This window comes from Vibrio sp. THAF190c (assembly GCF_009363355.1).
In the GTDB taxonomy this organism is placed as follows: Bacteria; Pseudomonadota; Gammaproteobacteria; order Enterobacterales; family Vibrionaceae; genus Vibrio; species Vibrio fortis_A.
In genome coordinates, this window is the sequence record NZ_CP045338.1 from 2,017,431 (window position 1) to 2,075,101 (window position 57,671).

The following is a 57,671-nucleotide window of genomic DNA, read 5'->3' on the forward strand; positions in this document are numbered from 1 at the left end:
CAACTAAAGGTCCAAGTTCAGAGCCGTCTGCAAGGTGAATATAGTCACCGTCACGCCACTCCATATGCTTGGCCAGATCATCACTCACTAAGATTGGGTATGGCGGCTTCATCAGGTTGAGCGTGGTGAGGTCTTGAAGCGCAACACCAGGTTGCAACTGAAGCATCGAGACAGGATCCAAGCCTATCAACATAAAGTTGGAGCCGTTCTCGTCAGTTACACGATGGTTATAAAAAGGGGCGCACTGCTGAAATCCTTCACGACGAAGTTGAATGTAGAAACCTTGTGGGATCTTATTGGCGCTATGTTTTGGGCGAATACGGTAAGGAAGCGGATTGGAAAATAGCTTTTCGCCATGAGCATAGCTCTGCTTAGCATGTTGGTTGATGGCAGTAACACCAACCAAAAGAGAGACGCCCAGTGTTAGACCGAGCCAAACAAGAATGATTTGAAGTGGGTAGCGTCGATAATGACCGAGTAGCGCTTTAACTACGGGCCATAACATGAAGCTGCCCCCCTTGTAGACGGATGCAGCCATCCATATGCTGGGCAACCTTTTCACTGTGTGTCACTAACAATAGCGTACACTCAAGCTCACGAGCTAATGACGTCAGTAAGCGCATTACCGCTTCTGCGTTGCGCTCGTCTAGGCTACCAGTAGGCTCATCGGCAAGCAGGATCTTTGGCTCCATATAGAGAGCTCGAGCAATCGCGGCACGCTGCTGCTGACCACCAGACACCTCTTCAGGGTAGCGTCCCAATAAAGGCATAAGATCGAGTGCAGACAAAATTTGACGCCATAAGCCTTTATCTTCAGGTAAACCTTTCAGTTGACGGCAAAAGCGGATGTTATCGGCAATGTTCAGTGTTGGTAGCAAGTTGAACTGTTGAAAGATATGCCCGATGTTATTGCGGCGGTAAGCAGTGCGATCACGCTCCTTTGCCATATGCATATCAAAATTCGGGAATAGAATTTCCCCAGAGTCAGCAAGGTCGAGCCCTGCAATGAGGTTAAGCAGTGTACTCTTACCTGAGCCACTTTCACCCATTAATGCAAGCTGGTCCCCTTGATTTAATGTTAATTCAGCACCTTGTAAAACGGGATGGAACTCTCCCCCGTCGACATAGCCCTTACATAGGTCTGATAGCTTTAACATTAAACAGCTCACATTAGTTAGAATTTGGAATGAGAATCTACACTAAATCTAAGGTTGTAGGAAGTAATTTGAAAGATAGATCACATGCTAAGTATAAAGTCACATAAATCTTACGTCTGACTTCAACTTCCTATAAGATTTTTTATCCATTTCTTACTCTTCATGCGATAGAGCGACCCACCCCATTTGATCACCTCTTCTGTTAAGAACATCAAATAGATCCATTCAGGTTCGACACCAAAATAGATAGCCGCAAAAGCCGCTAAAGGGATACTAATGAGCCACTGAGCAATCAGATCTTGGTAGAGGCAGAATTTCACATCTCCACCCGCTCGTAAAACGCCAACAATCACCGTCATTGGTATGGAACGAACCACAATACCTAAGCTCAAAATCAAGATGAATTTTTCAGATAACTCACGCGTTTCTGGAGTCAGTGCGCTGAAGGAATCTAGGATTGGAGCTTGAACAAAATAGAGCACCAACGCGACCACAATACTGGTGAAAAACGCTATGATACTGATGCCCAATGCTTGGTAATAAACCGCTTCATTGTTTTTGGCTCCTAACTGATTGCCAACCAACACGGCAGCAGCAGTCGACATGCCAATCAAAAGTGCCAAAGAGATAGATTCAACTGGTGTCATCACCGAGAGTGCTGCTAAGCCCTGCACGCCCGATTGCCCCATTATCGCGTGATAGGCAAACAAGCCCCCCGCCCAAGCTAAGAAGTTAAAGGTTGTTGGCAAAGAGAGTTTGAGAAACCTAACGACTTTCTGGACTGTTGCAGCAGCCATAACGTCAGCGCCTTTAAAAGCCAACAAGTGCTTCTTCCAGTAGAGGTATCCATAAAGCGTTACCACTTCGATCGCGCCGCTCAGCACAGTCGCAATCGCTGCACCTTTGATGCCCATCGCTGGCATGCCGAGGTTACCGAAAATAAGAACCCAGTTAAGAAAGATATTAGAGAGAATGCCAATACCGCTGAAAAAGGTACTTAGCCCCGGTCGGTGCATCGCGCGGAGCCCCACCGCCATACTGCTTACGCAAGCAACGGCGAACATACTGAACGCGGTAATCACGATGTATTCAGTGCCTAAACCGATAACTTCTTGTGAATCTGTGGTAACGCCCATTACTTGCGTTGGAAACGAAACAAAGAACACGACGGTCAACGCAGCGAACAACATCGAAACCAGCCAAGTTAGCGCGGTACTCTCTCGCACACCTTGTTTATCTCCGGCACCCCAATATTGAGCCGTTAACAGAGCACCACCCGTTGTTACCCCAACCAACATAATCGTGGTCACGAACATGGCACGACTTGCCACACCTACAGCGGCAATGTCAGCTTCTCCTAGCTGCCCCAACATCAAGACGTCAACCAAGCCTCTACTTGAAAACATTATGCTCTGCAGCGTAATAGGCAGTGCAATGGCAATCAGCTGGCGAACAAAGTCACCTTTGGTATGACGTATTATTGAAGCAAGAAGCATTAGGTCACCTCAATGGAACATATTGAAAAAAAAAGAGGAACATCGAAACAGTATAACAGTCGCGTGTTTTTATCCGCGGCGATAAATCAAGAACCAAGAAACGATTAGAAAAGACTGTTATGAAACCAAGCGAGCAGTCATTACAACACAATCAATTCAAACAATGAATGAAAAATAGGCATATACAGATAAAATATAACCCACCAAATCATTTATAGCGCTTTTATCCGAGTAAATTCCGATTTTTGATTAAAATCAAAGTTAGGTTCGATATCTAAATTACTGAAATTGTTATTAAAAATAACATAAACAAATAAATACATGTTTTACAACAAATTTAAATGTTAAAAAGCTTACAATCTAGAAAATCGATTAATATCAATTCCTTTTTACCATTTCATTAAGTCTAACTAATTCAATAACTTCCAAAACAAATCATTAGGGAGTTAACCATGAATAATAAAAAAATAGCACTAGGGTTAGTGGGTTTAGGTGTCGCGGCTTATTTAGGCTCAGTCTACATTGTAAATAAGGACGATAGAGATCTCGCAGCACGTCAAATTGCCCAATACTCACACTTAGACCCACAATCACTGAATTTCCAAGCCATGAAGATTATGGCTGACAAAGGGTGTGGATACTGCCATACCTCAGACAGTGAGATGCCTTTCTACTCAGAGTGGCCAATCGCTAAGAATCTAATGGACGCAGATGTACAAGTCGGCCTGCGTCACTTCGATATCAATAAGCTTTACCGCAACCTCCAGAACCAAGAGCCTGTCTCTGAAGTAGCGCTCGCACGTATCGAAAAAGTCTTATACGACGACTCTATGCCACCAAAGATCTATCAATCGATGCACTGGGCAGCTGGAATCTCAAAAGACGAGAAGCACACCTTATTAAAATGGATTCGTGAAAGCCGCGCTGAACGCCATCAGGACTCCCCTGTTGCCGCTGAGCGCAAACAGCGTGCACTACAACCTATCTACACCACTTTCGAAGTTGACGCAGGGAAAGCTGAGCTTGGCAAAGTGCTTTATCACGATACCCGTCTTTCTGGCGACGATACTGTCTCGTGTGCCTCATGCCACAGCTTAGACACAGGTGGCGTGGATAATCTAGTGGGTTCAGTGGGTATCGATGGTCAAGTTGGTGGTATCAACGCTCCAACGGTATTCAATTCAGTCTACAACAAACTGCAGTTCTGGGATGGACGTGCTCACGATCTGCAGGCTCAAGCTGGCGGTCCTCCATTCAACCCAATTGAGATGGGCTCTCACGATTGGGCTCAGGTGATTGAGAAACTAAGCGACGATGACGAAATTGTCGCAATGTTCGAATACGCTTATCAAGGTGAAATGACCGGCGACACCATCACCCATGCCATTGCAGAATTTGAAAAGACATTGACGACGCCAAACAGCCGATTCGACCAATATCTGATGGGCGACAAGCAAGCGTTGAATGAAATCGAGCAACATGGTTTGGATCTCTTTAAACAATACAGCTGCCATACCTGTCATGCTGGTGAAGCTATGGGTGGTGAAACGTTTGAAACTATGGGCATCAAAGCAGACTATTTTGCTGATCGTAGTGCACCTATCACTGCTGAAGATATGGGGCGATTTAATGTAACTGGTCAAGCAAGCGACAAGCATAAATTCAAAGTGCCTACACTACGCAACGTTGAACTTACCGCGCCATACTTCCATGACGGGCAAGCTGAAACGCTTGAGCAAGCTATCTACGATATGGGTAAGTATCAGGTAGGCGTTGAGATGTCAGACAGCGAAGTCAAAGCGATTAAGTCGTTTTTGAAAACCTTAACCGGTGAGTACAAAGGCGAGACATTAAGCACCAAAGCCGACAATGTTCAGCAAGCGAACGATGTATAAACACGACTATCGTTAAAACAATCTGAGACACAGTTAAGCCAATAGCAAGATACTATTGGCTTTTTTGCATATGACACTGGTAAATTAACAGCTAGTGACGTCCCTACTTCATATCAACGAATGGAGTCTTTATGAAGAAAGTACTGGTGTTAGGCGCTTCTGGTTATGTTGGCTCTCAGCTATTACCTCAACTCCTCAATCAAGGTTATCAGGTAACGGCAGCCGCTCGTCATATTGACTATTTGCAAGCTCGAACCGAGCCCCATCCAAACCTCTCACTAGAGTACTTAGATCTTGCTGACGCTCAGGCTACAAAACAGCTAGTACCTCATTTTGACCTCATTTTCTTCCTCGTCCACGGTATGGCAGAGGGGCACGACTTTATTGATTACGAGCTCACGTTAGCAAGAAACTTTGTCAATGCGCTTGGCCCGCGCAATCAACATGTGATCTACCTAAGCTCACTGCAACCACAAACGGCAGATTCGGATCACCTTCAAGCACGAAAGAAAACTGGCGATCTATTAAGATCTGGCCCGGTTCCTATCACTGAACTGCAAGCTGGCGTGATTATTGGCCCAGGCTCTGCGGCTTTTGAGATAATGCGAGATTTTGTTTATAACCTGCCAATAATGATCGCGCCAAAGTGGGTCGATTCCAAGGCTAACCCAATCGCCCTAAAAAACCTTAACTATTATCTGTTAAAGCTTGCCGAGGAAAATCCTGAAGCTCACCAAACCTTTGAAGTGGGCGGCCCGGATATTGTCAGTTACCGTAATCAATTTGCTCACATCGCTAAAACCGCAGATAGACCGCTTAGGTTATGGGCGACATCTTTGTTAACTCCAACTATTGCCTCATACTGGCTTGGTGTCGTGACATCTGTACCTTCGAATATAGGACGCGCCCTCCTTGCGGGCTTAAAGCATGACTTTATTGCTAACTCCACTGCAATTCAGGAGCGTTATCCACAACGACTGATTTCATTCCAAACCATGGTTGAGCAAGCGATTCGAGCAGAAGGTGAATTCGTTAAGAGTAACGTTTGGGGCTTCGACAAGACCGCATTCAAGCGCTGGCAAGCTGGCTACGGTTACTACCCTAAACAGACTGGGGCTACCATCCAATCTACCGTTGCCAAAGAAGAACTCTGGCAGGTGGCTCAACAGATAGGTAGCCCAAAACAAGGGTATTTCTTTGCGAACGCTCTATGGCGCACCCGTGAATGGCTGGATCTTTTCTTCGGTGGTGGTGTGCCCAAAAGGCAAGAACCGGAAGGCCCAACACTCAAAGTCGGCGATCATATCGATTCATGGAAAGTGATTCGTTGTGAAGAGAACCAGTTCCTATCACTGCTATTCGGTATGAAAGGCCCCGGCCTTGGTCGCCTCGAGATAACAGTTTCCGACCTTGCCGAGAAAGATCAAACAAGCAATCAAAGCGAGCTTAACATCACCGCTTGGTGGCATCCTAAAGGCTTTCTGGGATTACTATATTGGTTTGCCATGATGCCAGCACACCTATTTATATTTAAGGGTATGGTGAAGGCGATAGAAAGGCAGGCGAAAGAGCAGATAAGGGATTCGGGTGGCGAGAAGCGAAGAGACTAAAAGCGGATTTGGGATTCGAGTGGCGGGATGCGAAGAGAATTAAGAGCAAGTTCGGGATTCGAGTGGCGAGATAAAAAAAGAGCGGATAATTCCGCTCTTCGTATCTCACATCTCGTATCTACTACTCAGCAACAAAGCTAATAGGAATCTCAGCCAGTTGATTGCCTTGGTTCGCTGGGTAAACGATGTATTCGCCGTGATATTTCACTGCTGATTTGTAGTCGGTCACTTTATGAAGCATAAAGCCAGACTCCATTGCAGCTTGAACAAACTCTGCGTGGTTACCACGAACAAACCAGTTCATCGGTTTCACCATCAACTCGCCATCAAACGAGTCGTCACACTGCTTGCCACACAGTGCGAATGAGTGCTCGCCATCAGTGAAAAATTGAATTTTGCCACCTGTGGTCAGTTCGTCTTCGCTTGAAACGCTCCAACCCATGTCGTACATCTTGTCCATGAAGGCTTCAACGTCACTGTCTTTAAGCGCTTTTGGCTCTTCACCTTGTGGGAAGAATTGAGCATAAAACGCCGAGATTCGACGGAATGTAAATGTCAGATCCGAGTTATTACCTTTAGATCGCCCCTGCTTCTGCCAGCGAATCAGGTCCGCAGCGACACAGCGATCATAAGCTTGCGATTTAATCGCCTTAGTTACCCAGCGCACCAAGTAAAGGTTATTAGCAATCGGTGCGTCTACCGCTTTGCCAGATTTGTGTAGAGCCGTTAACTCATCGAGTGCTGTGTTAACCAGCTTTTGAATTTCAATGTAGTATTTTGACATTATGCCTTCTTTCCTAATGTCCAATAAAGTAGCGCTGAAAGTACGGCACACAGTGCCATCACAATGACCATAGAGCCAGCACTGTCACTCGGTAGGAACGCAACAATTGCGCCCACTACAGAGCCTGTACCAAAACGTAATGTACCCGCGAGCGACGAAGCTGTACCCGCCATATTTGGGTAACCGCTAAGCAGCAAACCCATAGTATTACTGCCGATGGTTGATAGTGTGCCGATAAATAGCATCACAAATGGCACGATACCCCAAAGACCGAGATCTAAGCTCCAGCCAATGAACAAGCCAACACCCGCGAGCAGTTGAATCGCCAGTCCCACTCTCAACATAGTATGAGAGCCTACCTTTTTCACCATACGACCATTAATGCTGGTCATCAAAATCATAGCAACGATATTTAAGCCGAACAGATAACCGAACAGGTCTGGACGTACACCGTAGATATCAATGTAAACAAAAGAGCCTGCCGTTAAGAACGCGAACATACCCGAAAATGAAAACGCACCCGAGAAGATGAGTCCCATTGCGGTTTTGTTTTTACATAAGCGGAAGTAGTTACGCATCGTCGTTTTAAAACGTAACGGCTGACGCTTCTCTACCGGCAAGGTTTCAGGAATCTTAAACGAGACAGCGAGAATCACGATTACAGCGAAAATTGCCAACACCCAGAAAATCGAACGCCAGCCAAACCACAACGCCAAGTAACCACCAATCATTGGTGCCACCAGCGGCGCAACCGTCATTACCAAAGTAACGAACGACATGGTTCTTGCAAAATCTTCGCGATCAAACATGTCACGCACGACAGCTTGAATGATTACTGCTGCCGCTGCGCCTGCAAAACCTTGCGCGGTACGAACATAAGTCAGCGCTTCAATGCCATGCGTTGTTGCACTAACCATAGACGCAATCGCAAACAGAACCACACCAATCAGTAGAACGGGTTTACGACCATAGCTATCTGCCAATGGGCCATGAAGCAGCTGTCCTAGCGCAAAACCAGCGGTGTAAGCCGTAAGAGTGATTTGAACTTCACCGGCAGTCACACCAAGGTCTTTGGCGATCGTTGGCATCGCAGGCAGGTACATGTCGATGGCAAGTGGTGTCAAAGCACCAATTGCACCAAGAATCAAAAACAGCATTAGACCTAGCTGAGGTGTTTCAGGTTGGGAACTGGGGGCAGTTTGGCTTTGCATAAATCTCCGACTAAGTACTAAGAGCTGCGCTTACACGCAGACAGAATATTGGCTGAGACTTTCCTAGTACCAGTCAAAATGAATAGCCGACGCTGTCCTTGGTCGGCATTAAACAGAGAGGAAGATTACTTCCAGATAGAGTCGATCTCTTCTTGAGTTAGGTAACGGTACTCACCTAGCTCTAAAGATTCATCCATCTCAATTTCACCAATACGTTCGCGGTGTAGCGCTTCTACTTTGTTGCCTAGTGCAGCGAACATACGCTTAACTTGGTGGTACTTACCTTCATGGATAGTAAGAAGCACTTCACGCTCCGCACGCACTTCAAGGTGTGCAGGAAGAGTAAGACCATCTTCGCTTTTCAGCTGGATGCCCTCTTTGAATTTCTCTACGTAATCGTCTTCAACTGGATCCACCAACCAAACGCGATACATTTTTTCACACTTGTGTTTTGGTGAAGTAATACGGTGAGACCATTGACCATCATCGGTCACAAGCACTAGACCTGTGGTATCCACGTCTAGACGACCAGCAAAGTGAAGCTTGTCCATCTTGATCTCATCAAGCAGGTCAAAAACCGTGCGATTAGAGCTGTCTTCATGCGAGCAAACAAAACCTTCAGGCTTGTAAACCATGATGTAACGTGGGCCTTGAACACGCAGTTCATTGCCTTGCCATTCAACAACGCACTCTTCGGTAACCTTAGTGGCACCGCTTTTTTGCATAACGTCGTTAACTGTCACTGTTTTTGATTTTAAAATCTGTGTTGCTTCTTTTCGAGTGACGCCTAATGAGTCACATAGAAATTTATCTAAACGCATGAATACCTCAACTAATCTAAGTCAGGTATTATAGTCACCTTTGCTCAATTAGTTGAGCGATTTCACACTATTTTTGCCACTTTACAAGATGCAGTATGTATACACTCCGCCCATATCAAGCCGACTCCGTAAAATCTGTTATCCATTACTTTCGCAAACACCAAACGCCCGCCGTTCTGGTGCTACCAACCGGCGCAGGTAAAAGCTTGGTCATTGCCGAATTAGCACGCCTAGCAAAAGGGCGAGTTCTTGTAATGGCGCACGTGAAAGAACTGGTTGAACAGAACCACGAGAAGTACGAAGGCTATGGCTTGAAAGGCTCGATTTTCTCGGCCGGTTTGGGGCGAAAAGAGACCGACCAGCAAGTGGTGTTTGCCTCTGTACAGTCGGTAGTACGTAACCTTGATGCCTTTTCCAACCAGTTCTCACTCTTGGTTATCGATGAGTGCCACCGAGTACCCGACGAGAAAAACAGCAGCTATCAGAAAGTGATTGCTCACCTACGTGAAAATAACCCAGGCATTAAAGTACTTGGCCTAACAGCAACACCATATCGATTGGGGATGGGTTGGATTTACCAATACCACACTCGCGGCCAAGTGCGTTCTGAAGAGCCAAGATTCTTCCGCGACTGTATCTTTGAGTTGCCTATTCGTTACCTTCTCGACGAAGGCTTCTTAACCCCTGCCCGCATGATTGATGCACCGGTACTAAGTTACGACTTCTCACAGTTAAAGCCTGCCAACACAGGCCGCTACAAAGAGGCCGAACTAGATATGGTGATCGAACAATCAAAGCGCGCAACACCACAAATCGTTGAACAGATCATTCACCTAGCAAAAGACAAACAAGGCATCATGGTGTTTGCCGCCACGGTGCGTCACGCTCAAGAGATTCTTGGTTTGCTGCCAGAGGGTGAAGCGGCAATTGTAATCGGCGATACTCCAACGCTAGAGCGCGATCAGATCATCAACGACTTTAAGCAGCGCAAAACCAAGTACTTAGTAAACGTATCAGTATTAACCACAGGCTTCGATGCCCCGCACGTGGATCTTATTGCGATTCTGCGTCCTACCGAGTCAATCAGTCTGTATCAACAAATCGTTGGTCGAGGTCTTCGCCTGTCTCCGGGCAAAGAGGAGTGTCTGGTATTGGACTATGCCGGAAACAGTTACGACCTCTATCAGCCTGAAGTTGGCGATCCAAAGCCAGACTCTGACAGCGAAATCATCACCATTCCTTGCCCTGCTTGCGGTTTCAATAACAACTTCTGGGGTAAGCTCGATAGCAATGGTTTCTTGCTGGAACACTTCGGCCGTAAATGCCAAGGTTATTTCACCGATGAAGATACTGGCGAGCGTGAGCATTGTGGCTACCGATTCCGAGCCAAGTATTGTGGTGAATGTGGCGCTGACAACGACATCGCCGCGCGAATTTGCCACGAGTGCGATGCGACCCTAGTTGACCCAGACAAAAAACTAAAAGATGCACTGAACCTTAAAGATGCACTTGTATTTGAGTGCCTAGAGATGGACCTAAACGTGTTTAAAGACGATAAAGGTAAATCTCAGCTCAAAGTGACGTATCGAGGTGAAAACCAAGCTCAAGTTCATGAGTTTTGGTCGCTAACTACCAAGAAGCAAAAGCAGACCTTTAAAGACCAATTTGTTCGCCCTCATTTGGCCGATAGACACCGCCCTTTCGAGGAAGCATCTCCAACCAAAGTGGTCGCTCACCAACATAGATTCAGGCCACCACAATTCGTTATTGCACGTAAGGTAGGTCGTTTCTGGAAGATGCGTGACAAGATATTTGATGATGAGCTTCAGGAACGTTAAGCCTAGTTCACCGCTCTTGTGTCACTAAACCCACAACAAAGGCTGCTAAAGTCTCATTGTGGGTGCGATTCACTTTCTGTTCATCTTCACTTTTTTATACTACTTACTATCAACATTACCTAGGATTCGCTATGTTTAGTAAAGCAATGATTTCTTTGATGTCTTTAAGCTTTGGCTTAGTGGTTTCCGGCTCTGCATGGGCGGACTCACACCCTAACGGGCACGACCTCGTTCAAGACGTTCATAAGGAAGGTACACGCATCGAGTTCGAAGAAGACCAAGATGAAGTTTATGAAGCGGTTAGAGAAGGCTACATTCGCCCGTTTTCTGAAATGTACGCTGCAGTGGAAAATGACCTGCACGGTCGCATCATCAAGGTTGAACTTGAAGAAGACGATGACATCTGGGTCTACGAGCTAAAGATCAACTACAAGAACAACATCATCAAGGTCGAATACAACGCTGAGACGTTAGAGATGTTGATGATCAAAGGTCGAAACTTTAAAGATGCGATCAAAACTGACAGCGAATAAATAGCCATAAGAACCATATTTCCCGCTGCGAATAACGAATAGCAACACCTAATATCGAATAACAATAAGCAAAAAGAGCCAATCATGAAAATTCTCGTCGTTGAAGATGAACCGCGTTTAGGCGAACAGATTATTGAAACTCTCGAAGGAGCCGACTGGGTTCCTGAACTGTCACAAGACGGTATTGATGCACTTTATCGCGCAACTTCAGAAGAGTGGGATGCGATTGTTCTAGACCTTGGCTTGCCAAAGCTCGACGGGTTAACGGTATTGAAAGGTATTCGAGATGAGAATATCAACACGCCAGTGATCATTCTTAGTGCGCGCGACACCTTAACTCAGCGTGTAGAAGGCTTGAATGCAGGTGCCGACGACTACCTCACTAAACCCTTTGAGATGGTTGAATTGATCGCTCGTATTCGTGCCCAACTTCGCCGAGCGTCTGGTTCTGCATCGCCAATCCAACAAATCGGTGACTTAAGCCTGGATACTCGTAGTTCGAAGGTGCTTTGGCAAGGCCAAGCAGTAAGCTTAACAGCGCTTGAGTACAAAGTGGTTGCCTACTTCATGCATAACAAGGACAAGGTTATCTCACGTACTGAGTTGGTTGAGCACATTTATAAGCAAGACTTCGATCGCGATTCTAATACCGTCGAGGTATTCATTGGCCGCATTCGCAAGAAGATCGCACCTAAGATCATTAAGACTGTGCGCGGTTTAGGCTATCAGCTTAACGCTGACTAATCTCCCTTCTCTCTGTGGGTGGCTCACTTTGACCCTAGATAAAAGTGAGCCAAAATAGCGATGAATCTAAATAAAAAATCCCTCAAAAAGATCAGTCTAAAAAGCCGCTTGCTCCTTGCTGCGGCTTTTTGGTTAGGCGCCATGATTCTTGCCGCTGGTATTGGTATTCCAAAACTGGTTAACGACTATTTAGTTGATGATCTAAAACAGCAGCTCAGCCTAACTATGGACGAGCTCACGGCCAACATCGAAACCAACGATGCGGGCATGCTGATGATGCTAGAACGATTGTCGGACCCGAGGTTTAATCAACCTTACAGTGGCGTTTATTGGCGAGCAGAAAGCCAAGGACAAGTGATTCGTTCACGTTCACTGTGGGATAAAGATATGGATATCAAGCGCTCTCCTATCCATACCTCGATTAAAGGCCCGGACAAAGAACAGCTGATTTATATCGAGCAACTCATCTACCTACCAGAGCTAAGTGACCCTGTCACCATAACCATAGGTGTTGATGAAGACCCACTTGAATCTACCCTCCATGACCTTACTGGCCAAGTGTGGATTATCTTGGGCTTGTTGTTTGTTGGCGTTCTGCTTTTGATTGGTATTCAAGTTAGCTGGTCGCTCCTTCCTCTTAACAAAATGCAGCGCGAACTGGCGATGCTACGTAAAGGGGAGCAGCAAGGTCTCAGCGATAGCTATCCAAAAGAGGTTTCCCCACTAGTCTCTGACTTGAACGCTCTACTCTTCCACTATCAAGAGTTGTTGGAGCGCGCTCGACACCATGCTGGCAACCTATCTCACGCCTTAAAAACGCCACTGTCAGTACTCAAAAATGAAGTGAACTCACTACCTAAAGAGAACCAACACCTACTGCAGCAGCCGATTGACCAGATTCAGAGCCAGATTGATTATCACCTAGGCCGTGCTCGTATGGCGGGTGCAATGAACATCTTATCGGTGAAGTCATCGCCTTGTGAGCGCGTAGAAGCTATCTCGATGGCCTTTGATAAAGTCTATGCTGCCAATGAAGTCACCATGATCAATGAGCTCGATTCAGAGATTGAGGTCGCCGTAGAGAAAACCGATCTTGATGAAATGGTTGGTAACCTACTGGAAAATAGCTATAAATGGGCTGCCAGCATTATCCGAGTTCACTCCAACGATCTGAGCGAAGGTCGCATTGAGCTGGTTATCGAGGATGATGGACCGGGTATCCCGGAAGAGAAAATGAGCCAAGCGGTTAAACGTGGGGTGCGTCTAGACGAAACAACGCCGGGGACAGGTTTAGGGCTCAATATCGTAAACGAGATGGCCCATAGCTATCGTGGGCAACTCAATTTAGAAAAAAGCTCGATGGGCGGTTTAAAAGCTACGCTTATCCTACAGCTCTCCCAAAACTAGAAGCTTAAAGCTAGATACTGAGAAAAGTTAATAAGCATACCAAACGCATTGGTATGCTTATCTCTATTATCTAGGTAATCAAACCTACTTGCAGCTCGGCAGTAATGTCTGATACATGGTTTTAAAACCTTTCAGAGATACCGTTGCAAGTTCTACTTTTGAACCACCACCTTGAAGCTCGACCTGCAATGATTGAGCGCTGTAGAACGATTCAAGCTGGGTCAGAGGAACGGTTGCCCAGTGAGTCTTACCTTTAATCCAAACATCCATAGTAAAGCGAGTTCCATCATCCAGCACAGCTTTCGCTGGATAACCCAACTCCTCTCTCAACAAGCCATTGAAAAACAGGAGATTGACGCCTTCAGTGGTGCATCGCAGTGCAACCGTATCGACATTACCATCACTTTTCACACTCGACACGCCAAGGATAACCGCTTCACCAGTATCGAAGCTTTTCGACTCGTAATGCTCCCAGTCTTGATAAGTGTCTGTAAGTTCCAAACCAGCACTCGCATTAAAAGCAAACAGTGATAGTAAGCCTGCAATTAAGTGTTTTTTCATCTCTTTTCCCGATAATTAAGCCACGCCTTTTCGTTCGCTTTAGTCTGTTATTGATTAAGACAGAACACTACTCAGTACGCGGCTAAACAATGACTAAATTACTTGGTTTTTGCCGATACTTCTGGAAGTAACACAGCTTCAAAACGCTCCGCTTCGCTCAAGAACTGGCGCATGATTGCATCCACTTTCGCTTTATTACCTTCGCTATTTGCACGACGCTGCGCCTGAATCAAACGCGGGCTATCCGTTAGTAAGTAAGACTGTTCCATTGCGTTCAGCATCCCCAAATCAGAGCGCAAGTAGCGATCAATTTGGTCATCGCGTTGCACCAACTTGTTCTCCAGTACCTGTTCATCCGCTCCTTGTTTTGCCACGGAGCTCAACACTGAGTGCGTTAGAGAAATCAGTTCATCAACACGCTCAGGTGCACAAGTAAACAGAATTCGGCCTTCGGCTTGTGGGCTGTGTACGTCTTGCCAGAACCAGCTCGCGACGCCATAAACGCCTGATGCTTGCTCACGAAGCTTAAGTCGCAGTTGCTCTTGCACTAACTCACCGCTTAACTCCAAGTAATATGCGTTATCTGGTCGCCATTGAGAGTCTTGAGTTAAATAGATCTCGACCTCTGCTCTCGGCTCTTTCGAATCGGCTGTGCTGTAACGAACCATTGGAGAAGAAGCTTTCACATCGTAGAAAGTACGTTTTGGCTCTTTCACTTCGATTGAAGACAAGTAGCGGGCAGCGAGTTGCTCAAGCTCATTTGCAGAGATATCCCCGACAACAAAATAGGTGTAGTCGGTTTTACCCGCGATGTACGTTTGATAAACGTCGCTTAGCTTCTCCGTGGTGTAGCTTGGAGCTTGTTCACCATTATCGCTATACACGGTTGGAATACCTGGGAAGCGTAGCTCAGAGACTTTGCGCACAAAGCGATCTGCACCATCGAACTGGCTGCCATTTAAGCGCTGCTCCATCTCAACTTGATACTCTTTCAAGGATTTCTCTGATACCGGACTCGACGCCAGTTTCAAATGAAATAGCTTGAGCATTTTTTCAAAGCTGTCAGTTTTTGCCCAACCTGAAAAACCCTGTTGATAATCGCCAACCAATGTCGACATCACTACTGGGTTGCCTCGAAAGATGGTCTGAATATCAGCCTGAGAGACCTCACCAACACCGGTATCATCGACGAGGCTTACAGCGGTTCTCAATGCTTGATAATCACTCTGAGGAATAGAGCGAAGTCCACCTTCCGTCAGCGCTTTAAAATGCACTTGGCCCGGGTTGCTATCGCTATAGCGGTAAACTAGTTTGCTGCCATTGCTCAATCGGTATTCCGTAATTCGGTGCTCTGCCCATTTTTTCTCTTGCTTGAGCGTCCCCGGCTTTGGATCAACCACAGGTAGTACAGCGTTGCTGTCATCGACGACCCAAGGCTGCTGCATAGTGTGCATGCTCATTTGCCATTCACTCTCCACCCATTCAGATGCAAGTTTTGGCTTACGTTTGTCGGTAGGTTGAGTGAGCAGAACCAAGCGAGATTTAGGCTCAATGATATCGAGAAATGCCTCGTTCACCTGCTGCAATGTAATACGGTCCAGAAAGTACTTATTCAGCTCATACGCTTGATCTTTACTTACCAGAATCTGACCACTTGCCGCAGCAACCATTAAATCTCCCGCAAGATCAATACTGTAGTTCTTCTTGTCTTGGCCTCTCTTGATGACACCTTGTAAACGGCTAATCTCTCCATTAACTTCGGCCTCAGAAAAACCTTGTTGCGCCAACTGAGCAACAAACTGGAACAGCCCTTGTGTTGCTTGTTGGTACTCTCCCTCGACTAACTGTAGAGAAAACACAGCCTGCGTTGTTTCTCTGCCGACATTCGATGAGTAGAAATTGGCGGCATTGACCACGTTATCTTCATCTTGCTCCCAACGCTGCAAGCGCACATTAAGTAAGCGTGTAGCAATTTGATGAGCAAGGTCTTGTTGATAACGTGCAAAGCTTAAGTCAGGCTCAAAAGTTGAGAAAAAGCTCACTTCAACCGAAGGGGATGAATAACCCTCTTCGGAAACAACTTCGCTGCGCCAACCATCCACGAGAGGAATGCTGTAATCGATCTTCTCAAGTTCAGATTCAGGTGCATTTGCATCTCCCATTTTCTGGGTGATCAGCTGTTTAACCTGCTCTGTTTGAACGTCGCCAACCACCACAACAGACATATTATCTGGGCGATACCATCTGTTGTAGAAATCTGCGACACGATACTTGGATACATTTTGAATCGTATGCGGGTCACCAATAGGGTCTCGAGTGACATAGCGTGAGCCCGCCATTTCGATGGCACTTTTCTTATCACCCAAGCGCAACATTGGTCCTAAGCGAGCACGCCACTCTTCAAGCACGATGCCGCGCTCAGCATCAAGGTCGCCCTTCAGCATGGTCACATTACTCGCCCAATCAGAAAGAATGTCCATGACTAACTCAAGCGTCTCAGGATCATTGCTCGGTAGATTCAATGTATAAACGGTATTTTCAAAGTCGGTGAATGCATTAATATCCACACCAAACTTCATACCCGCCTCTTCGAGCACCTTAATCACGTCGTTCCCCGGATAGTGCTCGGTACCATTAAAAGCCATGTGCTCAACGATGTGAGCAACACCCCTTTGGTCGTCGTCTTCGTTCATTGAACCTGCATTAACGACCAAACGAACGTAAACTCGCGATTCTGGGTTGGTATTTTCAGCAATATAGTAGCTAAGACCATTCTCGAGCTTGCCGACTTCGACACTGCTATCGAAGCTTAATATCTGAGCTAAATCTAAAGACGTATCTTCATTGTTTGTTGGAGTTGTTACCTGACAAGCACCCAAAAGTGCGGCACTAGCCAAGATCAGTATCTTGTTAATCTTCATGAATATTTAAATGACTGTGTTTGAGTACATAAGGTGATCTGGTTTTGTTCTTCTTCGTGTGTTTCGCGATGAGAAACCTCAACAACATGTGTATCTGGAAGTTGCTGCGCCATGCTCTCTCTGATCGAACGATAGCTCTCAGGATCAAGAGCAGACATTGCTTCATCTAAGAACAGCCATTGCGGTTTTTGAACCAAACTGCGAGCCAGCATGATTTTTTGTAACTCACCGCCTGACACACTCTGTTGCCAGTTACTATTTAGATCGAGCTGCTCACTGAATTTACGAATACCAGCGAGAGTTAAGGCATCCACTAACTCCAAATCAGACGTCGATTCGCCGTTTGGATACAGTAAAATCTCGCGTAAGCTTGCATTAGGCAGGTACGGCTTCTGAGGAATAAACATACACTCGCTATCATCTGGCATACTCACTTCGCCATTTTGGTATGGCCACAAGCCCGCCAACGAACGAATGAAAGTGCTCTTACCGCCACCCGAGACACCTTTGATGGTGATACTTTGTGAAATCGCACCACTCTGTTCAGATAGCAGTGGTTGCTGTTGTGGTGAATACAGATTAAGGTCACGCCACTCTGGTTGATTCGAACGTGGCATAACATTCGCGGCAGGCAATGCCTCTAGCTGTGTGTGGAACGTGATCAAACGGTCAGTCACCGCACGCCAATCAGCAAGTGACTCATAGGAATCAACGAACCAACTGAAGGCCTCTTGAACACGATAGAAACCAGTCGCAGTTTGCATCATGTCACCAAGCTGCAAAGCACCACTCATTAGCCGTGGAGACGCCACTAAGTATGGGAAGATACGAGCAACTTCATTGTAGCCACTGGTAAATGCACCGTATTTTAGTTTCATGCCAGTGAGTTGCTGCCAGTTGTCCCATACCTTGCCGAATAGGTTTTGTGTTCGATGGTTCTCTGCTGATTCACCACGTTGTAGCGCAATAGATTCCGCATGTTCACGAACTCGCATCAAGTGGAAACGAAAGTCTGCTTCACTTTTCTCTTGTTCAAAGTTCAATGGCACTAAGCGTTTTGCAATTTTGTGCGTCAGCCATGTACCGATGATTGAGTACACGATGGCCACCCATACCATGTAACCCGGAATTACCCATTCACTGCCTGCAAACTCAAAAGTAAGGCTGCCAGACAGGTTCCATAGAATCACAACAAATGAGAACAAGCTTGTGATAGTGCGCAGTAGACCTAAGCCCATCGACAGTGTTTTGTCACAGAAATCTTTAACATCTTGCGAGATTCGCTGGTCTGGGTTATCGCTATCTGGATAACTCAATTGATGACGATATAGGCGCTTACCACCCAACCACTTCTGCAGAAAAGTATGGGTAAGCCAACGACGCCAACGGATTCTCAATGTTCTTCTCAAGTACTCTTCCGCCAGATCAACTACGGTGTAAACCACCATGATCAATACGAACTGACCGAGCATATTCCAGAAGTTATTCCACTCTTCATTCTGCATTAAATTGAAAAAGTCGCGGTTCCAGTTGCTGTAAAGCACTGCGACTTCAACGATCAGATAATTCAATCCGACTACAAGCCCTAACAACAACCAAGCAATACGCTTCTCGTCGCTACGCCAGTATGGATGTGCTAGCGACCATACTTGCGAGAGGAAAGGTTTGTCTTTGAGAGACAACGGAGATGGGTTAGACATAGTTCACCAAAAACGACAAGGCAACCAGCAGCCAAAGCAACTGGTTACCCTTTACCAAAATAAAAGAAATGTGATTATTAGAATTCGTAACCTAGCTCAAGCCAAAACTCACGGCCTGGAGAGAAAGTTGCATTACTAGCTGAGCTGAAAATGCCCTTTTGGCGTACATCATCTAGCACGTTAAGAACATCAACTTGTACGTAAGCAGAATGAGTTCCGTAGAAGCTCGGTTGGTAGCGAACTCGTGTATCCCACTGCGTATGCGTACCATGGTCATAGGTGTAGTACATCTCTTTGCCATCAGCTGCATCTGTGGAATACTCAGCGTCTTTTACTGGTGCTTTTATGTAGACCTTATTTGACCACGAGATGTTGTAGTTAGGTATTGCCATATCTAGCCCTAAACGTACTATCCACTCTTCACCGTTGCTGTTTACTTCTTCCTGCGCCTCTGCGCGAGTCATCAGTTTTCCATCAAGGTAAATTAACTCATTCGCGTTGTAACCAGTGCCGAGGTTAGACGCATCTGTTGTTGTCCAGTCTGCGGCAAGGGTCGTTGTCCAATATGTTGGACCTAACACCCATGGCTTAATGTTGGATGCTTGAATGGTGTACACATCGACGTTGTAACTTTCTGTATTTCTATAAGTCACCACGCCCCCTATGTCTTTAGCTTTAATTCTGTCTTCGTATTTACGACCGACATAACCAGCAGAAAGAACAAAGTTCGACACATTCTGTGTAACACCTAGTGAGATCTCATCAGAATATGGCGTTTTCAAGTTTTCGATTGATGCGAAATCACGAGTGGTATCGTTATTCAGTTCTAATATTTCACCTGCTAGCTTCATGGATCCGAACGAGCGACCATAGTAGCGGTTCATACCAAAGCGTAGATTCGTATCGCGAGCGACTTGCAGTGACGAAGCGAATCGATACGCCACGTTTGTATTCTCAAGGAAGTCATCGCGATCGATACGAACACCAGGTCGTAGTTTTAAGTTGCCAATCTTAATTTGGTCTTCGATGTATGCTGCGTAATCTTGGTGGTCTGTGTCTACACTTCCTGCGTTTAAAGTATCTACAGTCTTTGCGAACTCAACTCCGCCCCAAGTCATTGTCGTGTTGATTGTCACATCGCTGTCACGATTAAATTTATAATCTGTTTTGCGATAATCCGCCCCCATAGAGACCACATGCGACGTTGAACCAAGCTTCACTCGATCAAAATCATACGCTAACATCAGGTTGATGTTTTGCTGCGTCATGTCGCTATCGCCATATCCGCCTTCGTAATATTCAAATGACGGATCAAACTCGATATAGACATTAGCTTGATTCGAAGAAGAGTCGCGTTCATCTTTAAATTTGTCGTACGCCGCTGTTGCAGAAAATGAACCCGAACCTAATCTTTGAGTCCACTTAATGGTAGAGCCGTAAGCGAGGTGTGTATCTGTAACATCACCCTCTGTATTCGTAGCAAAGTACTTACCTTCACTGTAATCAGACAAGCGCAGACCAAACTCTAGAGAGCGATTAGTATCAGGAGTCCAGTTGAAGTTTGCGAGGAAATTGTCTGAACGACGAGTGTGGTCTTCGACATCTCGCTTACCTGTCGGGTTTAGCAAACGAGTTTGCTTGATGTCTGAGTCTCTTCGGCTAAAACCAAGTACCATACCCACGTTGTCAGTAATAGCTTGCTCTGCCACAACACTAAAGGAATCTTTTTTATATTCTGGCTGATACGTTGCTTCTGAACCAGTTGGCTCCTTAGCATCCGACGCGGCTTTGACATTGTCATCAATATGAACCGAAGCCCAATCAGAACGTGTACCTCGATAACGCAACTTAACGCGGTTTTCGCCACTGTAGTGACGAGTTTCAGCGTTAACTGCACCACCAGTAAAGCCACCAAACTGTGCAGGAATATCACTAGTATAAGCTGTGATACCACTCAAAAGATTAGCGTCAAAATAATACGCTTGCTCAGAACTCTTATTCGGATTAACCGCCATGGAACCATCAAAAAGCCCACCAGTTGGATCGATGTCGTTGTTGATATTAATTCCGTTAATTAAATATGCAGTTTGCTCAGGATCTGCACCATTAATTGAGATTGAGCTCGGCTTAATCTCACCGCCTTGTAGGCCATCTAAATCACCACCAGCAAATCGTACATTTGGGTTGTCTTTTAGATAATCGGTTAAGTTACCGTTTGAAGAAGGGGTATCTTTGATGTCATCCGCATCTAGAGTTTGCTTTGTTGAAAGCTCATCGTCTCTCGTGTCAGTAACATTAATGCTAAGTTCAACTTCAGACTCAGATGGTTTTTCTGTTTCAGCGTAAACGCTAGACACAGAACAGAGCGACGCAATGGTCGCTGCAAGAAGAGTTTTATTAAAAGGGTGCATGTTAAAAAGGTCTAGGTGATAATAATTATCATTAATACTAACAATAAGACATTCAACAAGTAAATCCCTCACCCATTACCAATAACTGCAGAATAATCTACCAATACCTCCTTTTAGTTAATGAAAATGCAACATTCATTACCGTTATAAATTATACCCAAATCTTATAGAACCCTTTAATTACAAGGCTTAATGAAAATAAATATCATTTGGAATAAAATGTCGCTCACCACATTTACTCACACAAACTGTTAACAAAATAATTATTATAAGAAATGCAGTTTTGTTAAGGCAATCGATAAAATACAAATCAATGACAATTCATACAAAAACAAGACAGACAAGGAATAATCAGCATCTTGAAATAAATTTAAATTAAATAAAATCAATTATTTAAACTAAAAATCACAATGTAACACGAAAAATAATGCTTCACATATAAATAAAAACAATTATCATTCCCGATCTTTTGTGATTGCTTCACCGAATATTTCCAACCAACACAAGCGCTCATACTGATGATTCAACTCCGTTTTACACTCTTAGCGATATGCTCATTCTGTCTGCAAAATAATGTATTTGCAGAATCAATCACTAATCAAAAGATACAAGAACAAGTTGGGCATATCGAATCAACATCTGCAATCCAAGACCGTATTGAGTCGATCGACGACCAAGCTCAGTTGCAACGTGAAACGGCAAGATCCCTAGATCATGAAATAAGGTTACAAAGCCGCTATCAAGCGCAGCTCACTAATCAACTGATTCAACTACAGAATGTTATTGACGGGTTAGACGTTGAGATGGATAACATCCGCCAAACTAAGGTCAGTTTATACCCACTACTAGAGCAAATGACCGAAACACTGACAGAGCTTGTGTTGGCCGATCTCCCTTTCGATCGACAAACGCGACTAAAACGAATCAACCAATTAAACGACAACTTGATCGATCCTCAACTGAGCGATGCTGAAAAACTCGAACGAATCTTGATTGCCTATCAAACAGAAATCCAATTCGGCACCGAAGTAAAAACATGGTTTGGCAGGCTAACAGCTGATCAAGAAGTTCAATATTTAAGGGTTGGACGTTTGGGTTACTACTATCTATCACTTGATTCATCACTGGCTGGTGTGTGGCGTCCGAAACAACAAGTATGGGCAACGCTTTCAAGCGAACAAACCAAGCAGGTCAACCAAACTATTACAGCATTGAACCGTGGTAATACATACCCACTCCTCACTCTTCCAAAGGCGCAATAATCATGAAGAACCTAACAGCTAATAACAGCACTTCCATGATGAAAAAGAACCTTTGGAAATCCCGTTACAGCGCGATATTGATAGTCAGCCTAGCCACAATGTTCAGCGCTAACCAATCTAACGCTTCAGAAGAACCAGTTCGCTCACCAGTTTCGGCGAGTGAGCAGTCAGAGCGACCAACAACTAGCGATTCACTGCAATCCATCTTTGAACGTGTTGAGAAAGCGAGCCAAGCCGATATTCGGCGCTACCAAGAGCTTAAAGTTCGCAAACAAGAACAACTCATTGAAGCAAACGCGGAAGTCACCGCGCAGCAAACCAAGCTACAAGCGCTCAACACTCGCAATGCTCAGTTAGAGGAACAGATTCTTCAGCTACAGCAAAAGCTGCAGGATAAACAGAAACAGGTCAAAGCCGCTAAAGCTGACATCGTTGAGGTCATTGATCTCACTTCTGCTCAACAGAGAAATTTCCTCTCGAACAATCGCCCTTTAGCGACTTGGACAAACGTGAAAGAACCGCAACCTGTCGATGAAAATGACTTCAGTATCGCAACCATCCATCAGCTTTGGTTGGCAATGGTGCAACAAATCTCTACATCGAGTGCACCAAACGAACATGTGGGTGAGATATTGCTGCCTAATGGAGAGATCAAGCAAGCATCAATTCAACAAGTTGGTGCATTTAGTCAATTTGCTGAAGGCTATGGCTGGCTTAGTTTTGATGGTGCACGCCAACAGTGGATTCAGCTCACTCCACAACCTCAATTAGTTCACAGCAATGAGCAATGGTTGATCGATCCTGCCTTTGGTTTTGGCTTCTTGGCCAACGCTAAGCAACCTAAATGGTATGAGGCTTACTTACCTGCCGGCATTATTGGGCTGCTCATCGGTGTTCTTGCTGCTATCGGTTTTTCTATCGGTTTAGCACGCTTATTCAGCGTAACCAGAGAGAAAAAAGCAGTGAAGCAGCAAGCCTTAGAGCTCAGTAAATTATCCGAAAAAAACATGTTAGGTCGCGTGCTCCTTCAACTTAAGGGATGTACAACAAACCAACAGATGGAAGATGTTGTAGACGCCAACATTAGCCGAGAGGTGCCATGGCTAAACAAAGGTATAGGTACATTAGCAGTTTTAGCAGCAATAGCGCCACTAATGGGACTTTTAGGCACCGTTGGTGGAATGATCGAAACATTTAGTGTCATCACCGCGCAAGGTGCTACTGATGGTGAGCTACTTTCAGGTGGCATCGCAGAAGCGTTACTGACCACAAAATTGGGGCTACTAGTCGCAATTCCTCTATTGATATTGCACTGTCTGGTTAAGACGCAAGCACAGCAGTTATCGGAGATTTTGGAGCACCAAGTCACCAGCTTAGTCGTGGACATTCGACACGGTAAACAAGCGTAATGCTAGAACAGATATTAAGCGCACGCTTACCCATGGATCACCCCATTATGTGGGCGATTGGTTTGGTGTCTTTGGTCATGTGGGGGTTAATCATCCAATGCTATTTCCGTTTTCACAGTCTGAAGCAGTTGGATCTTACCTCGCAAATTCACCACGTGAGTGCGCGATACTCAAGTATTACCAGTAGCGAGCTAAAGCACGTTCAACAAGGTTGGATTAGCCAAATTAATCAGCACCTTAATCTAGGGCTAAACGAAATCAGGCTCTGTGTACGCATTCTTCCCATGCTCGGTTTGCTGGGTACAGTCGATGGAATGATGGAGTGTTTTGAACAGTTGAACAATGACGATGTGTTGAACGCAGTTTCTAATGGTATAAGCCAAGCCATGTTGACTACTCTGGCCGGCCTGCTCGCGGCCATATCTGGTATGTACTTAGCCTATAACCTAAAGCGACAACAACAAAAGCTAGTAGAACTCTGCATCAAACAATGGAAAACCGATGAAAATCAAAACGTTCACTGACAGAGAAGATTCCCCTCAAGTTGACCTAACGCCATTGATTGACGTGGTGTTTATCCTTCTGATCTTTTTCATCTTGTCGGCCAACTTTCAAAAAGAGTCGACCTTAAACGTTGATAGGCCTAGTGCATCAAGCTCGACTCTCACACCACAATCGGAAACTCTGACTGTGAGCGTCGATCGTGACAAAAACATCTGGTTTAACGGGCAGACCGTAAACCTCAGCCAGCTTCAATTCCAAATTAAGGCTCATATAACTGAAAAACAGGCCACTAACGCCATCGTTAATGCCGATCGCTCTTTAGACACTGGCACTCTTATTTCTGTTATCGACACACTGCGTTTATCAGGGCTTACCAATGTTGCTATCGCTACCCAAGACCAGTAAACCCAAGCAGTTCGGTATTCTTGGGTTGACTGTGGGCGTCAATCTAATCCTAGTTTTGGTGCTGCACTTGCTTGTTTCAACGCCAACGTTGACGCGAGATAGCTCCGCCTACCCGACATATGTCCAAACCATCACCTCTCAGAAAAAGCCACAAGAGCCGGAAACAATGAAGCCTATTGTTGCAACCAGCGCACCCAACTCTGCGCCAAGTCGCCCGGCCCTAGTTAACTTTGAGATACCCGATATGGAAAGCCTAGTAGCTCTCCCAGAGGTGACGTTTAAGCCGAGTGATGAGTTAGACGTTCATCTCAACTTTGATTTTTCATTTTCGGGCGAAGGATTACAACAAGGGAGCAATTTCCGTTCTCAAGTGGTAATGGCAAAACCAACTTACCAAATCCAGCCAAAATACCCGGCCAAAGCGAAACGTAATGGCATTGAAGGACATATCACTTTTTCATTGTTGATAAACCAGCAAGGTGAAGCTGTGCAACATAAAGTTGTAGAAGAGTCACCTCCTGGGGTGTTCTTGCGTTCATCACTACGTTCCGTCATGCGCTGGAAGTTTGTACCACCACAATCAGGTGAGCAATGGCAAGAAGTCACTATAAGCTACAACTTGGAAGATTAAAGGATGAGAATAGTTTCGCTACTTATGGCTATGCTAGTGAGCGCTGGTACTTGCGCTCAGGTCGACATTCAAACCTTTGAGCGCTACCAAAAACTAAGCCAATTTCTAGAACGTGATGATATTGATATCCAAGCGTTTGAACGTTTTCATCACAATCATCTAGGTGACAATAAAGAGACGTTAGAGCTCACCAAAAGCCTTTATTTACAAGCTTGCTTGAAGCTTGAAAAACTCAAATGCGCGTTAAACAGAACCAATGAACTGTTGGAATTAACCGAAAACAGCACTAACCAAGAGCAGCTCTTGCGCCTTGCAGTACAGTTAAACTATCAGAATGGCCGCCATTTAGACGCCCTATCGCGTTTTAATGAATGGAACTTAAACCGAGCATCATTATCAAGTACTGAGCAATCAAAGCTACCTAACACATTGCAAGCTGAGGTTTATACCCTGGCTGCGCACAGTGCTTATCAAATCGAGAAATGGTCAGCGAGTGTAGAGGCGATAAAAACAGCGATTGAACTCAATGCAACAAAGCAGCGCTACCAGCTCCTATTAGCAAGCTACCAACGTTTGAGCGCGCATGAAAATGAGCGAAAAACACTACTCAAAGTTACTCACCTCTACCCAAATGAAGTGAAGTTTTGGGCGCGCTTGGCTCAATCTAGCCTTTATTTTAAGCAACCAGCTCACGCTATTGCTGCGCTTTCAGTAGTGAGAGAACTAAACCAACTGACGGAACCACAAAGGCTACTCTTGGCACAGCTACAATTAACTCAAGGAGCACCTGCAAGTGCCTATCAAACTATGGATGAACATCACCCATCAACTCAGTACCAAGATAAATTCAACAAACTGAAGCTACATGCTCTACTCAAATCTCGTCAGCGAGAACAAGCTCTGCAGCTGCTGAATTTGTTACCGAGCGACACTCAACTCGCGACCAAAATTCAACTCAGCTACAACGAACAAGAGTGGGATAAAGTCATCACGCTTCTAGATCAACAAATCAAACAGCAGCCCGATAACCCAAGATGGAAGTTATTAAAAGCGATCGCGCATTTCGAGTTAAGTCAGTACGACCAAGCAAAGCCTATATTGACAACTCTGGTTGGCGGCAAGCTTGATCGCTCAGCACAACAATGGCTCGCTCAAATCGAATATTTAAGCGATGCGAGCTAATCAGGCGTTACCCTCCTATCACCAAGATATTGCCGTCGGTAAAGTAATCATGGTCATCGTTTAGAACCTCGGCTCTCGCTAAGGGCTGTTGTTCTATCGATATCTGAGGAAGGTTTTGTTTTACCTGCAGCTCTAAGCTATCACGCTCTGCATCAACGTTCGGATCAATGTTATGCAAAATCGTCACAATGCCTGAGTATGGCGTTAGCTTTAAGCCGTTGTCATAACTGATCGCACCTAGCCACTTGGTCTGTTGGGTCACTGGATCCAATCCCGCTCGCCACCATCTAATATGGCTGCGTTTCATCAGATTACCAGGTAACTGAAATGCCATATCTTGTGGCTCACCTCGCCAATACAAGTCGGAAACGGGCGGCGTATTTTCTTTTAGCAGTGTTAGATAACCCGCCCATTCAATCTCATTGCGAGAGAAGGTTTGATTCTCGATCCAACCAAGCTCTCTCATCAATTCTCGCGGACTCTCACCTATATACACAACGTTGATTGCTTGTGCGTCATAGAAAGAAGACTTCCCTGGAAACGCCTTGTATGTAACTGCATCTAAATGTATTGACTGCACCGCTAACTCTGAAGATTGCGTATTAAAGTCATCAGCCTTCCAGAAGAAATGGGCATAATTTGCGTAAAGCACCCAAGCCAACAGCAGTGCACTCGATTTAAGCATCACTTTTCGCCACTTAAGGCGGCGAGCAATAATGGCAAACACACCGACGACAAACAGGCCAATCAATAAGCTCTGGTGCTCTGCGATAAAGGTTTGAACCCCTTGCAACATCGGGAAATGCTCTAGACCATGAGCCAGTAGTGCTCCCCAAAAGATAAACTGACCACCACCGAGTATCAGACCAATGGTCGCCAGCAGTGAAAACTTATGCCAAGAGACCCGGTGCGATCCAGCAATAACCGGCACAACCCAAGCAATGGGGCCAAGCAAGCGTGCAAACAGAATTATGTAGGTTCCCTTTCTGGCAATAAGGTATCGACAGCGTGCTATCAGTCGCCTTGTTTTAGGTCGATAAGCCATCAACTTTCTCTGTGCCTGAAAACCCCATTTCGAGCCAATGAAGTAGCTAAGTTGATCACCGATTAAGCCGCCCAACATTACCCATACCAAGGCCGACCATACGCCAGAATAAGCTTGATACCCTGCAGCAATGAAAAACGGCTCCCCCGGTACAAAAAGGTTGGGGCCGATCAGCGCATCACCTAATGCGCCTAAAAACAGTCCTAATCCCTCAAACATAGCGATACCTTTCTAATTATTGCTCTCTGTAGTGACCGAACTGGTAGTTCATTTCGTTGTTACGCATTTCGCCTTTAAAGAATCGACGCACGTTCGCCTTAAGGTAAGTCATGCCTGTTTCAACAACGCCATCTTGGTCTAAACGTCTTGGGTCAAAACCAAATGTCATATTGAGGAAACGGAAACGCCATGTTTTGCTGGCTCTTTTCACGTAATCACAATCTTCGCACAGTACAATTTCTTCATCGAAACCACCGATTTCTTGATGTGCGCGTTTGGTAGAGAAAATGCAAGCACCTACTGCAGTCGGGAAGAAGAACTGAGTTGCAAACAACCCGACGTTAAATAAGCCGTATCCAAACTTATGCACCAAAGGTAAACCTTTAGAGCTCATATAGACGCCAGCCACTTCAAGCTTACGCTCATCTAATTCATATAGAGCTTTAGCTAAGAAGTTTCTTGGCAGCGCTACATCGGCATCTAAGAAAAGAATGCGATTGTATTTCGCTAGCGAAGCACCGGTATTACGACCTAAACTCACGCCTCGCTCTTGCATATGATGTACAGTGAGCGAAGGCAACGCACTCTCATAAGCTTGTGCTACCTCTCGGGTTTTATCGTCACTATTTGAATCAACAACGATAACTTCAAACTCTTGGTGTGTCTGAACACTCAGTTCTTCCATTAGACGCCCAATGCGCTTCTCTTCGTTTAACGTGATAACCACAATGCTGATCGGTTCCATTAATCCACCTATTACGTTCTGCTGTTTAAGTTGCAATAAGATTAACTAGGTACGCCTTAACCAATCCTTAGTTTGGCATTCATATTCCGTTCATTAACGTGATGATTTGATGAAGGTTAAAATGGATTTGGTGACAGTGCGGAAAACAGATAAAATGGCAAAAACGAGCACTTCCGGTGGTTTTCTCTACAAACGCACCAATTTGCTCGTTTATTTTATTTCCAAGTGGGGATCTTGCTTGCTCAATCTAGAATAGAGTGTTAGTATCCGCGCTCGCTCAAACATGAACTTGTTTATGTTGAGCATTACCACACACTCAAGGTCGCATTGAGGTGTGAACTTAATTTTTACTAATTTGAGAGTAAAACTATGAAATTCGAAGCAGTAGTACGTACTGAACTAGGTAAAGGTGCGAGCCGCCGCCTACGTCACGCTGGTCAATTCCCAGCAGTTGTTTACGGTGGTGAAGCAGCGCCAGTTTCTATCGCGCTAGCACACGACGAAGTAATCAACCAAATGGACAAGCCTGAATTCTACGAAGCAATCACTCTAGTGATCGACGGCGCAGAAGTTAAGGTTAAGCCACAAGACGTTCAACGTCACGCTTACAAGCCAAAAGTTGAGCACATGGACTTCATCCGCATCTAATTCCCTACCAAGGAATTAGTTGGATAAATCCAACCTTTTGCATAAAAGATAAATCGACCTTACCAATCGATAAATCTAAAAATTCGAAACCCCGATGCTACCAACATCGGGGTTTCACCGTTTTTGAGTCCCAAAAAACGCGTAAGTCTCGCGCAATACACTGAATGAGTACACTCTAGACAACACTTTTTGGGAAGAGATCAGAATTAATAAATAGAGAGGGGAATGTTGAGATGGTTATCGCTGTTTGCCTCAGCAGATTACTGTGCATTGACAAAGACCCAAAGAGATATAGTGGTTCTACAAAAAAGAAAGTAGTCTAGTTATCTTCATAAGCTCTTCTTTCTAGAATACTTGTAATGTCTTTTTTGAGATTCTTTTGAGTGCTGACACATAAAGTTGAACCTTTCCCCTACAGGCTCAGACTCATCAGTAATCGTTTTGATGGCTTCATCTAGCTGTCGAGTACAAAACACCTGCGCTGCTTCCCTCTTTATCTCACAATCAGACTCTTTGATATTCATACTGACCTCCGTAAAGCGTTACTTTTAGGATAGAACACGGCGCCGTAAATACTTGTTAGCTTGATACTTTCCCTAGAAGTTTATTATTTATTTTAACGACTCCGAAGAATAAGATTACCCCTATGACTCCATTTAACACAGCTAAAGCCGATGGAATAAAGAAGGTTGAAAGCTCCTTAGCATTCACTGCAGGCACCAATATGAACTTAACGTTACATAAGTACCAAAGTAGAACTGGTAGGACCGAATAAATACATCCTAGAACACGACTAGACAGGCTTAAGCTTGTTCCGTTCACAAACGCAGAAACAAATCGAAATACCGTAAAAAGCCCAGCACTACCTAGCAAGAAGGTACCAAGCACACCGGCAGAAAAACCAATAATTAATAGGTTTTCGCTTATATATAATTCCTGTAGTGCGGTAATGCCTAACAGAAAAGAAATAATTGATGTTGCTCGGTAAGCCTTAATTTGTCTGATTCTCATTATTTCTCCCTCGAAAGCTAATTCCTTGTAAAGGTGTGAGGCACGCAATACCTAAGCTTCCGCGTACCACCTTAACCGCTGAAAATAACGCATACTAAAAATGCCACGCGTGCCGAATCACTCTTGAACAATTGTTATGTGGCTTCATAGCTGCACGCCTGGAAATAGTACCCAAATTATTGTGCTAACTACGGCAAGAAAAAGTGCAAAACCTATAATATTAATAAGCCTCTGAACCGAAACACTTTTATTTTGATAGTTAGGGTAGAAATTCTCTAAAGCAAAGCTATTAAAAAAACCTGCTATGGACATTTTCCCTATCCATACCAGCAGGCTGTTATTATCGGTACGCAACATGAAAATTTGGTTGATCGTTTGACCAGTTTCAAAAGCTTGATATGTCCAAATCAGTCCAAAAAGGACTGGAGGTGCAATTAAAAAGAAAATTGGTGCTTTAAACTTCATTTTTCTCCAGCCACATAACGCCCTGCCAAGTGGCTAGCGACGCATAACACGACACTTAAACTTGTTACCGTAAACACTTTACCAAACCAGCCCCCAAATTGCCGAGCGTTGATAGCCCGTCTTTAGCAGTTTGTTATGTCTTTACTCAAAGTAACCCTCCGAAGCAATTGCAACCGATTGAAAGTACAACCCTTCACCTTATTCTAAGTCAGGAAGAGTTGGACGCCAGAAAGATAACTGAAGCTCTTCAAATACGTAGCTATAGCCTAACTCTGGATCAGAATGATCATAGTTACCTTCTAGCTGAATTCGTTCGAGCACATTAGTCGCTAATGTCCTATGTACGTCAAAGCCAAGCAATGTAGTTGAAAACAACTCAGACGCAGCGGCTTCAATGAACTCAACTCTTCCTTCATTATCAAAATCGACCATGAGACCGTCTAAAAAATGATGGCGATGACCATAGATGCAATCAGGATCTCCGATAGCATTGCTCACTTCAGTTTCTGTCATACCGAGCTTGACTGGACCGATTGAGTTTCCTAGCTGAATCTCGAAAATTTCCATTTGAACCCTATAAACACATAATGTTCCGCAAAAGGATGAGCAACGCAATTCCGATGCCGTCGCAAAACACCTTAATCACTAAAACTCACGCATAATAAAAATGTCCAGCGTGCCGAATTACTCTTGAACAATCTGTTATAACGCGGTTTCCAGTGAACTCATAGTCTCAACTGCTCTCAACGCCCCCTTAGAAAACTCCAAGATACTTATCGCAAGTTGGTCTAAAGGCATGGACAAAAGACATTGACCATCAGTTCCAAATATACGGCTACCTCCTAATCCACAAATGTTCTGATCGTTAAGCGCTTGTGGCCAGTTACACTGTAGAACAAATGCATCGAGTTCCTTAGCTATTTCAGAAGCCATTGAATAATAGCCCGTTAAGGTATCGTCATTGCCGCTTCGGCTGATATAGCTAGGCCAAACTATGATTTCTGGAGAGCAGGAACGAACTTGAGAGATAAACCAATTTGCATCCTCGACTTCTCTACAAATTACCGTGGTACAGCGAGTACCATCAAGATCCAACACGTATCTATTGCTACCTTTAGCAAAAAACTGGGATTCACTTTCAGTTAATCCAACCTTGTCCCATTGTGCGATGACCTGACCATTTTTACTGATGCACAAATAACTATTGAACACATTTGAGCCAACTACTTTAGGTGCACCAAAAAACAAACTTGTTCGATACTTTTTCGCTAAATTTTGTAGTTCGACTATGGCATTTTGAATTAAGAGCTCTTTAGACTCAGCTTTTATATTTCTATGAAAGCCACTTAGTGCGAGTTCAGGGAAAATTAGGACATCTAGTGCACCTAACCTTTTAATATACCCAGATATCGTCGTAAGGTTTTGTACAACAGTCCATCTCATTTGCATCTGAACAATGCCTATTTTCACTCTGTACTCCTTTAGCGCCTTAACACCCTTTTAAGGTATGAACGACGCAATGCTGATGCCGACGCAACCACCTTAACCACTAAAACCAACGCATTGTAAGAATACCACGCGTTGCGAATCCCTCTTGAACAGTTGTATGGCTATTTTACATCTGTAACATCCAAGTACTTTTCGAGCTTTGATGTTGCGAGTTTTGTAGCCATTGCTTGAGCTACCTTCCATACTGTCTCTATGGAGTTTTCCTTGAGGTCTTCTTTTACAGCTTTCCAAATATTCTTTTGACGTAGTGCAGCCAAAAAGTCATGCCCTTGTGCTGTTAAACGCACGTTACAGTCACACCAAGAAAAGTCATCAATATCATCGTAATCAGGAGTAAAAGGTGATCGACCATTACTAAAAAGATATTGGATAAAACCTTGGTCATGCAAAATCCCCATGTGAAAAGCAAATTGATTATTCACTGAGCTAGAAATTTTGGAGATTTCACTAATAAGGGGGAAAGGTTTAGGAACTTCCTCAAATGCTTCTAAGAGTTGCTTCAAATACTCATAATCAACTTTCATTCTTGATTTTCCTAATAGTCACATAACGCCTGCGATAAGGTGCCCCACATCGAACTAGCAAAGCACACTGAACACCATACCAAAACCACCGAGTGTAACGGGTCACCTTGATTGCTTTGTTATAACTTTGGCCAATCATCACCTTCACTTCTAGCAACAAAGTCAAAGTTCATTTCTGTACCGAATGGTTCTGTTGGAAGCTCTGTGCCACCTTTTATGATTCTTAGCTGGTTACTTGTTTGTTGTTCATTTAAATAAGACAAGGCATCGTGAACTCCTGATGCCTTTGCTGTATCAATGATTTCAGCCAAAACAACTTTCTGATTTTCTGTAAGAGCCTCAAGTAATTCATTTTTGGCTTCGTTACCTGTAACTTTGGGAAAACCTTTACCCGTTACCCAACCAGAAGCTGCGCTTTCACTCAATGACACCATATCATCAATAAAAAGCTTATATTCTTCGATTGATTTAGACATTGAATTCCTTTGAAGTTATCGCCCTGTTCTTACGAATCCCCTCATAATTTCTATATAAAACAATTAGTAGACGAACATCGCTCATTCTGATCTAATGAATTTCGCCAAAAACACACCTGATTAAGTGTGGCGAACGCTCTTGGCAATGGAATAAAACGTTTTATCCTCAAGCAACAGATAGGCCGCAGTTTTTAGGTGAAAGCCAACGGCTAAACGCTCACCGCTTAAGTACTTTGCTTACTTATACGAAAGCCATTTCAAAAGCAGCCATTCGGTAAAGTCTCTGATTTAGAATAGAGTTCAGGCTATTTACTTACGTATTCCGTTTCACAGTCAATTCCGACACATCGAATAGTAATAGTTGTACTCTTTGTCGTTGTTACTGAATTTGTGGCTTTTTTGGAGCTAGTAGTGTCCGGGAGCTCGACTGGTTCCGCATCAAGCACTGCTAGCATTTCTTCCTTGGTCGAATCAAAGTCTAACTTCCCCATCAACTCTAATAATTCTGAATCAGAATATTCTTCGTGGTGACCTCGCAGTGTTTGAACAACTTTCACTTTGGAGGAGTCAAAATCGAAAGACTCGACAAGTGTTATTAACTCTTTAAATGTCAGCTCTCGATTTAGATCGCTTACATTCTCGGAAACAAATCTGTTTTTTGTTGAGTCAAAATCAAAAAAGCCTACATTTCTCAACAGGTCTTCGGGCTCCATAGCCTGAACACCTAAAGAACAAACTAAGCAAAATAATCCTGACATAATGATCTTATACAACTTCAAACTCCTCCTTTTGTTCGATTCATATAACTATCAATTAAGATGAGACGCTCGCATACCGCTAACGGCTCATACCACTTTAATCAATACAGCTTACATATAGTGAAAATACCGCATGTTGCAAATCATTCCTAAACACTTTTTAAATGTGTTTTTCATACAACGCTTCGTAAGCTAGCCCTTCAAGTTCACCAGTTAACTCACGCCCTGACTCATCTTGTAATTTATAGTCAATTTGATGTTTTCCTATCAAAGCACAACCGTCTAAGCCCAGTAAAATGGTATATAGAGCGTCAGTCAATGAATCATCTAAGATTCCTCTTACAACGTCCAATTGCTGTGCTTCAATGCCAGCTTCTTTCAAAATAGTTAAAACAGATGTATCTGATTCTTCCGAAAAATAGCCTTCAAGTAACTGACGCTTTAGATAAGAGAACTCACCAACGAATTCCAAAGGGGATATTGATATTGTCATTTTGAGTCATCCTTCATTCTAAACGCATAACAAATACAATAAGTCGCACAATACTAAATCAAAAAGTACACCGAACTTCATTCCAAGATATCTGAGTGGAATGGTTTACCTTAATTGCTTTTTATGTTTTAACTTGATCCAAGTACCACTTAGCCTGCTCCCAGTTCACATCTTGCTCCATATGCCAATCAAAAGGACGGGGATTACGGTGATGTTCGACTATGTACTGTAAATGTTGGTGTGCTATTTCTGGATCATAGACTCGCCATACCAAGCGCCTAGTTGCATTCCAAGTTTCCCTGACAAGAAACAGAGCATTGCCTCCGGCTTTAATTTCCTCGTCTAGTTTGTCGCAAAACGGATCGACTATATCTCTCTCTTCTTGCGACGGCAGGCCATTTTCAATTAAGTCGTCGAAGTCAATAATTACAGATAAATGCCAACTAAATATTTCTTTGGGCTCAAAATCCTTCAGATTTGAGTTTAATACAGCAACACAAGGCAGCCCTTCGCATCTCCAATCTCCAACCAAAAATTTTTCTTCAGGAAGAACTACTCGAACTTCATTTTCTTCAATTTGCTTTTTCTTTCTCAGTAACTTTCTAAACACCAAACCATCCTTGAAAACGTAAAGAGCTTGTGATGTACAAACTTTATATCCCTTAACAAAAAGTAAGCTCTAATCAGTACAGATTTCATAATAATCAATTGATTAACCAAGCTTATGTCAATAAGTTAGTCACGCTACCACGAATCAAAGCTTTTCACTGAACTCACCACAATGGTTACACTTATAACCCTGTTTATAGAAGAACAGAGGAAAGCCTAACAATATGAAAACCAGAAACGCGGGCCGCTTTCCCTTTGTATACGCAGATAAGTCACTACTTCCGCACTGAGGGCAAATATCTTGCTTTTCTCCTATTTCTTGAGAATGACCTTCAAGGCTTTCCGAAAAGTCACTTGTCAGAATTTCGGTCGCTTCCTCTAAATCTTCTCCTGCAACGAATAGACGAACACCTCCAATAGCATTTGAGTATAGCCATTGCGTGTTCACGGTGTGCTCATCTGCAATGAAGCTTTCGATTCCAGCACTTTCAAGATTTGCTTTGGCTATATGAGCTTCATGAGGAAAAGAAAACCTTGCTACCACAACCATGAATTTCTCCCAGGGGCTAACGCCTTGATAGATATTTTGATAGGTACCTATTTATCGTATACAGGATTAGTGAAACAGCACCGATATTGCCACACGAAAACTAAAATCAACACACGGTTAAAGTGCCACATGTAGTGAATCATGCTTAAGTAACCTGGTTGTCCCCTACTAGCCTGATTCCGCTTCATCTGTCTTTATTAATGTCACACCATCCACTTCCATGACCCACTGTCCATCTGATAAATAGGGGGGCTGAGACACGACAAAAGTCGTCGTTAAAAAGCCAAAACCAACAACAAAGTCGTCATCGATAAACTCTTTTATCGGCGCATTGATCGTAGTTGTTCCACCGTTATGTATTCGCTTATAAGATATCGTGCCATCTGAAACTATTAGTAAATACATGTCTACACTTTGCCACTCGCCGACATATGACAACTTATTCTCTGGTAACGGGTCGCTACACCCTACAAGTGCAAACAACGACAGTAAGATAACAAATAGTTTTTTCATCGCTCGTCTCGATAGTCTAAGGCCTAAGTAAGTTCCGAATCACCACTTCATGGAAAAACTAAGAAAAGTACTGGAATTCAACGGACAAAACGCCACTAACGGCAACTCTCCCAAAACATGTAAAATGGATTATGTATCCAGTGAGATATCATCCCAATGTTCCTCCGCCCCATAAGCCCAATCAATTGCTTTTCGTCTTTGTGATATCACGCTTTCATTAAACCTGCATTTTTGGTTTGTAAGAGCACACTCACGAGCATACCAATGCAAACGATATAAGAAATCCGACTGCGCTTGGATCTCATGAATTGGGCGTAGTCGTGCATTTCGAATAAAATCAATCGGATCACTTTTAAAGGGTATTTTGCTTGCGAGATCATCATCGCAACACCTGAAGTGATCTAAGCCTGCAATACCAATACACCAAGCCAAAGCCTGAATACTTTCAACCAGCCAAGAAATATTTATTTTATCTTGCTCATCGATTACTGTTTGAGAAAGCAGTTGGCGTTCATATTCACTAACGTATGGTAAAAGTTCATATTGATTTAATGAATCGAGCAAGTCTTGCCCTTTGGCATCATAAGCTAATCCGATTACATAAGCTAAAGCACTTAACCTTGATGCAATATCTTGTGCCGTTCTAGGGCTTACATCTTCCAAACGTTCAATTTGAGGTAAGTGCTCAGGAGTATCAACTCCAATCGTTTTGAGATACTTGATACTTTTCTGTTTTACAGCGTCCATATTCATTTTCCAAAGAACCTTGTTGGCGAAGTACTGTGCACACAACGTGACTGTGTTTCCAAACATTAAACCATGAACACGAAGCAAGAGTGGAACGAAAAATGCCGCGCGTTATGAATCAATGGTTATATTATGACAGCCAATTTAATGTGAGCCAATCTTATGGTTTGTTGCCTTCCTCGGCGATCAGTTTATCAAGTTGGCTAACTATATGCGGTTTCACTGTATCGTTCCATGTGAGGAAGAAATGTGTGGTCTCAGCATCGTGGGGAATATTTCCTTTAAGCCAGATTTTATATTCTCCAACCTTTGATTCAAATTCTGGGAGACCATTTTTAAAATGGTGAATATATCCATTCAGTAGGCGCTTACCAAGTTCAGGTCTATATTCATAGTAAATATCTATCGTTGCCTTTAACTTGACAGGATCCTTTTTCTTTAATCCATAGATTGAAATTAGATACCGTAAAGAATCAATATCACCATTCTCAAATAACTCTTTTAGATACAGTTCTTCAGCTTTATCGGGCTCACCAAGCATTGCAATGTTATATATATAAGCATTATTAATGTATGGAATAGTATCAGAGAAATGGCTTTTAATTTTTAACGAGGTGGATTCACTTATTTCATATATATGGCTAGAAAGGATAAGTAACCATCGAAAATAATACTCATCATCATCTTTTATATGTTCATCACTTGTGAACCAATATTGAGAGAGCAGTGCCTCATGTCTATACTTACCACCTGGCTTATAACGCATATATGGCACTAATGTCCTTGAGTAAGGTACATCAAGCAAAGAGTATACAGCTACAGTTTTTATTTCTTCTAACCATGCTATAGCGGTATCGTAGGATTCAACATCTTCATCAGCGAGCTTAATTTTTGCTATGTAGTCTCTATAGTGTATTAACCTTTCTTCAACGGTCATCGCCGAAAGTTCTTCATATAGTGCCCTGTCAAAAGCCATATTACATAACACTGACATATTTTGCCTTTCGATTAGCCTAGTCTCGTCGTTTGAAACACAAATCTCAAAATCAAAGTTATAGATTTTCCAGATATTAAGCACAGTTGAATACAACATATTGAACTCACCAAAGCGAGCAACTAGGTCATGTGCAACGCTGTATCTTCTATGCACGTCCAAGGGAGAATTAGCAGCATCAATCATGTATATAATAGTGGGAAGGATAGCTCGAGCATCTCCTTTATCTGCCAAATCGAACATAGTCGACAAGTACTTTTGAAATTCTTCATCAGGGATAGTAATTGTTATTTCAGCTGTATTAGCTTGAGCAACACTCAAATATTCGGTGTTTCTAATCACAACGTTAATTTGTGCAGATATATCACCATCTCTCGCCTTAGCTAGCAGTCTGTTCATATCTTTGTCTAAGAGATACTGTGCTTGTGACTCCCCAAGACGAGCGAAATACCTAATTATTTTATCTGAATCAATTTTCTTTTGGTCTACGTGGGGGGAACAGCTTCCTTCCATTAAACTAATGTAATAAAAGAATAGATTTTTATCTTTGGTTACAGGCTCTTCCAGGTGCTCAACAACTTCAGAACTACATACCTTTTCGATTGGCAAAATATCAGCACCAAAACTATCGGTAGATATTAAAGTGATTAAAATAATGCCCAAATGAAGTAGTGTCGTTTTCATGTCATTCCTTGTATTGCCACTGAGCACAATCGCTCAGATTTTTTCATCTCGTTCCCACAAGAAACCATACGAATTTTGACTCTAATTTACAGTAACTTAATGTACGATTATGTATCTATGCGTCATAGGTTTAGAACAACCTACAGATAAACGATTTAGCAGCTTGCTGCGCCCGATGTGAAAGGGGTCGTTGTTATAAGCCATCAAGCGCAAGGAATTGATATTGAAAGGTAGGAATAGATTCAGAAAGTTGGAGGAATTTTCTAAGAGGTGTATTTATTACTTTTTAATCACCTTACGTATTCTCACCAATGCGCCATAAAACGCCGCTTGGATCGATGATACAGAAATCTAACATTCCCCATGGCTGAGCAACTAGCTCGGTAATTTTGACACCAAACTCTTCGACGATATTGAGTTTCAATACGTGCTGGTACCAACTATTCGCATCTTCCACCAGTAGGTGCATCATTGAGTTGTTGCAATGGGCAGGCTCGTAGAAATCTTGAAGCAGAAATGCACATGAACCAAGTTTAAAATAAGCGATACCGTCAAACTCCGAGGCCATCTCGAATCCTAGACGCTGGTAAAAGCGTTTCGACAGTTCAAAGTCCTTCGCTGGCACGAATGATTTGATTTCTACAGCATTAAGATTTTCCATATCTACCTCTAGATTTTAATTCAGTGAAGATCAAACAACTGATTTTGCATCAACGTTTGACAGTAAAGCTTATAACACTCATCCCTAAGTAGCACTCAATACATCTACTTCTATTCAATCATCCATTCGGTAATTTTTCCTTCTGCAAGAGTAACTTATAGTGCATACTGGCGGCTTTTGCATGGGTAAAAAATGAAGAAGAACGGTTTTACACTTATTGAACTCATCACCGTAATCGTTATCGTTGGAATCATTGCTGTCGTTGCAGCTCCAAGGTTCCTTAACGTAAGTACCAATGCTCATGTTGCTTCCGTCAAAGGGACTGGTGCAGCGTTTAAAAATGGTATTGATTTTGCCTATTCCAAAATAATGGCAACGAACGGTGGTGGACCAGCTTCCAATGTCTCAATCTATGACGATACGTCAACAGGCCAACTTGATTTTAATGAGTGGGGGTATCCTGCCCAACAATGGCACTTAGAAGAAGATTCTCCTAGATTAGATAACGTCGAAGATTGTATGTCGGTTTGGAATGCTATTTTGTCAGATCCACCAAGTGTCTCTAGATTAACATCACCTACTAATAGCGACTATTTAGCTGAATATATCAGTAGAGATCAGTGTCGTTATCACTACAGAATTGTCCCAGACATATCGATTTATTATAACTCGACCGATGGTAGCGTCATTGTAGATGATGATCCGACAAGCTAAGGTAAATCACCAAAAGTTGGTTGTTATTGCTCATGCTTCTCCAATTTTTCGACTCTAAGTGGGGCGCGCATTCACCCTACTTACCTAAAATTTTTACTGAGCCATAAATTACACAGTTATTCCTAACCAAATGCCCTAACCTGGATGTTATGATATAACATTGCAAATTTTAAAAGTTGTAGGTTTTGTTATGTCATCTATACCCGTTACTATTTTGCATGGTTTTCTTGGTTCAGGAAAAACTACCTTGCTACGAAACATACTTCAACAAGCAAGTAATCAAAGCATTGTGCCTTCTGTTGTCGTGAATGACATGAGTGAGTTAGACGTAGATGGCGTGCTCATCGCGAATACAGATGTGGTCAATGAAGAGCAAGGAAACTTCGTTACTATCAGTGGTGATAGTGTCAGTAGCCCGAGTGGCCTAGTAGAACTCGAACAAGCTTTAATTCAGCTTTGTGAAGAGCAAAAACCAAGTTGGATCGTGATTGAAACGTCAGGCAGCAGCCATCCTCTTCCATTAGTGGAGTTCTTCAAGCATCGAACTCAGTTTGTACTCAAAGATGTAATTACCTTGGTTGATGCTATTTGGTTACGAGACGACTACAGCCAAGGTGCAGATCTCATTCCGACATGGCAAGAGAACCTTCAAAAAGGGGTTCGAGGTATAGAAAACCTGTTGGTCGAGCAGATCATGTTTTCTAACCGTGTGTTACTGACAAAAACTGATCGAATCGATGATGAGAGCGTCGCTAAAATTGCGCAGGCGATACACCCTCTTAATGTCTACGCGAACATCATAAAAACCTCATGGGGCAACATTAATATTGCTTCCATCAACAGCCAGCAAAACTACAACTACTTTCTGGTTGAACAACTCACTGAAGAACTACGCGGTGGCGTCAATACACCGCTAAACCTGTCAGGTAAGGCAAATCAAAGCTTGGTATCTAAAGTACTCAAAGATGACCGTCCATTTCACCCTCAGCGCCTTTGGGACACTTGCCACCAATACATGACCAAAGGTGTATTCCGTAGTAAAGGTTTCTTCTGGTTCCCAACTCGAGATGATGTTTCACTACTGTGGAGTCAAGCGAACGGTAATGTGGGACTAGAAGTTACCGGTTTTTGGCGAGCTTCTGTGATTAATGATGAATCTCAGAACTACACCGACGAACATAGAAAGATACTCCAAGAGAAGATAGACAGCGTTGACAGTCGATTCGGAGATCGTCGTTGTCGTCTTACAGTGATTGGACAGCTAGATGAAGTGGACAGCTTTATAACCGCACTAGAGAATTGTTTTTTAAGTGATTATGAATTGGTGCAGTGGAAAAACGGGGCGAATTTTGAAGACCCTTGGCCGCAACAAGTGGCTAAATTGAGACAGCCAATTAAGTAGGGAGCTGAAAACAAAAATGCACTGGTAACTTGCGTTTGCATTACCAGTGCATGAATGATTTTTGGGGTTAGATTAGCGAGACGCCATTGCACCTTTACCCACACCTTCGTAAGCGACAATCTGAAGAGACTGGCCATCGTTGAGGCTTGGTTTTACTTGGTCAGCAATATAGCCCGCCAATAACTCAACCGTTGTGTCCGTCGGTAAGATTTCAGTCTCACTCTTAGCAATAGCTAACTCGAACTCACCTTGTGGGGCTGTGTAACGGAAGGCATAGTGGCTTTCATCTGTCACTGCTTGCGCATGTTCACTCAAGTTAAGCGCGTCTAGCGTTGTAACATCTTCTTGCGAACCTAAGTAAATGTCTTCCCAGCGCTTAGCGAACGCCTCTTCTCGCTCTGCATCTCGATTACCATCAACAAGGATTTCAACTGGTGAACGGTGGCCATGAGCAATACGCTGACAGTTGCCATCGTGCTTCTTGAGGCCGTGTGTGTAGTGATAAAACGCACCGTCAATCTTCTCGTGACGCAGGGTAATTTCTAGACCAGAAACATTGCTCGGTAGGTTGTCGCGTAGAATGTCATAAACGTGCGCTGTAATGCTTTCGATGGTGATCGCTTCAGCATCAATCAGGCAGTATGCTTCATCTGGGCATTGTAGATGGATACTCTTATCACCACGCATTACGTCAAGCGTTGAGTAGCCCGGCTTAGTAGCCTTGTGGATGATAGCTGAGTTTTTCATTGGCACCAGTAGGCGATGGTCAACATACTCATCAACAAGGTGTTTGATCTGCTTCTTAACCCTGCTGAAATCTAACACCATGCTCATTTCATTGAGCTCGCCAGACATGATGACATCTAAAATCCAACTATCTCCCACGACCCCTCTGTGTTCACAGATGTATGAAGAATCGATAACGGTAAGATCTCTTACAAATAGGTTCAAGTTGAACTCCTTACTATTAATGAGATACGGGAGGCTGATTAACGTTTCAGCAGACACTTCGTCTCATTGCTTAGGTTGAATGAAATTGGAGACGCAGGATGGTACAACCGCTTTGTAAAGTCCACCTTTTTAATGCACCTCTCATAAGAAAAGGCCAATCTCTGTACGATTTTCAAGAAACCGTCGATTAAAGCCTAGTCTAGCGTCTGACAATAAGCATAATCTCGCGACTTATCACCATTTTTAGTAAGGATTCATAGCATTGACGCGATAATGGTTAAACGCTCATTACGCCCTTGATCACCGTCTTCGCGCTCCCTTTGAGCTTAATACGATGATTAGGTAACACTTCTACATGAACATCGCCGCCCCGCTTGGATGCTTGATATGCCCTCAACGTGCTTTTACCCAACTTCTCGCTCCAGAACTGGCCTAAGGCACAGTGCGCAGAACCCGTTACTGGATCTTCGTTTACCCCAACCCAAGGGGCAAAGTAACGCGAGATAAAATCCAAGTTCTCATCATCTGATAGCGCTGTTACCACAACTCCTCGCCCTTGAAGTTGCATCATTGCATCAAAATTGGGTGTTAGCTCGTGTACCGCTGTTTCACTTTTAAGCTGGATAAAGACCTTCGAATCAAATCCACCATAAGCTTCAATATTTGGGGCATCAATTCCTAACGCTTTGATTAACGGCTCATTGAACTCTAGATCGAGATGAAGCTCAGTTTGAGGGAAATCCAGCTCAATACCATCTTCAAGAACAGCTGCTGTTAATGGACCAGATAATGTGTCAAAGGTGACCTGCTCTCCTACACGCAAATCTCCACGTTCAACTAAAACATGAGTCATCGCGAGTGTGCCGTGACCGCACAACTTCACTTCAATCTCAGGCGTAAACCAGCGCAGATTCATATCATGCAATGTAAGAAACGCCGTTTCCGATACCGCCATCTCTTGTGCGATAGCAAACATCAAGTCTTCACTCAATGGCTGTTCGGTAATACAAACACCAGCAGGGTTGCCCTTGAAAGGTGCCGACGTGAACGCATCGACTTGGTAAATATCTAGATTCATATAACTTTCTTTTCCTTGAAATGGTTCAGTTGTGATTATTAGCGGCGGAGGGGCTCACAAAAATTTCTCGATCAAGACTTCATCAATATAAACACCACCCACTTTAGCGTGCTTTTTGGCAGTGCCTACCACTTCAAAGCCTTGGCGCACATAAGCAGCTAGTGCGCGCTCGTTGTCTGCACGAACATAGGCAAACAGCTTTTCATAGCCTTTCTGTTTTGCCACTTCAAAAGTTGATTGGAACAGCTGCTTCGATACGCCTTTACCACGGCTTTCGTCATCAACAAAGGTACCGATGATACCCACATGATCAAAGGCTTTGGTGTATGAAGCAAAAGGTTCGATGTTTTGAAAGGCGATGACTTTGTTTTGCTCTTCGTCAACCGCAACAGTAAACACACCTTGTTTTGGGAAGTTCGCGATAAAGCCCTTCTCTTCCTCTACAGAAAAAGTGGTATCAAGAATGGTATACAAACCTTCTTCGATAATCGGATTAAGTACTTCAGTAATGCCTTGCGCATCTTCAACGGCGACTTGTCTAACTACTAAGCTCATGCAATTACTCTCTTATTATTATCAAGAGACTTGTTGTACATCAGTTACATGGTTACAGCAATCTAATGAATTGAATATGCGATATTTTTTTCTCGCGAACAGACTCAACTGATCACTATCTAGACGGTGATGATTTAATACCTATTACCGTTGTAAACTCACCGACACCATCACTGTAAATGCTGGCACACAGGTATGCAGTATCAGGAAATCTATCTAAAAGCTGATTGGTTGCATTCTCGTATTGCGATAGTTCAGTCACTTTATGAGCGAGGTGAACACCGCCAACCACTTTTCCTAAGTTTTGAGCGTCGAGAAAGTCGCATGCTGCACTGTGGTTATCAAAAGCAAACAGAAAGTCGCTGCTGTCTGACAAGTTTCGTAGGTCTACAATATCGACGTTATTCGGCATTTCATGTGATAACAGCTTTGCCATTAAGTTCTCGATAACCCGAGACACCGCACTCATATCATTTGACGGGTTATCAAATACCAACAGCAAAGTATCGGAATGCTGACATAAGGTATTCAGCTGCTTCGTTTGGTTTAGGCTGTTCGAAGACACCAATAGTGCGTCCAACTTTATACTTCTCAATATCGACTCAGATAGCTCCGATTCCGACAAGTGATTAACACCTTCTGAGAACTTATTGATCGGCGCATAAGCAGCGATTTTGAGCTCATCTAATTCCATCTCAATGGGTTCAAACATGGACTTGATAGACTCCTTTCATAAACGTTGGGCAGTAATTAAAGTACCGCCACATTCGAAGCGGCAACCTCCATCTTGAAAACATAATCAGATTAACTTGGCTGATTTGGCCAATCACGAACATGAATGTCCATTTGTGGGAAAGCAATCTCGATGTCGTTTTCTCTAAATAGCTTATCAATGTTCTTGTTAATCAAGTGAATTGTACTCAAACGGTGTTCAATCGCTGTAATGTGCACACGTAGTTCAAAGTCTAAACTGCTAGCACCAAAAGCAAGGAACACCACGTATGGAGATGGCTCTTCTAGAACCAGTGGGTTTTCACTCGCGATTTGGTAAAGAAGCGACTCTACTTTTTCGACATCGGTACCATACGCGACACCAATTGGGATCACGACTCGTGTAACGGGATCGGTTAAAGACCAATTGATCAACTTCTCGGTGATAAACACCTTATTGGGCACCACTATCTCTTTGTTATCCCAATCGATGATCGTCGTTGCACGAGTCTGTATCTTACTGACTGTTCCTGATAGCTCGTTGATCGTCACGATGTCACCAATCCGGATTGGGCGCTCAAACAGGAGAATCAAACCGGAGATGAAGTTGGCGAAAATTTCTTGTAGACCAAAACCCAAACCGACACCAAACGCCGCCACCAGCCACTGCAAACGAGACCATTGGAAACCCAGCATCGCAAACACCGTCAGCACACCGCCCACCAAAATCAGATACCTAAGCAGCGTGGTAATGGCATAACCCGAACCCGGAGCAAGGTCGAGACGCCTTAAGATAAGCAGCTCTAACACACCGGGTAAGTTACGGACACCGACCATAGTGACCAGCAGCGTAATCACCGCATAAATCAGCGACTGAATGGTAATGTCCACCAGCCTTGCTCCGGCTTCAGTGGTTTCGCTTACCTGCCAGACGACAACATTGTTGAGTTGGCTAGTCATCTCTAGAGCACTCGACCACAAAGTTAGCAACGCAATCACGAGCCCAATTAAAGATAACCCTCGAAGCAAAGTAATCGACTGTTCACTGACTTGCTCACTGTCTAAAGCACGTTCTTCAACATCAGGCATAGATTCTCGGAGCTCTGCCAATTCCGGTGGCTCGTCAGCTTGCTCTTGTTGTTGTGCAATCAATTCTTCTCGGCGTTCCAGTAGTCGCTGGTAGGTTAACTGTCGATGCTCAAGCTTGAGGAAGCGCTCGGCAAGCTGATAGATAAACAAACCACCTAGAATCACGAAAATCGTCAATTGCTGATAGATCAACAGTACCCAAGATGCGACATATAAACCGACAATCGCCATTGCAAGAATACCAACGAACGAACCCAATACCACAGCGCGAATCACAAACAGCGATACACCTTGGTTAAAAGGCGAAGGGAACGTGGAAGGCAAGTGCTGTTTCTTAAGCAAAGAGCTGTATACCGCCAACATGGAACCAATAAGCGCTAAGAACAAGACGCGGGAAATTTCTGCTTCTTTTGAACCCGCAGCGAGTTCCGCTGCATAAATCGCGACTAACAACAAAATCAATGGCCAGCGGACACGCTTAGCACCCGCGTGCAGATATTCACAAATGTAACTTGGCCAACTAAGGTGTAGGTCGAGCACGCCTTTAGGAGAGCTCAATGAAAATATCACCTCAACCACAAACAACCCCGTCATCGCCGCAAAAGTGATGGTTTTTATCTCTTCTGAACTGGAGATCGGCCATAACCAATGGACGATATACGCCGTCATTCCAAACCAAAGCGGTAAAGCTATCGCCCGAAGAGAAGCCATAAGAGACAAAATCAGAGTAAATCGGAATTTATCCTTAAGCGGATGTCCAAATATTTTTTGATACTCCAATCGGCGACTAATTGCTCGCTTGGAGAAACGGATATAAAGAACAAACAATGTTGCACTGTAAAATGCGACTAACGAGCCAACAGTGATAAGCTGCTCTTTGGTTAGCTGCTGAAACCTTTCGATAAACGGACGTTGATCCCCGAACCAGACCTCATGCTCAAAGCTGGTCAGGTGTTGCCACAACGGAACATTACTGCGGCTCCAAAGTTGCTGTTGTTGTAAAAAGGTGCGAGCGCCATTCACTTCTAACACATACTGGCTTTTAGAGGTTTGAAGTTTGCTGAGGGCGACGATCAGCTTGTCGTAACTATCGGTGAGCTGTTTTAAGACCAGTTGAGTCAACTGGCTCAACTCATCTACAGGTTCAGTGCTTTGCTGAATCTCAGAAACCGACTTGCTCACAGCAAAGTCGTCTAAGGTTTGCCCTATTTCGTACTTTCTGATGTGGGCATTAGCAATGCTATTCGGGATCTCACTGCTATCGACCACAGTGGGTAAGCGTTGCAGTTGCGCACGAATCGAATCACCAAAAGCGGTGCTATCACGCAGCCAATTCAGGTTATCTTTAATTAAACGAAGTTCGCTAGTTAAACTTCTTCGCTCTGAATCGACCTCATGAACCGTGATTCTAGCTTGGTCTATCTCCACCAGAACTTGTTCTAACTCTTCGGCGAAAGTCGTTAGTCGATCTAACCTTTGTTGCTCAGGCAGTGTTAGGCTGTCTCTTTGATCTCTTAGCTTATTGGTTTGATCGATAAGCTCGCGCACCGAAGCCTGCTCAACTTGGGTAAGTCGCTCTTGAAGATCGATAACTAAAGGCGTAGCAAGCTTGATCTTACGATCCAGTAACTGTCGTTCCAAACGAACAATTTCAGTTCTCTCATCCAAGCTTTGCAGCTCTGCGGCAAGTACTTCACGATCCAACTTCAAACTCGTTAAATTACTTAACTCCAACCACTGATCAATAACCTCTCCTTTATCGCTCTTCGCTAAGTTGGCTTTTTCTATCTGCCTATCAAGCTGAGCCAAACTGCGCGGCAACTCCGTTCGAGCTGTGCCTAGCTGTTTCGCTTGTTCAGATTTAGTTTGAAAAGAGGTTCGCCACTCCACAAGCGCAGCCTGCAACGATGCAATGGATTGAGAGAGGTCGCTAAACTTAACCAGTTGATCGGTTTTGAATATATCCAGCGACTCAACGCTATTGATACTCTTCATCAAACGTTCGCGCTGAACAGGAAACTGGGTGATGGCTTTTAAGTATTCATCGCGCTTATTGCGTTTTTCATCAAGGCTCGCCACCCGAGCTTTCAGAGTCTCATATTGACCGATGAGCACCTCGTTCTTGGGGTTTTCAGCACTCAGCTTAGTGATTTCACTGTCGATGTAATCCAGCTCCGGCAGTGCTTGCGCCAGAACATTCACCGATGCCATCGTGATAAACAAAGTCAGTATCCACAACATCAAGAGGTTTGATGGTCGACTTAGCCTCCAATTGAACACACCTTTCTCCCTATATTAGGCAAACGAAACTTACCTAAGTGTAGGAACAATTTGCCTATTCTGCTTTGTAATTCAATTAATTAGCTAAAAATAAAACAGCCCGCACATTTTCAGTGCAGGCTGCTGGATAAGACTATGAATTAACAAACAGATTGGCGTTTTCAGTTAACTAAATAACTCCCCTCTCAACTAGTCACGACGACCATTTAGCACTGGCTCATGTTGATCAGCGTGCGATACAAAGCGTACTCCGCCATCGGACGCTTCATTACGACCTTGCAACTTTGGCTCAGGTGCGATGCGTTCAGACTGAACTTGGTTATTTGAGGTCGCGGTCATATCGATAGTACCCGTGTAGTTACCGTCAGCAGCAAAAGCTGTGTTCATTGAGATTGCCATTAGACCTAGTGCGATTAGCTTTTTCATACATCACCTCATTATTCTTAACTATGGTTCGTTTTATCGGCATCAATCGTTGTTTCAACTGTGTCTCTTGCCTTGATGCCGTTTGTTTCGATAAGAATACTTTAGCGCTAACCCTTTGCTGTCACGAGGAAAACCAAGGTTTCCAAAATAGAAACTCCCTATCCCCAGTTAACGATTTAACCAAATTAGATTTTGACCTTCCCTTGTCTTTCCGACTAATACTTATGATTAAGATGAGCGCATGGATACGTATTCGGAGAAGGACATGAATACCAACCTCGATATTCAAAATATCTTAGTCTTAAAGAAAATGTACGAGCTTCGCCACGTTGGTTTGGTTGCCGACGCTTTGGGGAAGACATCAAGCGCCATCAGTAAAAACCTTTCAAAGCTCAAGACCCAGCTAGACGACCCATTGTTTATTCAGACCAAGCAAGGGTTTGAACCGACCTCATTTGTTGAGGCGAATATTCAGCACTTTGAGAGCATCATTAGCAGCATAGGTTTAATCAAGCCTGAAGGGTTTACTCCTGAAACCTATCAAGGCTCAATTAAAATTTATGCCAACAACCATTTCTGGCAGCAGCTGGGTGATAAGTTGTACTTAAAGCTGTTGAAAGAGGCGCCCGACGCTAAGGCGTCATTTCTTCACTGGGATACCAATGCGAGAAATCGCATCATTGATGGTGAAGATGCCGTCGCAGCACACTACTTTGATGAAACACTTCCTCAATCTATTGCTCAAACTGAGTTTGGCCGTGGTTCTGTGGTCTTTTTCGTTCGTAACGACCACCCTGCCACTGATGTTCACAGCTTAACGGACTACCCTGTTGTTCTGCACAAGACCGCAGGTTGGAACGATAATAAGTACCCACTCATCGAGCGCCTGAGTAATATCGGGTTTCAGTTCACACCCAAGGCAGAAGTAACACATCCACAAAATGTCCACGATATCGTTCTACAGACAGACCACTTCGGAGTGACAACCAACGGTAGCGTTCCGGAAGGTTGTCGGAGTATTCACTTGCCTCAAGCGCTGAATATCGAAATCAGCTACGTGATGAGTTGTCGTCGTTCGCAACAACAAGACCCATTGAACCAATGGTTATTCAGAGTGCTCAAAGAGACTATTGCCGACAATCGGAGATAGAAGTGCAGGTAAAGCCACCACCGATAAGCACCGCTAATAACTGATATATGTATAGCTACTTAGAAACGAAGAACGCTTATCAATAATATGACCGCATCAAAAGGACGTCAGCAATGAGTTTGATTTCACACACTCATTCACACGATTAAGGACGCCAAATAATTCAGAGAGTGCAGTCACATGAAAAAGAATGCTTTATTAACCGCTGTTGTCGTTGCTTTATTAGCTGGATGTAACAGTTCAGACAACTCATCGCCTGATCGTGATACCACACCAGGTAATCCAGGCATACCGGCTCTTCCTGGTGGAGGAGATGACGGTGGTAATCAAGGTGGAGACCAAACTGACCCAGATGGCGATCAAGACCTAAATCCTTCTAAAGATCCGCTGATTATCGAGGCAGCTCAGCGCTGGGGCACAACTTATGAAGAGATGTATGATGCTTGCCAACTTTGGACCTGTAATTTAGCAGGCTTAAATGAGCGTATTACCTTCACCATTGAGCGTGATACTGTACTTCTTGAAGGTTCAAGCAAAATCGTATTCACTCTTTCTGATAACAGACATGACCTTTGGCCAACATTTACTTTTTACAGCGATTTAATTGGTCGTAAAGATATCGACATTGTGCATGTCGACTCAACGTTTGATTACAGAGAGTTAGACAGCATACAACGTGAAGGCTCCACGCTGCTCGGCTGGAAAACCGGTTCAGACAGCTGGGCAACACAAGATCCACGTAACTGCGACAACGTGTACTGTGCTTACCTTAAAACCTCTTGGTTAGAAAACGCACTGCATGCATCAGCAATGGCAGTCTATCGATTGGATGGCGAAGTGACAGCAACGCAGCGTACGTACATCGCAGAAGAGGAATTGAAAGCCTTATTCCCAATCTTTAATGCTAATTTCCCTAGTCAGTATTAAATGAACGGCCCCTAATCGTTGAACACCAATTATTAGGGGCTTTTTGAATGTTAGAACTAGTGCTTTTGATGATTGGCACTTTTAATGATTAACGCTTTGGTTTAATTGCGACTGTATATCTGCGAGCACCTCATCCAGCCCTTCCCCTAAAGCTTCGACAAGCGATTCATACCCCGACTCTTTTAATGGCGTATTAGATTCAAATTCCGCTCGTGCCAGTTCCACGTCTTGCTCGCTTAGTACCCAAGTTCCTTTTACTTCAGCATTACCAGTGTAAGAACCATTGAACTGCTCGAAAGTAATGAGCAACTCTTTATCCGACTCTCCTGAAGAATCAGAAGAGTCAATACGCTCCTCAAGCAACCCTTCAAGGTTCTCAGTCCAGACATGTTTACGCGCAGAAACCAGTTCATTCTCAGACTTACGATACGCAATGCCGATGGTGTCGAGATAATCAGGTAAGTCGACTCGAGTTTTTACCTTGAATATAGGTTTGTCCAATGAGCTTTCTGGTAACAGATAAGCATGAGTTCCATCAGTGGGAGAAGAGCATCCTAAAAGCCCGAACGATATAAACAGTGATATAAATAATTTTTTCATTATTCCACTCCCTTAACTGGAATCGGGTCATCTTCTACATCGCTACCAAACACCAACGCATTAGGTTTGTCGTTTAAAACTTTGATCAACGGGCGAAGCTCTTTAAGCACATGCTCTAACTCTTCAGATGCGCTAATGAGCTGTTTATAAGCATCTGAATCATCATCATAGCTATCTAACGTCGCTTCAAGCTGCTTCATAGTTTCACTGATATCTTGTGGCAAGGCTTTAGCGCCCTCACTATCAAGCAGTTCATCCATACTCTTCAAGGTGCTATCTAACGAAGCCAATGAGCCATTTAAATTAGCGATTGTGGCATCCAAGGGAAGCTCATTAATCTTATCAAGGAAGTCAGTGATCTGTTTTTGAATTTCCGTTAAGCCACCAGCGACAACTGGGAACACAGGATAACCATCAAACTCTCTTTGTTCGTAAGGTTCTTCGTCTTCATAAAAGTTGATATCGACAAACAGCGCCCCGGTAAGAAGGTTGCCCGTTTTTAAGGTCGCTCTTAAGCCCTCTCCCATCTGCAGTTTGATTCGCTCAGCAAAGGTTTCGGCATTCACAGCTCTGAAGACTTCAGACACTCGCTCAATTTCGAGTTTAATAAGAATAGGAATGCGGTTCGAAACCTTGCCATCTTTGTCCATACGTATTTGCAGCGGCACGGTATCCACAGTACCAATTCGCACCCCTCGATACTCAACAGGTGCCCCTTTACTCAGGCCTCGAACCGACTCTTCAAATAGCAATACGTAATCGAGTGACGTGGTGTATTTGCCCTGCAACACGGCGTCGTAATTGTCGTAAAGCGCGTACTCTTTTAAGTTTTCTTTGATTTGGGCCCCTGGTTTAATGTTCTCTGCAACATCAAAACTTACACCACCAGTCAAAATACTCTCTATCGAAGCAAAGTTGACATCTAAGCCGTTCGCACCAAACCTCACATCAATGCCAGAGGAGAGCCAGAACTGTGTTTTCTCGAAAATTAGTCCATCATAGGGAGCAAAGATGAACAGTTGATATTTACCCTCTTTCTTTTGATAGTCAAAGCTGGTTTTCTCTACTCGCCCAACCACAAAACCATGGTGCAACACCGGTTCACCAACTGCGAGTTGATTGGCTTTATTATGGGAAACAACAACCCTGATACCTTTGGTGTCGGGCCCAGCTACAGGAGGTGTATCGAGTACATCAAACCTCAGTTGCTCTTCACTCGATTTGCCCGGTTTCAGCTCAATGTACGAACCCGACAAGATAGTCTCAAGACCGCTAATGCCGTCGGTGCCAACATGCGGCTCCACCACCCAAAACTGGGTATCAGCATTGATCATGCGTGAGGCTTTTTTGTCTATTTGAGCTTTTGCAATGATGTATTCATAGTCTTCACTCAGAGCGACATCGGTAATGGTACCCACATGAACATTCTTGGATTTAATCGCCGTTTTGCCCGCTTCAATACCAGACGCATCCGGTAAGATCAAAGTGATCTCCGGCCCGCGATTATTGAAGTATTGAAATAGCATCCAACACCCCACCAAAACCGCAATGATTGGCACAATCCAAACGGGCGACAACTCACTTTTCTTTGATACCTTCGCATCCGAAGTACTTTGCTTTTCCATGTGTTCCACACCTCTTTGAGGAGATTACTTCCATATAATTCGAGAATCGAAAATCATCGCTGACAACATCGTAAATATCACAACTGCCGCAAACGACAGCGCCGCAGGGCCAGGGTAGATCGCCATAACGCCATCCAATTGAACCAATGCCACTAATATGGCGACGACGAAAATGTCTATCATCGACCAACGACCAATGAACTCAGTCACACGATAAACCTTGAGATAACGCTTTGCTTTATGCTCAGTCAGCCCATGCACCCTTTTGGCGTTCCAATACAGATAAGCCAATGCGACCATCTTCGCCATCGGAATGAAAACGCTCGCAATCAGAATGATGAGTGCCACGGGGTATGAACCCATGTGCCAAAGTAAGATGACCCCTTCCATGATGGTTGAGCCTTCACTGGTTCCAAACGCAGAGGTATACATCATCGGGTATAAATTGGCTGGAATATAAAACACGATCGACGTAAACAACAGTGCCCACGCAATCTGTAAGTTTTTAACAGGCTCAAAGCGATGTAAGTGAGTGTTGCAACGGGTGCAGTGATGAAGGTTGTCGCTGTAATGATGGACTTGCCCACAGATATGACAAGCGAGATGCTGCTTATTTTGAAATACGCTCCCGACCATTGGTTCTTGCGGAACTTTGTTTGGGACCAAGCGATCCCACAACCAATCAAAATCGACTAAAGAGATAGTCTTAACCACCAGCATGGCATAAATACAAAACGCCCAAAACGATAAGCCCATCGAGACATCAGCCAAGGCGGCTATCTTAATCAAGCTCACTAACACACCAATCAAGAACACATCGACCATCAGCCACGGCTTCGCCCAACTCAAAGATTTGAGGGCCAGAAATGTAAATCGGTGGGAGACGTAATTGATTCGTTTGTTGCGCTCTACCAAAACGCAGAACCACAATGAAAGCACTAGAAAGTAAGCCGGTAAAAGAATTACCGCCAAAAACAAAAGTAAGGCTATCAAACTGTTGTCCATACGATTCATCATATCAACAGCTTGGTATAGCGTGATTTGCTGGCTAATACCTTGAACACTAAATGACATGTACGGGAAAGTTAGGCTCATGATTAATGTAATCAGACTCGCCAACGCATAAGCGATTATGCCCTGCTGTTTATGATGCCCCACACTCGATAACGTATGGGCACACCTTGGACAAGACGCTTCGCTACCTGCAGACAACTCTTCAAACTGACTAACCAATCCGCATTCATGACATGACTTAGTAAAGCGCTCAGGCAAAGACATCCCCTCTCAATGTTAATACGCAACTAGACACTCTAGGTAAATATAAGTAAGGGTTGGATTTTTTGCCAATCTGCACACTATGAAAGGTGCGCGATGCATAAAAGTGAGAGGTGACAAGACAAAAAAGAGGTGACCAGTTGGCCACCTCCGCATTTAGTATTCCAAGTTTCGTTATTGATTAACCAAAAACTAGTTGTGACTATTTTCCAGCTGATAGAAGGTTACTTGAGCATAATCGCTGTCGTTACTGGTGTTATCTTGCAAGTAGATGCCCGCTTTGAAATACATGTAGTTATCTTCGTCGTCATAACCGCTGTTTTTCATGTCTACCTCTTTGGCTGCAAGCTCAGTCCCATTCTGACTGATGGTTGTGATCAGTTTGTCGCCTTCCACCACAATCGAATATGAGAAAGTCTCATCCAATGCGATACCATCACTTGGGTTACTTTCACTGTTCAAATCGCCAGATGATGTCACCATGTTTCCAAGCAGGTTATACCAAGTTTCATCACCGCCTGTAGACTTCGACGTTTCATGTGCAAAGTAGATGGCACCTTTGTCGTTGTTTGGCAGTTTATGGTAGTACAGGCGAATTGGCTCATTTTTCTCGGCGTGGATTTGACCGATCACGATTCGACCTACTTGCTCAGTATTAGAAGTCGTTGTCGTGACATGATTGACTGCTAGCGTTGCGTTTAAACGTCCATCAATTCCGCCAAATGCCGCTTGCTCACTGGATGGGATAGAAGAGAACGCCCAGTTATTGTCTTTGCCAGATGTTGAGTAAGACGTATCACCGCGACGTAGCATTTCACGTAACTCAGTTCGCACATACTTAGTACCGCTTGATGTAGTTACCCCTTCAACTGGCGTGTAGAAGACCAAGCCACCATCACTTCCGGTGTAGAAAAACTCATCTTCGTAGCCGGCGTCTAGCGTGTTCTCTTTAATCGACGTCGCATAACCATCACCCTCATCGACCGGGATACTTACGTACCAATCCAATAGGTCAAAGTTGTCTGAAGGTGGTGCATTGGGATCTAACCCAAAATCTTGTCCATCGTTGCCATGAACTTGTACTTCGGTAACGTTAGTCCACACACTCTCAGCACTGTTTGAGAATACCTTGATGCGAACCCAACGTGCTTGAACGTCTTGCACGTCATAACTCTCAAAATCGGATGTATTACCACCGCTGTACCCGTAGTAGACCTTATCCCAACTGCTAGAGCTTTCGTCAGCCAATGCACGAATCTCGAATTTATAGGTCTGTTGTTCGCCTTTACCCCAAGCGATCTTAACGTCTTGAACATTTTGAACAGACCCAAGATCGAGTACCAGATTAACCGGAGCGTTTTGCGCAGCCCAGCGTGACGACCAATCGGTGTCACCATCGATAGCGTTTGAAGCAGGATAAGAAGAGTGTGCCCCACCCCAGTCCGATGCCGATTGAATATTTAGCTGCTCCGCAGCAACAGAGCCTGAAAGCAGCGCAAACATGACAGCACAAGATAGTGGTTTGCAGGGTTTAAAAATCATACAAGTCTCCATGATTTGTTTCACGTTTATTATTTTATTCCATAGATTGCACAGCTTCCTCTGTGCAACGGAAGATAATATAGATGAATATTTGTACGACAAGTTGGTTAAATATCACACTAATGAATTATTATATTACAAATATTATAATGTGTGATATCACTCATCTTTATACTCAGCAGCTCATGTATGTTTGCATTTAGAAGTTGAGATACCTCAGTTAAACAGCTCTTGTGACAAACGTTCTTCCAGTGAGTGAATACATAAGGAGACAGATGGTGGAGTATGGTGGGTATATGGATTTAGAGCATAAACCGTGTTCATGGGTAACTGATGATTCGGCATAAGATTAACCAGCTCAGGTTCTATTTGTTTTAAATAGAAATCTGGCAATACACCGATTCCCGCCCCCGCTTTTATCAGAGCGAGACAACTATGAATGGAGTTCGTAACGCAGCTTGCTTGTTTGCTGAAACCCACTGCCGCTTCGAAATCGGAAGTAAAACTATGCTCTATATGCCTCCCTTGCCAGACATTAGCGATATACGGTAGTTCATCAATGGGCCGATTCTGCAGAGAAACCACACCACACAGTTGATCTCGAAATCCTCCGAGTCGTTTTTGCTTTAAAGTACTGTCTGGCGAGTTGCCGACACGAATGGCTAGGTCGATATCATTACTCATAAAATCGAGTCGTTTGTCATCACTGATTAGCTCTGGCTGCAGTTTAGGATAACGTTTCATTAGATCCGCAATCACTGGAGCCACCAGCACGTCCATCAAGGCGTTAGGTGCGGTAATACGAATGCGTCCTTGTGGTTCCTCTTGCTCTGCTTGCGCCATTTCCCAAGCTGAATCCGCTAAGCTATTAAGATCTTTACAGCTTAAATAAAACCGCTCTCCCATTGGAGTAAGGGTTTGCCTGCGCGTTGTCCGCTTTAGTAGTGAAGAACCGAGCTCTTGCTCAAGCTTTTTTAGATGTTGGCTCACTACAGATTTTGAAAGGCCGAGCTTCTCGGCAGCAGCGGAAACCGACCCTTGTTCAACAATATGAGCAAAGATCGACATCTGTCTTAGCTTATTCACTTTATTGTTCTCTTTTTATAAACAGTTATTTCTATTATCTCTGTTTTTCAAATTAAAGAGTAGTTCTAAACTTTGTCTTAGTTAACCAACACGACACATCGGAGAGAAAAATGAGCAATCAAGTATTAGAAGCGTGTAAAAAAGGTATCGCAGCTTGGCAAACAGCATTCAACAACCAGGACGCGCAAGGTTGTGCCGCTCAATATAATGAAGATTGCGTGATGCACGCTCGCCCATTTGGCACATTCGAAGGTCGCGAAGCAATTCAGGCTTTCTGGCAGGGCATCATTGACCAAGGTTTTAAAGATGTCGATTACACCGACGTAAAATGGGAAGAACACCAAGATGGCGGCTACATTCTGACTTCGAGCTGGACAATGAACAAAGCGTTTGGCGTGGTACACCGCGAACATTGGGTTGTAGAAGCAGATGGTCACGCACGCTTGATCAGCGATGACTTTGAAGTACAAGGCGAGCGCTAACCCTAAATAGGTTGAACTAACGAGAATAGGTATAACGACCAAAATCGTTTAAGAGGCCGATCACTTATATAGTGGTCGGCCTTTTTCACATTGTGTTTTCTAGGCGAAATGTGCTCCCCCAATTGTTCCATATCTTATTACGGCCCTTGCAAACTAATCTCTCGCCGAGTGTGACACTCGCGGCAAACTGATCTTTTTACTCAAAAGTGACGTAATCTGACCTTGTTATTCGTAACTTAGTAAGCCAACCTTAACTAATAGGAAAGCAATTTTTAATGGAGCAAAAACAATGATTAAGATGTTAGTGTGTGATTTTGATGGCACCTTAGACGGTGGTTCATCTGACGGAGTCAACCAATTGTTTGACTACTTGAACGATCAGCCTAGCATTCGATTTGTTATCGCCACAGGGCGTACGTTGCCTTCCATAAAAGTTGGCTTAGCCTCGGATAACTACCCAACACCACACAGTATTATCAGCGACGTCGGAACCCAGATTCACCATCATCAACCAGTCCAGCAACCTGATACACATTGGCACCAACGACTAAAAGCAACGTGGGATAAACATAAAGTTGAACAAGCGTTGTCTGGCTTCGACTTTATGGGGAAATTGGATCCCAACCATCAAGGCGACTATAAAAT

At 43.9% G+C, this 57,671-nt stretch carries 57 protein-coding genes (2 of these 57 cut by a window edge); 19 read left to right on the forward strand and 38 right to left on the reverse strand.

What is annotated here, in order from left to right:
• The 3 genes from FIV04_RS08915 to FIV04_RS08925 all read right to left on the reverse strand — a co-directional run.
• Window positions 1-505, reverse strand: partial view of an ABC transporter permease gene (locus FIV04_RS08915; RefSeq protein ID WP_152468923.1) — the beginning only. The gene continues 1,949 nt to the left of window position 1, outside the view; only the first 505 of its 2,454 coding nucleotides appear in the window; it begins with the start codon at window positions 503-505; the stop codon falls past the left edge of the window.
• On the reverse strand, window positions 486-1,157 hold the full coding sequence (locus FIV04_RS08920; RefSeq protein ID WP_032548689.1) for an ABC transporter ATP-binding protein: 672 nt from the start codon (window positions 1,155-1,157) through the stop codon (window positions 486-488). The genes FIV04_RS08915 and FIV04_RS08920 overlap by 20 nt, the downstream gene beginning before the upstream one ends.
• A gap of 122 nt (window positions 1,158-1,279) precedes the next feature.
• Complete coding sequence (locus FIV04_RS08925) at window positions 1,280-2,653, reverse strand: MATE family efflux transporter (protein WP_152468924.1); 1,374 nt, start codon at window positions 2,651-2,653, stop codon at window positions 1,280-1,282.
• Between the two features lie 452 nt (window positions 2,654-3,105).
• Here FIV04_RS08925 and FIV04_RS08930 point away from each other — a divergent pair, with 452 nt between their 5' ends.
• Window positions 3,106-4,548, forward strand: coding sequence for a cytochrome c peroxidase (locus FIV04_RS08930; protein ID WP_152468925.1), 1,443 nt, complete (start codon window positions 3,106-3,108; stop codon window positions 4,546-4,548).
• 131 nt (window positions 4,549-4,679) lie between these two features.
• Window positions 4,680-6,158: a DUF2867 domain-containing protein gene (locus FIV04_RS08935; RefSeq protein ID WP_152468926.1), complete on the forward strand. Its 1,479-nt coding sequence runs from the start codon at window positions 4,680-4,682 to the stop codon at window positions 6,156-6,158.
• Between the two features lie 121 nt (window positions 6,159-6,279).
• Here FIV04_RS08935 and FIV04_RS08940 read toward each other — a convergent pair whose 3' ends face one another.
• From FIV04_RS08940 to rsuA, 3 genes are all read right to left on the reverse strand, one after another.
• The gene (locus FIV04_RS08940; RefSeq protein ID WP_152468927.1) at window positions 6,280-6,942 is read right to left on the reverse strand and encodes a DUF2913 family protein; all 663 of its coding nucleotides are present in this window, start codon (window positions 6,940-6,942) and stop codon (window positions 6,280-6,282) included.
• Window positions 6,942-8,153, reverse strand: a complete 1,212-nt coding sequence (locus FIV04_RS08945) for a Bcr/CflA family multidrug efflux MFS transporter (RefSeq protein WP_152468928.1) — start codon at window positions 8,151-8,153, stop codon at window positions 6,942-6,944. The genes FIV04_RS08940 and FIV04_RS08945 overlap by 1 nt, the downstream gene beginning before the upstream one ends.
• Window positions 8,154-8,278: 125 nt before the next feature.
• Complete coding sequence (rsuA, locus tag FIV04_RS08950; RefSeq protein ID WP_032552205.1) at window positions 8,279-8,974, reverse strand: 16S rRNA pseudouridine(516) synthase RsuA; 696 nt, start codon at window positions 8,972-8,974, stop codon at window positions 8,279-8,281.
• Window positions 8,975-9,069: 95 nt separating this feature from the next.
• Here rsuA and FIV04_RS08955 point away from each other — a divergent pair, with 95 nt between their 5' ends.
• The 4 genes from FIV04_RS08955 (at window position 9,070) to FIV04_RS08970 (ending at window position 13,496) form a co-directional block, all read left to right on the forward strand.
• On the forward strand, window positions 9,070-10,812 hold the full coding sequence (locus FIV04_RS08955) for a DEAD/DEAH box helicase (RefSeq protein WP_152468929.1): 1,743 nt from the start codon (window positions 9,070-9,072) through the stop codon (window positions 10,810-10,812).
• A gap of 131 nt (window positions 10,813-10,943) precedes the next feature.
• Window positions 10,944-11,345: a PepSY domain-containing protein gene (locus FIV04_RS08960; protein WP_150868855.1), complete on the forward strand. Its 402-nt coding sequence runs from the start codon at window positions 10,944-10,946 to the stop codon at window positions 11,343-11,345.
• A gap of 84 nt (window positions 11,346-11,429) precedes the next feature.
• Window positions 11,430-12,089 (forward strand): response regulator transcription factor, encoded by a 660-nt coding sequence (locus tag FIV04_RS08965; protein ID WP_032552202.1) that lies wholly within the window; start codon window positions 11,430-11,432, stop codon window positions 12,087-12,089.
• A gap of 60 nt (window positions 12,090-12,149) precedes the next feature.
• Window positions 12,150-13,496, forward strand: coding sequence for an ATP-binding protein (locus FIV04_RS08970; RefSeq protein WP_150894253.1), 1,347 nt, complete (start codon window positions 12,150-12,152; stop codon window positions 13,494-13,496).
• A gap of 84 nt (window positions 13,497-13,580) precedes the next feature.
• Here the strand turns inward: FIV04_RS08970 and FIV04_RS08975 are convergent, their stop codons facing one another.
• From FIV04_RS08975 to FIV04_RS08990, 4 genes are all read right to left on the reverse strand, one after another.
• A complete protein-coding gene (locus tag FIV04_RS08975; protein ID WP_152468930.1) occupies window positions 13,581-14,057 on the reverse strand; it encodes a hypothetical protein in 477 nt (158 codons plus the stop codon).
• A gap of 98 nt (window positions 14,058-14,155) precedes the next feature.
• The gene (locus FIV04_RS08980; RefSeq protein WP_152468931.1) at window positions 14,156-16,978 is read right to left on the reverse strand and encodes a M16 family metallopeptidase; all 2,823 of its coding nucleotides are present in this window, start codon (window positions 16,976-16,978) and stop codon (window positions 14,156-14,158) included.
• Window positions 16,975-18,678 carry an ABC transporter ATP-binding protein/permease gene (locus FIV04_RS08985; protein WP_152468932.1) on the reverse strand — a complete coding sequence of 568 codons (1,704 nt, stop codon included), beginning with the start codon at window positions 18,676-18,678 and terminating at the stop codon, window positions 16,975-16,977. Before FIV04_RS08985 ends, FIV04_RS08980 begins: the two co-directional genes overlap by 4 nt.
• A 77-nt stretch (window positions 18,679-18,755) precedes the next feature.
• Window positions 18,756-21,089, reverse strand: a complete 2,334-nt coding sequence (locus FIV04_RS08990) for a TonB-dependent siderophore receptor (protein ID WP_152468933.1) — start codon at window positions 21,087-21,089, stop codon at window positions 18,756-18,758.
• A 518-nt stretch (window positions 21,090-21,607) separates the two neighbouring features.
• Between FIV04_RS08990 and FIV04_RS08995 the strand changes: the two genes are divergently transcribed.
• From FIV04_RS08995 to FIV04_RS09020, 6 genes are read left to right on the forward strand one after another with little or no spacing between them, the layout of a single operon-like run.
• On the forward strand, window positions 21,608-22,351 hold the full coding sequence (locus FIV04_RS08995; protein ID WP_152468934.1) for a DUF3450 domain-containing protein: 744 nt from the start codon (window positions 21,608-21,610) through the stop codon (window positions 22,349-22,351).
• Window positions 22,352-22,353: 2 nt separating this feature from the next.
• Entirely contained in the window at window positions 22,354-23,760 is a 1,407-nt protein-coding gene (locus FIV04_RS09000; RefSeq protein WP_253895336.1) for a MotA/TolQ/ExbB proton channel family protein, read from the forward strand.
• Window positions 23,760-24,284, forward strand: a complete 525-nt coding sequence (locus tag FIV04_RS09005) for a MotA/TolQ/ExbB proton channel family protein (protein WP_152468935.1) — start codon at window positions 23,760-23,762, stop codon at window positions 24,282-24,284. Before FIV04_RS09000 ends, FIV04_RS09005 begins: the two co-directional genes overlap by 1 nt.
• Window positions 24,262-24,669 (forward strand): biopolymer transporter ExbD, encoded by a 408-nt coding sequence (locus FIV04_RS09010; RefSeq protein ID WP_152468936.1) that lies wholly within the window; start codon window positions 24,262-24,264, stop codon window positions 24,667-24,669. The genes FIV04_RS09005 and FIV04_RS09010 overlap by 23 nt, the downstream gene beginning before the upstream one ends.
• The gene (locus FIV04_RS09015) at window positions 24,641-25,300 is read left to right on the forward strand and encodes an energy transducer TonB (protein WP_152468937.1); all 660 of its coding nucleotides are present in this window, start codon (window positions 24,641-24,643) and stop codon (window positions 25,298-25,300) included. The genes FIV04_RS09010 and FIV04_RS09015 overlap by 29 nt, the downstream gene beginning before the upstream one ends.
• A gap of 3 nt (window positions 25,301-25,303) precedes the next feature.
• Complete coding sequence (locus tag FIV04_RS09020) at window positions 25,304-26,482, forward strand: tetratricopeptide repeat protein (RefSeq protein WP_152468938.1); 1,179 nt, start codon at window positions 25,304-25,306, stop codon at window positions 26,480-26,482.
• Window positions 26,483-26,489: 7 nt separating this feature from the next.
• Here FIV04_RS09020 and FIV04_RS09025 read toward each other — a convergent pair whose 3' ends face one another.
• Window positions 26,490-27,746 carry an LssY C-terminal domain-containing protein gene (locus FIV04_RS09025; protein ID WP_152468939.1) on the reverse strand — a complete coding sequence of 419 codons (1,257 nt, stop codon included), beginning with the start codon at window positions 27,744-27,746 and terminating at the stop codon, window positions 26,490-26,492.
• A gap of 16 nt (window positions 27,747-27,762) precedes the next feature.
• Window positions 27,763-28,491 carry a glycosyltransferase gene (locus tag FIV04_RS09030; RefSeq protein WP_032552190.1) on the reverse strand — a complete coding sequence of 243 codons (729 nt, stop codon included), beginning with the start codon at window positions 28,489-28,491 and terminating at the stop codon, window positions 27,763-27,765.
• Between the two features lie 369 nt (window positions 28,492-28,860).
• Between FIV04_RS09030 and rplY the strand changes: the two genes are divergently transcribed.
• Window positions 28,861-29,139, forward strand: a complete 279-nt coding sequence (gene rplY, locus FIV04_RS09035; protein ID WP_032552189.1) for a 50S ribosomal protein L25 — start codon at window positions 28,861-28,863, stop codon at window positions 29,137-29,139.
• Between the two features lie 329 nt (window positions 29,140-29,468).
• On the opposite strand, the gene FIV04_RS09040 is transcribed toward rplY, so the two are convergent.
• The 15 genes from FIV04_RS09040 to FIV04_RS09120 all read right to left on the reverse strand — a co-directional run bounded on the left by FIV04_RS09040 (window position 29,469) and on the right by FIV04_RS09120 (window position 39,133).
• Window positions 29,469-29,663, reverse strand: coding sequence for a hypothetical protein (locus FIV04_RS09040; protein WP_152468940.1), 195 nt, complete (start codon window positions 29,661-29,663; stop codon window positions 29,469-29,471).
• Between the two features lie 55 nt (window positions 29,664-29,718).
• Window positions 29,719-30,150 carry a hypothetical protein gene (locus FIV04_RS09045; protein ID WP_152468941.1) on the reverse strand — a complete coding sequence of 144 codons (432 nt, stop codon included), beginning with the start codon at window positions 30,148-30,150 and terminating at the stop codon, window positions 29,719-29,721.
• A gap of 144 nt (window positions 30,151-30,294) precedes the next feature.
• Entirely contained in the window at window positions 30,295-30,615 is a 321-nt protein-coding gene (locus tag FIV04_RS09055) for a hypothetical protein (RefSeq protein ID WP_152468942.1), read from the reverse strand.
• 198 nt (window positions 30,616-30,813) lie between these two features.
• Window positions 30,814-31,182: a hypothetical protein gene (locus FIV04_RS09060; protein WP_152468943.1), complete on the reverse strand. Its 369-nt coding sequence runs from the start codon at window positions 31,180-31,182 to the stop codon at window positions 30,814-30,816.
• Between the two features lie 135 nt (window positions 31,183-31,317).
• Window positions 31,318-32,085, reverse strand: coding sequence for a carbon-nitrogen hydrolase family protein (locus FIV04_RS09065; protein ID WP_152468944.1), 768 nt, complete (start codon window positions 32,083-32,085; stop codon window positions 31,318-31,320).
• 140 nt (window positions 32,086-32,225) lie between these two features.
• Window positions 32,226-32,648, reverse strand: a complete 423-nt coding sequence (locus FIV04_RS09070; RefSeq protein ID WP_152468945.1) for a DUF2513 domain-containing protein — start codon at window positions 32,646-32,648, stop codon at window positions 32,226-32,228.
• A gap of 119 nt (window positions 32,649-32,767) precedes the next feature.
• Window positions 32,768-33,124: a DUF6547 family protein gene (locus tag FIV04_RS09075; RefSeq protein ID WP_152468946.1), complete on the reverse strand. Its 357-nt coding sequence runs from the start codon at window positions 33,122-33,124 to the stop codon at window positions 32,768-32,770.
• A 305-nt stretch (window positions 33,125-33,429) separates the two neighbouring features.
• Window positions 33,430-33,897 carry a DUF4476 domain-containing protein gene (locus FIV04_RS09085; protein WP_253895338.1) on the reverse strand — a complete coding sequence of 156 codons (468 nt, stop codon included), beginning with the start codon at window positions 33,895-33,897 and terminating at the stop codon, window positions 33,430-33,432.
• A 145-nt stretch (window positions 33,898-34,042) separates the two neighbouring features.
• The gene (locus tag FIV04_RS09090; protein WP_152468947.1) at window positions 34,043-34,375 is read right to left on the reverse strand and encodes a hypothetical protein; all 333 of its coding nucleotides are present in this window, start codon (window positions 34,373-34,375) and stop codon (window positions 34,043-34,045) included.
• Window positions 34,376-34,496: 121 nt separating this feature from the next.
• Complete coding sequence (locus FIV04_RS09095; RefSeq protein WP_152468948.1) at window positions 34,497-34,985, reverse strand: DUF695 domain-containing protein; 489 nt, start codon at window positions 34,983-34,985, stop codon at window positions 34,497-34,499.
• Window positions 34,986-35,129: 144 nt separating this feature from the next.
• Window positions 35,130-35,534: a DUF2007 domain-containing protein gene (locus FIV04_RS09100; protein WP_152468949.1), complete on the reverse strand. Its 405-nt coding sequence runs from the start codon at window positions 35,532-35,534 to the stop codon at window positions 35,130-35,132.
• A 168-nt stretch (window positions 35,535-35,702) separates the two neighbouring features.
• Window positions 35,703-36,047 (reverse strand): hypothetical protein, encoded by a 345-nt coding sequence (locus tag FIV04_RS09105; protein WP_152468950.1) that lies wholly within the window; start codon window positions 36,045-36,047, stop codon window positions 35,703-35,705.
• Window positions 36,048-36,176: 129 nt separating this feature from the next.
• Window positions 36,177-36,794: a DUF4272 domain-containing protein gene (locus FIV04_RS09110; protein ID WP_172974236.1), complete on the reverse strand. Its 618-nt coding sequence runs from the start codon at window positions 36,792-36,794 to the stop codon at window positions 36,177-36,179.
• A 160-nt stretch (window positions 36,795-36,954) separates the two neighbouring features.
• On the reverse strand, window positions 36,955-38,472 hold the full coding sequence (locus FIV04_RS09115; RefSeq protein WP_152468952.1) for a hypothetical protein: 1,518 nt from the start codon (window positions 38,470-38,472) through the stop codon (window positions 36,955-36,957).
• A gap of 295 nt (window positions 38,473-38,767) precedes the next feature.
• Complete coding sequence (locus tag FIV04_RS09120) at window positions 38,768-39,133, reverse strand: VOC family protein (protein ID WP_152468953.1); 366 nt, start codon at window positions 39,131-39,133, stop codon at window positions 38,768-38,770.
• 192 nt (window positions 39,134-39,325) lie between these two features.
• Here FIV04_RS09120 and FIV04_RS09125 point away from each other — a divergent pair, with 192 nt between their 5' ends.
• Both FIV04_RS09125 and FIV04_RS09130 read left to right on the forward strand, forming a co-directional pair.
• On the forward strand, window positions 39,326-39,847 hold the full coding sequence (locus tag FIV04_RS09125; RefSeq protein WP_152468954.1) for a prepilin-type N-terminal cleavage/methylation domain-containing protein: 522 nt from the start codon (window positions 39,326-39,328) through the stop codon (window positions 39,845-39,847).
• 190 nt (window positions 39,848-40,037) lie between these two features.
• On the forward strand, window positions 40,038-41,249 hold the full coding sequence (locus FIV04_RS09130; protein WP_152468955.1) for a GTP-binding protein: 1,212 nt from the start codon (window positions 40,038-40,040) through the stop codon (window positions 41,247-41,249).
• A gap of 72 nt (window positions 41,250-41,321) precedes the next feature.
• Here FIV04_RS09130 and FIV04_RS09135 read toward each other — a convergent pair whose 3' ends face one another.
• From FIV04_RS09135 to FIV04_RS09160, 6 genes are all read right to left on the reverse strand, one after another.
• A complete protein-coding gene (locus FIV04_RS09135; protein WP_152468956.1) occupies window positions 41,322-42,200 on the reverse strand; it encodes a 6-carboxytetrahydropterin synthase in 879 nt (292 codons plus the stop codon).
• 277 nt (window positions 42,201-42,477) lie between these two features.
• The gene (locus tag FIV04_RS09140) at window positions 42,478-43,278 is read right to left on the reverse strand and encodes a PhzF family phenazine biosynthesis protein (protein ID WP_152468957.1); all 801 of its coding nucleotides are present in this window, start codon (window positions 43,276-43,278) and stop codon (window positions 42,478-42,480) included.
• 54 nt (window positions 43,279-43,332) lie between these two features.
• Window positions 43,333-43,833, reverse strand: coding sequence for a GNAT family N-acetyltransferase (locus FIV04_RS09145; RefSeq protein ID WP_152468958.1), 501 nt, complete (start codon window positions 43,831-43,833; stop codon window positions 43,333-43,335).
• A gap of 115 nt (window positions 43,834-43,948) precedes the next feature.
• Complete coding sequence (locus FIV04_RS09150; RefSeq protein ID WP_152468959.1) at window positions 43,949-44,545, reverse strand: hypothetical protein; 597 nt, start codon at window positions 44,543-44,545, stop codon at window positions 43,949-43,951.
• A gap of 92 nt (window positions 44,546-44,637) precedes the next feature.
• On the reverse strand, window positions 44,638-47,913 hold the full coding sequence (locus FIV04_RS09155) for a mechanosensitive ion channel domain-containing protein (RefSeq protein WP_253895340.1): 3,276 nt from the start codon (window positions 47,911-47,913) through the stop codon (window positions 44,638-44,640).
• Between the two features lie 189 nt (window positions 47,914-48,102).
• Window positions 48,103-48,339 (reverse strand): hypothetical protein, encoded by a 237-nt coding sequence (locus FIV04_RS09160; protein ID WP_150868878.1) that lies wholly within the window; start codon window positions 48,337-48,339, stop codon window positions 48,103-48,105.
• 265 nt (window positions 48,340-48,604) lie between these two features.
• Between FIV04_RS09160 and FIV04_RS09165 the strand changes: the two genes are divergently transcribed.
• Window positions 48,605-49,489 (forward strand): LysR family transcriptional regulator, encoded by an 885-nt coding sequence (locus tag FIV04_RS09165; RefSeq protein WP_152469557.1) that lies wholly within the window; start codon window positions 48,605-48,607, stop codon window positions 49,487-49,489.
• Between the two features lie 180 nt (window positions 49,490-49,669).
• On the forward strand, window positions 49,670-50,416 hold the full coding sequence (locus tag FIV04_RS09170) for a hypothetical protein (RefSeq protein ID WP_152468960.1): 747 nt from the start codon (window positions 49,670-49,672) through the stop codon (window positions 50,414-50,416).
• An 81-nt stretch (window positions 50,417-50,497) separates the two neighbouring features.
• Here FIV04_RS09170 and FIV04_RS09175 read toward each other — a convergent pair whose 3' ends face one another.
• The 5 genes from FIV04_RS09175 to FIV04_RS09195 form a co-directional block, all read right to left on the reverse strand.
• Window positions 50,498-51,016, reverse strand: coding sequence for a membrane integrity-associated transporter subunit PqiC (locus tag FIV04_RS09175; RefSeq protein WP_152468961.1), 519 nt, complete (start codon window positions 51,014-51,016; stop codon window positions 50,498-50,500).
• Window positions 51,016-52,641 carry an intermembrane transport protein PqiB gene (gene pqiB / locus FIV04_RS09180; RefSeq protein WP_152468962.1) on the reverse strand — a complete coding sequence of 542 codons (1,626 nt, stop codon included), beginning with the start codon at window positions 52,639-52,641 and terminating at the stop codon, window positions 51,016-51,018. Before pqiB ends, FIV04_RS09175 begins: the two co-directional genes overlap by 1 nt.
• Before the next feature lie 24 nt (window positions 52,642-52,665).
• Complete coding sequence (locus FIV04_RS09185) at window positions 52,666-53,919, reverse strand: paraquat-inducible protein A (RefSeq protein ID WP_152468963.1); 1,254 nt, start codon at window positions 53,917-53,919, stop codon at window positions 52,666-52,668.
• Between the two features lie 189 nt (window positions 53,920-54,108).
• A complete protein-coding gene (locus FIV04_RS09190; RefSeq protein ID WP_152468964.1) occupies window positions 54,109-55,458 on the reverse strand; it encodes a polysaccharide lyase family 7 protein in 1,350 nt (449 codons plus the stop codon).
• A gap of 216 nt (window positions 55,459-55,674) precedes the next feature.
• Window positions 55,675-56,544, reverse strand: a complete 870-nt coding sequence (locus FIV04_RS09195; protein ID WP_152468965.1) for a LysR family transcriptional regulator — start codon at window positions 56,542-56,544, stop codon at window positions 55,675-55,677.
• A 110-nt stretch (window positions 56,545-56,654) separates the two neighbouring features.
• Between FIV04_RS09195 and FIV04_RS09200 the strand changes: the two genes are divergently transcribed.
• Entirely contained in the window at window positions 56,655-57,026 is a 372-nt protein-coding gene (locus tag FIV04_RS09200) for a nuclear transport factor 2 family protein (RefSeq protein ID WP_152468966.1), read from the forward strand.
• 289 nt (window positions 57,027-57,315) lie between these two features.
• Window positions 57,316-57,671 carry the beginning of an HAD-IIB family hydrolase gene (locus FIV04_RS09205; protein WP_152468967.1) on the forward strand. Its footprint extends 376 nt past the window's final position, so 356 of the gene's 732 nt are visible here — the first part of the coding sequence; it begins with the start codon at window positions 57,316-57,318; its stop codon lies beyond the right edge, outside the window.

Excerpts from the sequence above, each read along its gene's own strand:
- FIV04_RS08945 (WP_152468928.1), bottom strand. The coding sequence starts at position 8,153 with ATGCAAAGCCAAACTGCCCCCAGTTCCCAACCTGAAACACCTCAGCTA.
- FIV04_RS09060 (WP_152468943.1), bottom strand. The coding sequence starts at position 31,182 with ATGGAAATTTTCGAGATTCAGCTAGGAAACTCAATCGGTCCAGTCAAG.
- FIV04_RS09200 (WP_152468966.1), top strand. The coding sequence starts at position 56,655 with ATGAGCAATCAAGTATTAGAAGCGTGTAAAAAAGGTATCGCAGCTTGG.
- FIV04_RS08980 (WP_152468931.1), bottom strand. The coding sequence starts at position 16,978 with ATGAAGATTAACAAGATACTGATCTTGGCTAGTGCCGCACTTTTGGGT.
- FIV04_RS09030 (WP_032552190.1), bottom strand. The coding sequence starts at position 28,491 with ATGGAACCGATCAGCATTGTGGTTATCACGTTAAACGAAGAGAAGCGC.
- FIV04_RS09115 (WP_152468952.1), bottom strand. The coding sequence starts at position 38,472 with ATGAAAACGACACTACTTCATTTGGGCATTATTTTAATCACTTTAATA.
- FIV04_RS08975 (WP_152468930.1), bottom strand. The coding sequence starts at position 14,057 with ATGAAAAAACACTTAATTGCAGGCTTACTATCACTGTTTGCTTTTAAT.
- FIV04_RS09170 (WP_152468960.1), top strand. The coding sequence starts at position 49,670 with ATGAAAAAGAATGCTTTATTAACCGCTGTTGTCGTTGCTTTATTAGCT.
- FIV04_RS09020 (WP_152468938.1), top strand. The coding sequence starts at position 25,304 with ATGAGAATAGTTTCGCTACTTATGGCTATGCTAGTGAGCGCTGGTACT.
- FIV04_RS09145 (WP_152468958.1), bottom strand. The coding sequence starts at position 43,833 with ATGAGCTTAGTAGTTAGACAAGTCGCCGTTGAAGATGCGCAAGGCATT.
- FIV04_RS09055 (WP_152468942.1), bottom strand. The coding sequence starts at position 30,615 with ATGAAGTTTAAAGCACCAATTTTCTTTTTAATTGCACCTCCAGTCCTT.
- FIV04_RS09040 (WP_152468940.1), bottom strand. The coding sequence starts at position 29,663 with ATGAATATCAAAGAGTCTGATTGTGAGATAAAGAGGGAAGCAGCGCAG.
- FIV04_RS08960 (WP_150868855.1), top strand. The coding sequence starts at position 10,944 with ATGTTTAGTAAAGCAATGATTTCTTTGATGTCTTTAAGCTTTGGCTTA.
- FIV04_RS09015 (WP_152468937.1), top strand. The coding sequence starts at position 24,641 with ATGTTGCTATCGCTACCCAAGACCAGTAAACCCAAGCAGTTCGGTATT.
- rsuA (WP_032552205.1), bottom strand. The coding sequence starts at position 8,974 with ATGCGTTTAGATAAATTTCTATGTGACTCATTAGGCGTCACTCGAAAA.
- FIV04_RS09100 (WP_152468949.1), bottom strand. The coding sequence starts at position 35,534 with ATGGTTGTGGTAGCAAGGTTTTCTTTTCCTCATGAAGCTCATATAGCC.
- rplY (WP_032552189.1), top strand. The coding sequence starts at position 28,861 with ATGAAATTCGAAGCAGTAGTACGTACTGAACTAGGTAAAGGTGCGAGC.
- FIV04_RS09125 (WP_152468954.1), top strand. The coding sequence starts at position 39,326 with ATGAAGAAGAACGGTTTTACACTTATTGAACTCATCACCGTAATCGTT.
- FIV04_RS09150 (WP_152468959.1), bottom strand. The coding sequence starts at position 44,545 with ATGTTTGAACCCATTGAGATGGAATTAGATGAGCTCAAAATCGCTGCT.
- FIV04_RS09190 (WP_152468964.1), bottom strand. The coding sequence starts at position 55,458 with ATGATTTTTAAACCCTGCAAACCACTATCTTGTGCTGTCATGTTTGCG.
- FIV04_RS08995 (WP_152468934.1), top strand. The coding sequence starts at position 21,608 with ATGATTCAACTCCGTTTTACACTCTTAGCGATATGCTCATTCTGTCTG.
- FIV04_RS09000 (WP_253895336.1), top strand. The coding sequence starts at position 22,354 with ATGAAGAACCTAACAGCTAATAACAGCACTTCCATGATGAAAAAGAAC.
- FIV04_RS09045 (WP_152468941.1), bottom strand. The coding sequence starts at position 30,150 with ATGAGAATCAGACAAATTAAGGCTTACCGAGCAACATCAATTATTTCT.
- FIV04_RS09110 (WP_172974236.1), bottom strand. The coding sequence starts at position 36,794 with ATGGACGCTGTAAAACAGAAAAGTATCAAGTATCTCAAAACGATTGGA.
- pqiB (WP_152468962.1), bottom strand. The coding sequence starts at position 52,641 with ATGGAAAAGCAAAGTACTTCGGATGCGAAGGTATCAAAGAAAAGTGAG.
- FIV04_RS09140 (WP_152468957.1), bottom strand. The coding sequence starts at position 43,278 with ATGAATCTAGATATTTACCAAGTCGATGCGTTCACGTCGGCACCTTTC.
- FIV04_RS09105 (WP_152468950.1), bottom strand. The coding sequence starts at position 36,047 with ATGAAAAAACTATTTGTTATCTTACTGTCGTTGTTTGCACTTGTAGGG.
- FIV04_RS09025 (WP_152468939.1), bottom strand. The coding sequence starts at position 27,746 with ATGTTTGAGGGATTAGGACTGTTTTTAGGCGCATTAGGTGATGCGCTG.
- FIV04_RS09175 (WP_152468961.1), bottom strand. The coding sequence starts at position 51,016 with ATGAAAAAATTATTTATATCACTGTTTATATCGTTCGGGCTTTTAGGA.
- FIV04_RS09070 (WP_152468945.1), bottom strand. The coding sequence starts at position 32,648 with ATGAAAGTTGATTATGAGTATTTGAAGCAACTCTTAGAAGCATTTGAG.
- FIV04_RS09185 (WP_152468963.1), bottom strand. The coding sequence starts at position 53,919 with ATGTCTTTGCCTGAGCGCTTTACTAAGTCATGTCATGAATGCGGATTG.
- FIV04_RS09130 (WP_152468955.1), top strand. The coding sequence starts at position 40,038 with ATGTCATCTATACCCGTTACTATTTTGCATGGTTTTCTTGGTTCAGGA.
- FIV04_RS08985 (WP_152468932.1), bottom strand. The coding sequence starts at position 18,678 with ATGTCTAACCCATCTCCGTTGTCTCTCAAAGACAAACCTTTCCTCTCG.
- FIV04_RS08965 (WP_032552202.1), top strand. The coding sequence starts at position 11,430 with ATGAAAATTCTCGTCGTTGAAGATGAACCGCGTTTAGGCGAACAGATT.
- FIV04_RS08920 (WP_032548689.1), bottom strand. The coding sequence starts at position 1,157 with ATGTTAAAGCTATCAGACCTATGTAAGGGCTATGTCGACGGGGGAGAG.
- FIV04_RS09160 (WP_150868878.1), bottom strand. The coding sequence starts at position 48,339 with ATGAAAAAGCTAATCGCACTAGGTCTAATGGCAATCTCAATGAACACA.
- FIV04_RS08990 (WP_152468933.1), bottom strand. The coding sequence starts at position 21,089 with ATGCACCCTTTTAATAAAACTCTTCTTGCAGCGACCATTGCGTCGCTC.
- FIV04_RS08935 (WP_152468926.1), top strand. The coding sequence starts at position 4,680 with ATGAAGAAAGTACTGGTGTTAGGCGCTTCTGGTTATGTTGGCTCTCAG.
- FIV04_RS08970 (WP_150894253.1), top strand. The coding sequence starts at position 12,150 with ATGAATCTAAATAAAAAATCCCTCAAAAAGATCAGTCTAAAAAGCCGC.
- FIV04_RS09075 (WP_152468946.1), bottom strand. The coding sequence starts at position 33,124 with ATGTCTAAATCAATCGAAGAATATAAGCTTTTTATTGATGATATGGTG.
- FIV04_RS08940 (WP_152468927.1), bottom strand. The coding sequence starts at position 6,942 with ATGTCAAAATACTACATTGAAATTCAAAAGCTGGTTAACACAGCACTC.
- FIV04_RS08925 (WP_152468924.1), bottom strand. The coding sequence starts at position 2,653 with ATGCTTCTTGCTTCAATAATACGTCATACCAAAGGTGACTTTGTTCGC.
- FIV04_RS09120 (WP_152468953.1), bottom strand. The coding sequence starts at position 39,133 with ATGGAAAATCTTAATGCTGTAGAAATCAAATCATTCGTGCCAGCGAAG.
- FIV04_RS09010 (WP_152468936.1), top strand. The coding sequence starts at position 24,262 with ATGAAAATCAAAACGTTCACTGACAGAGAAGATTCCCCTCAAGTTGAC.
- FIV04_RS09165 (WP_152469557.1), top strand. The coding sequence starts at position 48,605 with ATGAATACCAACCTCGATATTCAAAATATCTTAGTCTTAAAGAAAATG.
- FIV04_RS09005 (WP_152468935.1), top strand. The coding sequence starts at position 23,760 with ATGCTAGAACAGATATTAAGCGCACGCTTACCCATGGATCACCCCATT.
- FIV04_RS08930 (WP_152468925.1), top strand. The coding sequence starts at position 3,106 with ATGAATAATAAAAAAATAGCACTAGGGTTAGTGGGTTTAGGTGTCGCG.
- FIV04_RS09090 (WP_152468947.1), bottom strand. The coding sequence starts at position 34,375 with ATGACAATATCAATATCCCCTTTGGAATTCGTTGGTGAGTTCTCTTAT.
- FIV04_RS08955 (WP_152468929.1), top strand. The coding sequence starts at position 9,070 with ATGTATACACTCCGCCCATATCAAGCCGACTCCGTAAAATCTGTTATC.